Genomic DNA, 52,785 nt, shown 5'->3' on the forward strand with positions numbered 1-52,785 from the left:
TCCCGCTATCTGTCTTCTGTGCCGATCCTTTCCCCCATAAACTGATCCGGCTGTGCTTCGCGAAGCAAGATGCCACGCTGGATGCCGCTGCGGAGCGCCTATGTCGACTCTAAAAATTACCCTCTTGCAGCAATCGCTGGTCTGGCGTCAAGGTGAGGCCAACCTGCGCCATTTCGATGCCTTGCTGCCCTCAATAACCGGCCGCGATCTGATTGTACTGCCGGAAATGTTTACTACCGGCTTTGCTATGGATGCCGGGGAAAGCGCATTGCCTGAACAACAGGTGATCGACTGGTTACACACTTGGGCGGTGAAAACCAACGCCTTGGTGGGTGGCAGCGTAGCGTTGAAAACTGCCGAAGGGGCAGTTAACCGTTTCCTGCTGGTGGAGCCAGGCGGCAAGGTGCATGGCTATGATAAACGCCATCTGTTCCGCATGGCTGGTGAACACCAACACTATCAGGCAGGGAAACAGCGCATCATTTTCGAATGGCGCGGCTGGCGTATCCTGCCGCAGATCTGCTATGACCTGCGCTTCCCGGTATGGTCACGCTATCAGCAAGATTACGATCTGGCCCTGTACGTGGCCAACTGGCCGGCGGCGCGCAGCATGCACTGGCAAACGCTGCTGGCAGCACGGGCGATTGAAAACCAGATTTACGTGGCGGGTTGCAACCGCGTGGGCGAGGACGGTAATGGCCTGAATTACAGCGGTGACAGCCTGATTATCAGCCCGCAAGGGGAACGTTTGGCCAGCGCAGAGCAGGGCCAGGCGGCGAGGCTGGATGCCGAGCTTTCGCTGGAAACGCTGCAAACCTACCGCGCCGCGTTCCCAGCCTGGCGTGATGCGGATGGCTTCCAACTGCACGATTGAGTCAATGCCCCTCACCCTAACCCTCTCCCACAGGGAGAGGGGACCGAACGAATTCTGTTGAAAGTGTCGTGATCCTTCATGGGCACCTGTTGACTCACCTTGGTTGAAGGGGCGAGCAAGTTTGCTTAGAACACCTCTTTACTTCCAAAAGAGCAGGGGCTATCAGCTCCCTCTCCCTTTGGGAGAGGGCTGGGGTGAGGGGTCTGTTATACCCACTGCCAGGCAGTAAGCCTGGATCGCTAGCGCTACGTCGCCCGCTGCTACGGCCTCATTGGGATGATGGCTGATACCGCCCGCGCAACGCACAAACAGCATCCCCACCGGCCAACGGGCGGCGACAGCAATGGCATCATGCCCCGCACCGCTAGGCAACATCGGGCTGCTCCCTTGTACCTGCACTACCGCGTCATGCCAGCGCTGCTGCCACTGAGGATCACAAGCGGTGGCCGGTATGCGGTAGAACTCCTCGCTGTCGAAGCCGACTCCACGACGCGCGCCAATGTTCTGCGCCTGTGCCAGTAATTCGGCCAATAACGCGTCTAGCGGCTCATCCTGCGGGCCACGCACGTCAAGGGATAACCTGACCTGCCCAGGGATCACATTAACAGCCCCCGGTAAGCTTTCGATCTGACCGACCGTGGCGATCAGATTCGGATCACACTCCACAGTGAGTCGTTCAACCGCCACCATCCATTCGGCAGCGGCAGCCAGCGCATCCCGGCGCTGCCCCATCGGCACGGTCCCTGCATGGCCAGCGTGCCCGGTAAAGGTACAGTTGAGGCGGCGCGCACCGTTAATCGCCGTGACCACTCCCAGAGCCTGACCGGCGGCCTCAAGACAAGGCCCTTGCTCAATATGCAGTTCGAGATAGGCGCAGATCGAGTCTTGTGCACGCTTGGCAGAACCCACAGCCGCAGGATCAAGGCCCACCTCACGCATAGCCTCGGCCACGCTGATGCCCTCAGCATCGGTACATGCCAGCCAATCCTCTGCCCACTGACCGGTGATCCCTTTACTGCCGAGCAAGGTAATGCCAAAACGGGTGCCCTCCTCGTCGGCAAAACCGATCACCTCGATCGCCTGTGGCAAACGCCGGTTACGGCTATGCAACAAGGCGACAACTTCGAGCGCGGTCAAAACCCCCAGCATGCCATCGTAGCGCCCCGCATTGCGCACCGTATCCAGATGAGAGCCTAGCAGCAGCGCCGGTGCAGCCGGTTGCTGCCCTTCGTAACGCCCACAGATATTGCCCACGCCGTCTTGCCAGACCGCCATCCCCAGCTCACGCATCCAGTTCCCGACCAGCCGGTTGGCACGCAGATGTTCTGCCGAGAGATAAACCCGCGTCAGTTGGCCTGGCGTGCTGCTGATTGCCGCCAGTTCGTCACAGCGAGCCATCACTCTGGCTGCGGCTCGTTCCACTTCCAGAGGGGTCAGCAGCATTGCCATCAATTCTGCCCGGCGTCGTAAATGTTCCATGCTGCCTGCATAGCTTCCCCATGCGGGCTAACAAAACCGAGACGGTTGAGTACCGCTTCCAGCGCGGCCAGAGTTTGCAGCACACAGTCTTTCCGCGCGTTATACCCCATGGTGCCAATCCGCCAGATCTTGCCCTGCAACGGGCCAAACGAGGTGCCGATTTCGATGGCGAAGTCATTGAGCATCATCTGGCGTACCTGCTCGCCATGGATGCCCTGCGGGATCACCACGCCCAGCACGTTGTTCATCTTGTTGGCGATATCGCCAAAGACCTCCAGCCCCATTCCCTGGATCCCGGCCAACATCGCCGCGCCATTCAATTTATGGCGGGCAATCGCGTTATCCAGCCCTTCATCCAGGATCACCCGGGCGCATTCACGCGCGGCAAACAGCATGCTGGTGGCTTCCGTATGGTGGTTCAAGCGCTCCGGCCCCCAGTAATCCATGATCATGCCGAGATCGAAATAGTTGGAGTAGATCATCTCGTCGTCACCGTCTGTGTGATCGACGGTACGGATCCCCTCTTCAACGCACTTACGGCGGCGCACGATCTCTTCAAACTGCGGGCTAAGGGTGATTGGAGAACTGCCAGAAGGACCACCGAGGCATTTTTGCAGCCCTGCGGATACCGCATCCAAACCCCAGGCATCGGTTTCCAACTCGTTACCAGCGAACGAGGCGGTAGCATCGGTATAAAACAGGACGCCGTGGCGGCGGCAGATATCACCCAGTTCCGCCAACGGTTGCAGCATGGTAGTGGAGGTATCCCCTTGCACCGTCAGCAATAGGCGTGGCCGTACTTTCTTGATCGCATCCTCGATCCGATCGGCACTGAACACCTCACCCCAAGGCGCTTCGATGGTGTGCACTTCGGCACGGCAACGGCGGGCGATTTCACATAACAGATGGCCAAAACGGCCAAATACCGGCACCAGCACTTTATCGCCAGGGCGGATGGCAGAGACCAGCATCGCCTCGATACCGGCACGGGAAGTCCCGTCTATCAGCATCGTCCAGCGGTTCTGCGTGCGAAACAGGCCGCGATACAGCTCCATCACCTGATTCATATAGCCGGTCATAGCCGGATCGTATTGGCCAATCAACTGGCTGGACATGGCACGCAGCACGCGCGGATCGGCATTGATCGGCCCTGGGCCCATCAGTAGGCGGTACGGAGGATTGATTTGATCGAATTGGTTGATAGCTAGCATGTTCATTCCTTGTCAACTTAATAACTTAGCCCGGAGATTGCTACGTCTGCGACCAGCCGGTTTTTGTTATTGCTAGATTATCGCCAAGCGAGAAAGGATGAAACAAAAGATTCTTAAAATATTTATCTGCAACTAATGAATCAACGGACGCAGCATACAGCGCCCGTTTAGCCACGTGAAAACCAACGCTTCAGCGCTGCTCCAACTCCTCCAGATCGCTGAACAAATTGGCAACCTGATGAATACGCTGCCGCCCTTGCGACAACCTGTCATGCAGCAACGCATTGCTCAGCAGGCTCGCCAGGCTCATTGCGCTGGAGTAGCTGTCAAACGCCGAGACGCTATCGAGCGGCGTCATCAAATGCCAGCTAGCCAACGGGATCAACGCCTGGGCCTGCGGTTCGCAGATCAATAACGTTGGTACCTGTTTGATCTGCAACTGTTGCAATACCTCTCGCGCCAAGCGTGGACGCCGGCGAAATGCGACTACCACCACCATGTCCTGTGGCCCCAGATCCACCAGATCTTCGGCCAAGGTCTGGCCCGGCTGCGGTATCAACAAAACCTGCTCACGCACCTGCATCAGTTGCTGGCGCAAATGCATCGCGACGGGATAGCTGTTGCGCATCCCCAACAACACCAGCCGCCGGGATTTCCCCATGGCCGCGATCACCGCGCCAAACTGTGCCGCATCAATCTGCTGCACCCAGTGCGTCAGATTGGCCATTTCCTGCTGGTAATGACGGGCCAGTAAGGTGTTCCCCTGCACCGCGTCACGGCTGTCGGTCAGTGGCATACCGCTTTGGCGTAAGGTGCGCAGCTCGTCACGCATTGCGCGATAGCTGGCATAGCCCAGGCGCTTGAACAGACGGCTGACCGTGGCCTTGGAGACACCGCTCAGGCGTGCCAACTCGGTGCTGTTATAGCTAATCAGATCGTCAAAGTGATCGAAGATAAAGTCGGCCACCCGCTGCTCTTGAGGGGCCAATTGCGGGTATTCGCTGCGCAGGCGTTCATCAATCTGTTTCATCGCTACTCCCGCTGTAACTTTTGTTTCAGCGGAACATAGCACAGCAGCCAAAGCGGCCGCCAGAGTTGAAATCGGGATGACAATGGCGCGATTGCGTGTTGCTCACAAACCAGACAACAACCGTTAAAGCGATTTATTGTAGGGAATGAATTTGCCTCTCACGACTTAGGACGACTTATGGCGACGATAACCTCGATCAAAGTTGATGATGACCCCAGACAACGCTTGCATTTGGATCTGTTACAAGCATGGGAAACCTACCAAACCGAAGGTAACTTTCTGACAATGGAAGAAGCTGATCACTGGCTGGCTAAATTGGCGAATGGTGAGGACACCGAGATCCCGCTGATGGCATAGGCTATAAGATAACGGTGTTTATACCGCAACACATTAAGCCTGAAGCAGGTGGAAGTCATGCAGGTTAACCGACCGTTGAGCGCATGGATGCGCGATTCGAGCCCCCAGGGACGGGTTCACGGCGTGTCGGTGATCTGCATGACTTCCACCTGTAGCGCTATTAGACACAGCAATTTAGTAGGCTCAGAAACTTAACACCAGTACGCCATAAAGTTCACCGTGGAACGGTCCAGATCGCGTTCACCAATCAGGTAATGGCGCAGCGTTTTCACCACTGAAGACTCTGCCGCTACCCAGGCATAAAAGGTCTTGGCCCCTTCGGCACGCTCCCACAGCAAATCCCCACCCAGGCTGTTTTCTGCCAGAGACTGCGCTTCAGCCCGTGCCGAGGCCGGGATGTTAACCCGCTGACGCACCGCCTCCACCAGCAGCGTGCCATGCAGTTGCTGATGCCCGACATCCCGTGGCAACCAGTAAACCTCGGCAAACGGGAATTGCGTCATATCGAGGCAGTCCCCCGCTACCGGCACTTCGAAGAAAGCCTGCACACGCGGCGGGTTAGCCTGTTGCGCCAACTGTTCGAGGATCCCCATCGCCGCCGGCAGTGCCGTTTCATCGGCGATCAGCAACGCCTGCCGGGTTTGCGCCGGAGGAGCCCACTCATAGCCGCCGCTGTCCTCAGCAAAATCAGCATTCGGTGCCACGGCCTGGAGTTTATCCCCCGCAACGGCATGCGTTGCCCAGGCAGAGGCCGGACCATTGACGCCGTGGAGCACAAACTCCACGTCCATTTCATTCTCAGCAGCGCGCAGCGCCCGCAACGTGTAGGTACGCATCACGGGCCGCTGCTCTTTCGGTATCGCCATGTAGTTACGATACCAATCTTCGCTATTCTCCAACGGCTGGCCCTGCCCTTCCGCTACCGGGAACAACAGCTTGATCCGTTGGTCCGGGGCTTCCAGCTTCATGCGTTGTACCTCTGGGCCGGTAAACACACAGCGCAGCAGCGAGGGGGAAACGTTTTCCTTGTGCTTCAAGGTAAGATCAAAGATGCGATAGCTTGCGGACATATCACTGACTCTCCCGCGTAATGTCTGCCATTCGATGCTGGCACCATAGCCAGCTGCTAATGCCGCCCAGCAGGACGGCGGCTACCAGTGCCGCCGCCACCAACTGCGACTCACCGTAAAATTTGCTCACCACCGGCACCATTAGCGCGCTCGCGCCATAACCCAGCGTATGGCTGGTGGCGATCGCTCCCGCCCCTTTGCCGGTAGATAATTTGTCGTTCAGCATCAGCTGATAGCCCGGCGTCGCCATCGCGGCCCCAAACGAAGCCAGCGCACAGCCAAGATAAAACAGCGCCAGCGGAGCGGTACACATCAGCCCCAAGCCAGCGATCATCAACAAAGCGGCAAACATCAGTAGCTGCGGCGGCGTAAGCCGCTGCGGCCGCACCACCAGAAACTGGGCCAACAGCGTGCAACCCGCCGCCACGCTGAGCAATACCGCCACATGGTGACTGACGGTCGTCGCCGAATGGCTGAACAGTTGCTGCAAATGCGGAGCCAAGCCCAACTGCATCAGGCTGACGCAGCCCGCCAGCAGCAACGCGCACAGCAGATAGGGCATCATCGTCAGCCGCAGGCGGTTTTGCTGATGCGCCACCGCAGGCAGCGGCGGGTCGTTATGCTGGCGACAGATCACCAGTAACGCGATCAGCGGCGCAATCGCCATCAGCCACAGCGGAGCCATCGGATGCAAAGACAACGCCAGGGCCGCACACAGCGGGCCAAGCAACCGGCCACAGCTCAGGCCGGAACTGATGGTGGCTAACGCCGCCATGCGTTGTTCATACCCAGCGCGTTGCAGCGCCCAGGTCTGGCTGGCAGGCACCATGCCCGATACGGTCAGACCATAGATAATGCGCGCCACAATCAATCCACCCAACCCAGCCATTTCAGGCAGCCAGCCCGCAGCCAGCCCCCATACGGCCAAGGCCAATAACGCAAAGCTGAGCAGGTAACCCGCCAGGGCCATAACCACCACGTATTTACAGCCGCGAATTTCTGCCTGTCGCCCCCACCAGGGAGAACCGACCAGAAACAGCATCGATCCCAGCGTCAGTAATCCGGCCCACACCGACAGCGAGAGCTGGGTCAGGCTGACCAACACGGGTAATGCGACCAGCAAACCATTTTGCCCAATGCCCAATAGCCCGGCACAAAACGCCAGCGGCCAGTTTGAAGGAGAATCATTACCCATTACAACGATTTTTGAACCCGAAAATAAGCGCATTAAGTAAAATAACCGTTAAGAATATGATGTTTTTATGTGTAATTAATCAAAAAATTGTATCATGCAGCGATTGATAATAATAAGAACTATTGATATAAGAATCATTCTCAATCGCTCCAGAGTGACCAGGGTCATGACCATCCAGTTAGCAAGCGCAGCAACCGATGTGGCTGCGCAATGTTTCCTCAACGCGCTAATGCGTGAAACCCGGGACTGGCACATCGTGCCGGCAACCAACAGCCAACAACCGCCGCAGTTACATCTGCCACTTTCAGATAGCCAGTTTATTCGCATTCCATTACGCCATACTTCGCCAACCCAACATCATCAATATCAGTTCCCGGCCCGCCTGAATGGCAGCGGTGAGGTGCTGAGCTTTGAGCAGTTGGTTACGCTGTTGCTGGCCAAACCGGCGGTAAAAGGCCAACTGAGTGAGGAGGTTTTAGCACGCTTTCGCCAGCGAGTGCTGGAAAGTCATGACAACACCCAACAGGCGATCGCCATCCGGCTGGACTGGCCAAAGCTACGCGATCGGCCACTGAGTTTTGCCCAGGCGGAACAGGGTCTGTTAGCTGGCCACGCTTTCCACCCGGCACCGAAATCCCACGAGCCCTTCGATCACCGGCAGGCACAACGCTACCTGCCAGATTTTGCTGGCAGCTTCCCCTTGCGCTGGTTTGCGGTTGATAAACGCAACCTGTGTGGCGACAGCCTGGATCTGACGTTACGGCAGCGCCTGCAACGCTTCGCCGCAGAAAGCGCGCCACAGTTGCTGGGCCATTTTACCGATGACGTCTGGCTGCTGCCGATGCATCCGTGGCAGGCCGATTATCTGCTGGCACAGAGCTGGTGCCGCGAGCTGGTCGAACAGCACAAGCTGCGCGATCTGGGTGAGGCCGGAGAGCGTTGGCTGCCAACCAGCTCTTCACGCTCTCTGTACCACGCGGGCAGCCGTGACATGATCAAGTTTTCCCTCAGCGTACGGCTAACCAACTCAGTGCGTACCCTGTCGGTAAAAGAAGTGAAGCGCGGCATGCGTCTGGCACGACTGGCACAGACCTCCCGCTGGCAAGAACTGCAAGCGCGTTATCCAACGATGCGCGTGATGCAGGAAGGTGGCTGGGCCGGGCTACGTTGTACTGACGGCGTGATCCAGGAAGAAAGCCTGATGGCGCTACGCGATAACCTGCTGTTCGGCCAGCCGCAGAGCCAAACCAACGTGTTGGTCACCTTGACGCAGGCCGCGCCAGACGGTGGCGATAGCCTGTTAGCCGCGGCAGTGCGTCGCCTGGCTGCCCGCCTGAACTTGCCGTTGCAACAAGCCGCCCATTGCTGGCTGGACGCTTACTGCCAGCAGGTACTGCTACCGCTGTTCAGCGCCGAAGCCGACTACGGCCTGGTGTTGTTGGCCCATCAACAAAACATTCTGGTAGAAATGCAGCAGGACTTGCCGGTGGGCATGCTGTACCGCGATTGCCAGGGCAGCGGCTTTACCCGCGATGCCACGCCTTGGTTGGATGAAATCGGCGAAGCCGAGGCGGAGAACCGCTTTAGCGAGCAGCAGCTGTTGCGCTACTTCCCTTACTATCTGCTGGTGAATTCTACGTTGGCCGTAACCGCCGCGATGGCGGCAGCAGGGTTCGACAGCGAAGAGAGCCTGATGAGACGAGTGCGGGATGCGCTAGCCACGCTGCGTAACACGGCGAAAAATACCCGCTGCCTGGACTATGTGCTCGACAGCCCACATTGGAACTGCAAGGGCAACTTCTTCTGCTATCTGCACGATCACAATGAGAACACCATTGTCGATCCGGCGGTGATCTACTTTGACTTCACCAATCCGCTGCGTATGGAGGCCGCTCAATGATGCCCGTCGCCAAGATTGTTCACGCCACCAACGGATTCCGCTGCGAACTACTGGGAAAAAACCTGTCCCTCAGCCTGGGATTGGACGGCAGCGCCGCATTGCATTATCCAGGCTCACTACCGGCAGGTTGGTTGATCCAGGCGTTGGATCAGTTGCTGATCGCGGCTCCACAGTTAAGTGGTATTGCCCTGCCCTATGCCGAATGGCGCGAGGAGCCACAGGCTCTGGTACTGTTCGCCCAGGCCAGCGGTGATTATCTGGCCCGCGAAACCTTCTACCAATTACCGCTATGGCTGCTCGCCGAGCGCCACACCGCTGGCGGTCAGATGCAATACGATGTCGAGCGCGAGCTATGGTTTCCGCAGCGCCCTGCCCGGCCCAGCGGCGAGGTGTATCGCCGCTACGATCCGCAAATCAAACGTAGCTTGAGTTTCCGTTTGCCTGAAGTCGAGCGTGACGCCGAACAGTTCACCCGTTGGATGAACTCCCCCCGCGTTGACGCCTTCTGGGAAATGAGCGGCCCGCTTGAGGTGCAAGCCGCCTATTTACAGCGCCAGCTTGATTCCAGCTATTGCTACCCGCTGCTGGGCTGCTTTGACGATCAGCCCTTTGGCTATTTCGAAGTTTACTGGGCCCCCGAAGATCGCATTGGCCGCCACTATCGCTGGCAACCGTTCGATCGCGGCCTGCACATGCTGGTCGGTGAAGAAGACTGGCGTGGCGCGCAGTACATCCGCAGTTGGCTACGTGGCCTGACCCACTATTTATACCTGGATGAACCCCGCACCACTCGCGTCGTGGCCGAGCCACGCGCAGACAATCAGCGGCTGTTCCGCCATCTGCCCACCGCTGGCTACCACACGCTGAAAGAGTTTGATTTCCCCCATAAGCGTTCACGACTGATCGTGAACCAACGTGATGACTTCTTCCGCGAGGGACAGGTATGAGCCGCCACGATTACGCCGATTGGCAACGCGTTAACCTGCAGATGATCGCCAAGATCCTGGCGGAACTGGAGTATGAGCGTACTTTGCAGGCCGAGGAGCACGACGGGCAATGGCAGATTGCGCTAGGTGATACGACCTACCGCTTCAGCGCCAAACGCGGGATCTGGGGTTGGTTGCACATCGACACCAACAGCCTGAGCTGCGATCGCCTGCCGCTGGCCGCCGATCAAACGCTGCGGCAACTGGCGCAGGTGCTGAAGATGGATGATGCGCAGATCGCCGAACATCTGGAAGATCTGTACGCCACGCTACGCGGTGACATGCAGTTACTTACCGCTCGCCACGGGATGAGCGCTAACGATCTGATTGCGCTGGATGCCGACGCGCTGCAATGCCTGCTGGCAGGTCACCCGAAGTTCGTCTTCAACAAGGGGCGTCGTGGCTGGGGGCTGACGGCGCTGCAACAGTATGCGCCAGAATATCAGGGCCAGTTCCAACTGCACTGGGTGGCTGCCAAACGCAGCAGCTTTGTCTGGTGCATTGACGAGGACTTCCCGCTGGAAAACCTGCTCAACAGCGCGATGGACGGCGGAGAACGCCAGCGCTTCGACCGCCGTTGGCACGAACTGAAGTTGAACAACGACTGGCTGCCGGTGCCGTTGCACCCATGGCAATGGCAGCAAAAAATCGCGCTGCATTTCCTGCCACAGTTGGCCAGCGGTGAACTGGTCGAACTGGGCGAGTTCGGCGATCGCTATCTGGCTCAGCAGTCCCTGCGCACCTTGACCAATACCAGCCGCCGGGTACCGTTCGATATCAAGCTGCCGCTGACCATTTACAACACCTCCTGCTATCGCGGCATTCCGGGCAAGTACATCAGTGCCGGGCCAGCAGCTTCACGCTGGTTACAGCAGATTTTCGCCAGCGACAGCACCTTGCAGGGCTGCGGTGCCCAAATTCTGGGTGAGCCTGCGGCGGGCTATCTGGCCCACCCAACCTATGGCGCGCTGCCCAAGGCCCCTTATCGTTATCAGGAAATGCTTGGGGTGATCTGGCGTGAAAACCCGTCCTGTTATCTGCAACCGGGCGAGCAGGCAATCCTGATGGCAACGCTGATGGAAACCGACAATCAGGGTGAGCCGCTGATCGCTGCCTACATCGCCCGTTCCGGCCTGAGCGCAGAGGCATGGCTGGTGCAGATGTTCCAGGCGGTGGTGCTGCCGATGTACCACCTGATGTGCTGCTACGGGGTGGCACTGATCGCCCACGGCCAGAACATCACGCTGGTGATGAAAGACCATGTGCCGCAACGGGTGCTGCTAAAAGATTTCCAGGGCGATATGCGCCTGGTGGATCAGGACTTCCCACAGGCCGCTTCACTGCCGCAGGTGGTGAAAGACGTGACGGTGCGCCTGCCTGCCGAGTATCTGATCCATGACCTGCAAACCGGCCATTTCGTCACCGTGCTGCGCTTCATTTCGCCACTGATGAACGGCTGCGGCATCAGCGAATCGCATTTCTATCAAGTGCTGGCACAGGTGCTGGAGCGCTATATGGCGCAGCATCCGCAGTTGGCCGAACGTTTTGCCCTGTTCGACCTTTTCAAACCACAGATTATTCGCGTGGTACTCAACCCGGTGAAACTCACCTATTCAGAGCAGGATGGCGGCAGCCGCATGTTGCCGAACTATCTGCAAGATCTGGATAACCCTCTTTATTTGGTCTCCAAGGAGTTTGCCCAATGAATCAGCCTCTGGATTTCATCGGCATCGGCGTCGGCCCATTCAATCTGAGCATTGCCGCACTCGGCAGTGAGGTTAGCGGCTTTAACAGCAAGTTCTTCGAACGTAAACCGCACTTCTCCTGGCACCCCGGCATGATGGTGCCGGACTGCCATATGCAAACCAGTTTCCTCAAGGATCTGGTCAGCGCGGTTTCACCGACCAACCCGTACAGCTTTCTCAACTACCTGGTGAAAAGGAAGAAGTTTTACCGCTTCCTGACCACCGAACAGCGCACGGTCTCCCGCGAAGAGTTCGCCGACTATCTTGACTGGGCGGCTAACGGGCTGGAGACGCTCGAGTTCAGCCAAGACATTCGCAGCGTGGATTTTGACGACCAGCAGCGCCAATTTGTTGTCACCACCCAACGCGATGTCTACCGTGCTCGCCATATCTGCCTGGGCATCGGCAAACGGCCCAAACTGCCGGACTGCGTCAGTGAGCAGAACGATCGCTGCTTCCATGCCAGCGAAATGAGCCTGCGTAACCCGGACCTTACCGGCAAACGCGTCACCGTGATCGGCGGCGGCCAAAGCGGTGCCGATCTGTTTTTGAATATTTTCCGCGCCGAGTGGGGCCAGCCCAAGCAGTTGAACTGGATCTCGCGCCGTAACAATTACAACGCACTGGATGAAGCCGCCTTCGCCAATGAGTACTTCACGCCGGAATACGTAGAAAGCTTCTACACCCTGAGCGACAGCGCCAAGCAGCGCATGCTGACCGAGCAGAAAATGACGTCGGACGGCATCACCAGCGGATCGCTGCTGGCGATTTACCAGGCGATGTATCACCGCTTTGAAGTGTTACGGGAAAAGCCTTGGGCCCATCTGCTGCCTAGCCGTTCATTGGCCGCGATGCACGCATCCGGCAATGGCTATCAGCTGGTCACCCATCACCATCTCGATCAGGGCAAGGAAACCTTCGACTGCGACGTGGTGATCTTCGCCACCGGCTATCAGCAAGACCGCCCGGCGTTTCTTGCGCCGCTGGCCAATCGCCTGCTGACCACGGCGAACGATGAGTATCGCATCACCCCGGATTTCACCCTGGAATGGCAGGGTCCGAGCGAAAACTGTCTGTTTGCCGTCAACGCCGGCATGCACAGTCATGGCATTGCCGAACCCCAGCTCAGCCTGATGGCCTGGCGTTCGGCCCGAATTCTCAACCGGGCATTAGGGCGCGACCAGTTCGACTTAACGTCCACCCCGGCGGTGATCCAATGGCGTAGCCAGCAGGCAGCGGTAACCGCCCAAGCTGCACACGACGCCATCTTTAACTTTAACTAACCATGGAAACGTTTGAACAACAATGAAACGCAGACACCTCTGGGTACTGAACCCTTGCCTGTTGGCAATGCTCGCACCAACGGCCTGGGCAGAAGAACAAAAAAATGATGACCAACTGGTGGTTTCCGCCAGCCGCGCTCACCGCAGCGTGGCGGAGATGGCTCAGACCACCTGGGTGATCGAAGGCCAGGAAATTGAGCAACAGGTGCAGGGCGGTAAAGAGATCAAGGATGTGCTGTCGCAGCTGATCCCGGGCATGGACGTCAGCAGCCAAGGCCGCACCAACTACGGCATGAACCTGCGTGGCCGCTCGATGATGGTGATGATCGACGGCGTGCGCCTGAACTCATCGCGCAGCGACAGTCGCCAGCTCGATTCAATCGATCCGTTCAATATCGCCCATATTGAAGTGATTTCCGGTGCTACCTCGCTGTATGGCGGCGGCAGCACCGGTGGCCTGGTCAACATCGTGACCAAGAAGGGCCAGGAAGAAAAACAGGTTGAGCTGCAGCTTGGCGGTAAAACCGGCTTTAACAGCAGCAGCGATCACGATGAAAACGTGTCGGCGGCGGTCAGCGGCGGCACCGATAAGGCTTCCGGCCGCCTGTCGGTTTCCTATCAGCGTTACGGCGGCTGGTATGACGGCAAAGGCGACGAGGTGCTGATCGACAATACCCAAACCGGCCTGCAATATTCCGATCGTATCGACCTGATGGGCACTGGCACCATCAATATCGACGATCACCAGCAATTGCAACTGACCACGCAATATTTCAACAGCGAGTCAGACGGTAAGCACGGCCTGTATCTTGGGCAAAACTTCTCGGCGGTGACCGGCAGCGGGCAGTCCTACAACAGCGGTAACCTGGATTCGGATCGTATTCCAGGTACTGAACGCCATCTGATCAACCTGCAATACTCCAACACCGATTTCTGGGGCCAGGATCTGGTGGCGCAGGTGTATTATCGTGATGAGTCACTGACCTTCTATCCGTTCCCTACCCTGAGCGGCGGCAAGGTGACCAGCATCGGCGCTTCGCAACAGAAAACCGATTTCTACGGCGGCAAACTGACCCTGAACAGCAAACCGATCGATAGCCTGACGCTGACCTACGGCTTCGATGCCGATCATGAAAGCTTCAACGCCAACCAGCAGTTCTTCAATCTGGCTCTGGCCCAGCAGTCTGGCGGGATGACGCTGCAAAATGCCTACAACGTCGGCCGCTACCCGAGCTATACCACCACCAATCTGGCACCGTTCATGCAGGCCAGCTACGACATCGATCCGATGTTTACCCTGAGCGGCGGCGTGCGCTACCAGTACACCGAGAACAAGGTGGATGATTTCGTTGGCTATGCACAGCAACAAGGGATCGCCAACGGTCTGGCAACCTCTGCCGATGCCGTGCCGGGCGGCAAAACCGACTACAACAACGCGCTGTTCAACGCCGGTTTGCTGGCTCATCTGACAGAACGCCAACAGACCTGGTTCAACTTCTCACAAGGGTTTGAGATCCCGGATCTGGCCAAGTATTACGGCTCCGGCACCTATAAGCTGGTGAACGGCCACTATCAGCTGCAAAAAAGCGTCAACGTCAATGACTCCAAGCTGGACGGTATCAAGGTTGACTCCTACGAGCTGGGTTGGCGCTACAACGGCGACAATCTACGCACCCAGGTTGCGGCCTACTATTCCCTGTCAGACAAGACCATCACCATCAACAAGAGCGATATGACCATCAGCATGAACGCTGATAAACGTCGGATTTACGGCATGGAAGGCGCGGTGGATTACTTCTTCGATGACAGTGAATGGAGCACCGGTGCCACCTTCAACCTGATCAAGTCGGAAACCAAAACCGATGGCAAGTGGGAGAAGTTGACCGTCGATACCGCCAGCCCGTCGAAAGCTACCGCCTACGTCAACTGGGCTCCGGGTGATTGGACGGTACGCGTGCAGTCGCAGCAAACCTTTGACGTTTCCGACAGCCAGGGCCGCAAGCTCGACGGTTATAACACCATTGACGTCCTCAGCAGCTATGCGCTGCCGGTGGGCAAGGTCAGCTTCAGCGTCGAAAACCTGCTGGACAAAGACTATACCACCGTTTGGGGCCAACGCGCGCCGATCCTGTATAGCCCAACCTACGGCGCGCCGGAGTTGTACAGCTATAAAGGCCGTGGCCGTACCTTTGGTTTGAACTACTCCGTACTGTTCTGATACGTCTGCGATATCACCAGGCCGAATTCCTCTATTCGGCCTACTTCCCATCCACGCAGAAATTATACCCCGCTCATACTAAAAGCATAAACAAAACAAAACATATGTATAGAACATCTATCCCACCTGATGTCAACACGATTTTTCTTAGCTTTTTGGGAAAAAAAATAGAATACAAGACATAACAACCAAGAATATTCCCAATAGGAACAACACTAGGTCACAAATTATTTTAACCTTAATTTCACACTGCAACATTTAAAAGAAAAAACAAAACCAAAAGTCGAATGGCACCCAAAAACAGCACATTGTGCTTATGCATTAGACTATCTGTAGTAATAGCATTTAATACCAAAAAATGCAGATAAAAATCAAAAAACAAACAAAAATATCAAAAACACACAACCAGGAAGATTTAAAATCTTTTATTATCGGTTATTTTTTTATTTTTATGAATTGACATTAACTCTTCAGACCATAATATATGAAGACAACGTGTGGGAATGATAGTTCCAGCAGGTGGATGCAGAGCCGGACAGTTTTTAGCAGCGGATGCGGCGGAGTTGATGGTGAATGGTATGGGTCCAATTAAATATGTAGCAACACCAATCATCGAAACGGGTGAGGATGGATTATTACTTTTTGGCTATGTTATCAATGATGAATATCAGGTGAATATCAAGTCGGGTTCAGTAATAAAACTCTATAATACGATGGAATACGGCGATGAACGATTTACCAATTATCTAAAACTGCGCGAAACGATGCTGCGGTTGCTGACGTATCTATTGGCACACGCAAACTCTGGCTATGTTTCCAACCAGGAGTTACTGGTACAGGTTTGGGAAAACTACAACTTATCCTCTTCAACCACTCGGTTAACCCAAGTGGTTTCCGAGCTTAAAGCACGGCTAAGTAAAATTGGCATAGCCGATAACTTTATTAAAACAGAGCGAGGAAAGGGATATACCTTACGTGGAGCGTCTATAATTCCACTGTATATAAAAACCGTATACAAAAATATGATTTAATTGTTTATCACCACCAAAAGGGAACAGTATTTTCACTACCATTAGTGAAATGACGGCTCTGATATCGCTCCATGTAACACTCAGAGCATTTCAAGGATAATCAACAAGGATCATACGCAATGAAAAAAACCACATTAGTAATGGCTCTCTCACTGGCTATCGGCGGCTTGGCCTCGGTTCCGGCTTCCGCTATTACCGTGACAGGTGGTCACGTCGATTTTACGGGTGAAGTGGTCAATACAACTTGCCTGGTTAACGGTCAAGCCGCAGGCGATGATAATCGTTTAGATGTTGTGTTAGCACCAGTTAACGCAAGTGATTTAAGAAACATTGGTACCACAGCAAATCCTACGGATTTTACAATTACCTTGGGCGGCGATGGTGATGTTGACTGCGCCAACGGTAAGCTTGCTGCGATCAGCTTTGATTCAACCAGCCCGGCGATTGACGGGACGACCGGTAATCTGAGCAATACGGCAGTTGCCAACCCGGCGCAAAACGTGCAGATTCAGATCCTGAGCGGTACTGACGCGGTCGATCTGAGAAACGACACCGAATATGAGCAAACCATCGCCAATAATACCGCCGAGTATAACTTCACAGCCCAGTATATTTCGGTAAAAGGTGGCCCAGTTACTGCAGGCCAAGTTGCCTCTACCGTTAAATATAACATTGTTTATCAATAACACCTGATTGACATACTCTGGCCCTGTTACCACAGGGCCATTTTCATTACGGCGATACTGACGAGATTGTTATGCCCTTGATTAAAAAATATTGGTTGCTATTTTCGGCACTAATGGCCGTTTTATTTGCCCCATCTCTCCATGCCAGTATAGTCATTTCTGGTACTCGCGTGATCTATCCTTCCGATGCCAAAGAAGTCACGCTGAAGATGGAAAATAAAAGCCCTGTCCCCCTGCTGGTGCAATCCTGGATTGACGCAGGCGATCCGAATACTACCCCCGAAGAAAGCGATGTTCCCTTTACGATCATGCCACCGGTTTCACGAGTTGAACCTGCCAAGACACAAACCTTACGCATTGCCGCCACACCGTTGCTCAACCATGCCACCGACCGCGAGACGCTGTATTGGATCAACGTGCTTGAAGTACCGCCCCAGGCTAAAGGGGATAAGAATTACCTGTCCATCGCCTATCGCAACCGCCTGAAGGTATTTTACCGCCCCTCCGCGTTGCCAGGATTATTACCGGAAAGCATGGAGAAGGTGAGCTGGCAGTTGCAAGGGGAAAAACTGATCGGCAAAAACCCGACGCCATACTATATCAGCTACGCCTCTGTGCTGGTTTCCGGCCTTGGAAAAGCGGCGGTAGCTGGCAGTGAGGGCGGCATGATTGATCCCTTCTCCGAGCAAACCTTTCAGCTAAAACGCGACAATAAGGTTATTGCGGTGCCGCCAAACAGCGTAATCACCAAGGCGATTAATGACTACGGGGCTTTTATTGAACAAATCTACCCGTTAGGCCGCTGACTTAACCCTTTTTCAGGAGTATTGGCTTATCTGAGTCATCAAGGATGCTATGACTAGATGTAAACCGACAATAAAAACCACACTGAAGTGGTTTCTTGCATGTGCCCTGGTTTCGGCCACTGCCGGCTATGCGGCAGACTCGACAGAAGATGTCACATTCGATCCCAGCTTTTTCCCTGGTGGTAAGGTCGGCACATTCGATCCGGCCCAATTCAGCCGCAGTAACGTCGTTGTACCTGGTATCTACACCGTGACGATCGAACTCAACGGCCAACGAATTGGTGATGAGAAAATCCGGTTCAAAGCCCAGCCGGGCAATGGCCTGCAAACTCTGCCCTGTTATCCGGGCAGTTTCTTTTCGCTGCTCAATCTGAACGCAGAGAAACTGTTGGCACAAACTCCTGCCGTACAACTGGCTCCGTTAGTGCAAGAGGGATATTGCGGCTCACTCAGCGAGCTGCTGCCCGGGGCCAGTGCCAGTTTTGACATCGGCGAGCAAAAGCTGACGCTGACGATACCGCAGTTGCTGATAAACCGAATGCCACGTGGCTATGTCAATCCCGAGCTGTGGGAGGATGGCTTAACTGCCTTGATCGTTAACTACAATGCCAACGTTTATCAGTCAAAACAGCGGGAGAATACCAATACCTACGGCTATCTCGGGCTGCGTAACGGCCTGAATGTCGGCCCTTGGCGCGCGCGAAATAACGGAACTATCAATTGGTCCTCAAAAAACGGTAGCGGAGATTACAAAAGCACATCGACCTATATCGGCCGCGATGTCCCCGCGCTGCACTCCCAATTGATCCTGGGTGACGCCTTCACCAGTGGTGAACTGTTTGACGCCGTGCGTTTGCGCGGGATCAGACTGTATTCAGACAATCGTATGTTACCTGATTCGTTACGCGGCTATGCCCCCATAGTGCGCGGCGTAGCCAATAGCAACGCCCGAGTTGTCATTACCCAGAATGGATATACCCTCTATACCACCACGGTGTCTCCGGGGCCTTTCGAGATCAACGATCTCTATCCCACCAGCTATGGTGGCGAACTGGTTGTACGTATAGAAGAAGCCACTGGTCAGGTCCGATCCTTTACGGTTCCTTATGCCTCAGTCGCGCAAATGTTACGACCAGGGATCAGCCGCTACGAAATGGCTGCGGGGAAAGTCAATACCGAGGGGCTGGCAAACAAGCCCGCCTTTGGCAGCCTGACCTATCAGTTGGGCCTGAGTAATTTAATTACCGGCTACTCGGGTATCACCGCCAGCAAGGGGTACCTTTCGGCCTTATTGGGCGGCGCTATGAACACGTTTATCGGCGCACTCTCATTGGATGTCACCCAGGCGAAAACCCGTTTGCCCGGCCAGCACCCGCGCTCAGGACAAAGCTATCGTATCGCCTTCAGCCAGATGTACCCAGAAACACAAACCAGCTTCTCAGTATCCGCTTATCGTTACTCAACCGAAGGTTTTCTAAGCTTGAATGATGCTGTACAGCTGCGCGATCTGGCACTGCGTAATGAAAATATCGATGCCTATGGCCGTCAACGCAGCCTGTTTACGCTTTCGGTCAACCAGCCACTGGGAGAAGGCTGGGGAAACCTGTACGCCACCGGCAACCATACCACTTACTGGAACCAGAGTAGTTCGCAACAGAGCCTGCAGATAGGTTATAGCAACTTCTGGCACAATCTTAACTATTCCCTTTCGATCAACCAAACGCTGAACGGTCAATCAAACGCAGGCAATTCCACACAGGATCGGCGAGAAACCCAATACGCACTGACGTTCTCGTTACCGCTGGGCTCAAGCCTCCATGCGCCAACGCTGAATGCTACCGGCACTACCGACAGCAAGGGGAGTACTGGACTGATTGGCCTGTCGGGCAATGCAGGTGAACAGAATCAGTTTAACTATGTCGTCAGCACCAGCCGTAATACCGAAGGCAATAGCAACTTCTTCAACAGCGGCGTTGGTTACCGCGCATCGCAGGCCAATATGAGCGCTTCGTACAGTTACGGCCAAGGTAACCGGCAGATTTCGGCAAGCATGGATGGTGCCCTGGTAGCTCACCAGGGCGGTATCACTTTGGGGCAAGCGCTTGGCGAAACGGGGGGGCTGGTACGTGCACCAGGCGCTAAAGGCGCTCTGGTCACCAACGCTTCCGGCGTTCAGGTTGACCGTTTTGGCTATGCCATCGTCCCCTACCTGCGCCCCTACTATCTCAATCAGGTCGATATCGATCCCAAGGGCAGCTCGCAGGACGTGGAGTTGCTATCGACCCGCAATACCACAGCCCCCCGCGCTGGTGCATTGGTCCTGCTTGATTATGAAACCAAGCGCGGCAAGGTAACCTACATCAGGGCCAAGCGACCAGACGGCAGCCCACTCCCCTTCGCTGCCAACGTCTATGATGCGCAGAACAACGCCGTGGGCGTTGTCGGTCAGGCCAGCCTGGTGGTGGCACGCGATCTTGCGCTGAAAGGCACGTTACAGGTGAGATGGGGGGATAGTCAGGCAGAACATTGCAGTATCCATTATTCGTTGCAGCCAGCAACCTCTGAAGAGAGCAGACAGCTGGTTCAAGGCGTCTGCCAGTGACCAAGTGCCCACAGGAAATGAGAAAAAACATGAAAAGACTCTTCGCCTCAGTAACGGCGATATCATTGATGCTCGGCGGCAGCTTGTATGCGCAGAATACGCTCGCAGCAGGTGCAGGTTGTGATTGGGATAGATCCTCTGCAACCATGATGGCCCTGCTTGATACCCGATTGACCATCGGAGGCAATATTACCGTGGGAGAGGATCTTCCCATCGGCAGTGTCATCTATTCCCAACGTATCCAGACCAATGGCAACGGTGCCAGTCTGTTATGTCGTGCGGGGGTTTATGACCTGGTTAACACCGTAATCAGTGCCCCCCATGGCCAATCCAGTTACCGTGACGCTACTTTCCCCACCGTGTTCAATACCAATATTGCTGGCATTGGGGTCGCACTGTGGCAAGGTACCCCGGATGGTAACAGTGGTTCCCGTCTACAGCTCCCTGGTAGGCTTACTGCCTTCTTTTCACCCAGCAGTGACAGCGTTTTCAACTTTACCGGTCAGGACGATGCCGCAGTCAGTTTTAATATTGCAATGATTAAAATAGCCACCAACATCGGCAGCGGTACGATTAACAGTAGCGACCTCCCCAGGTTCCAAACCTCATTCGATGGCAATGGTGAGAGTTTTGTCTATCAACAAGCGCGGATAGTTGGCAACCTGACGGCGATCCCGGCAACCTGCAACGTTGGCAGTAACTATTACCTGCCTCTTGGGGAACACTATCCTGATGAATTCAACGGCATCGATAGCACCGCGGGGAGCGCCGAGACCCAGATTGTGCTGTCTGGTTGCCCCGCTTTCTATGGTACCACCTCCTTCGGCGTGTTCCAGCCCAACGTCATCAGCCTCAAGCTTACACCGCGCAACGGATTTATCGATGCCGAACGCGGGATCTCGAAACTCAATACCACCGCCGGTGACGCAGCCTCAGGGGTAGGTGTCCAACTGAGCTTCAGACAGGAAAACGGCAACTACCAAGCGGCCAAATTCAACCAGAACATCAATCTGGCCAACTACATTACCTTCCTTGAAGATCGCGGCGGTGACTACAGTCTTGGCGTCAAGGCAACCTATATTCAAACTTCAGCCCCCATCCGAGCGGGCAGGGCTGATGCCCAAATAGAATTTATGATCACCTATCAATGACCGGGAGCGTCGAATGAAGATAACGAATACGCTGGGGCTACTTTCTCTTCTGATGCTGATCGGCGGCGGGCAAAGTGCTGAGGCCACCTCCACCGGTATACTGAATGTCACTGGTTCCATCAAGCTCGCAACCTGCTACTTCGACAGCGTTGAGGGGCAAGAACACAAGGACTACGATTGGATAATGCCGCAGGTCTCTGCGGGGAGCCTACGCGCTGCCGGTATGACTCATGGCCGTTCGCTAGGCAGTATCCATATTGGCGGGGTACATTGTACCAATGGTTACACACCCTATATTACGCTGGAAAATGGACCGACGGTCAGTTCGGATACCGGCAACCTGGTCAATACGCTGAGCAGCGAGGCCGAAAACGTCGAAATCAGGCTGCTGATGAATGATAAGCCGCTGGATTTACGTACTAGCCCGCGCGTTGGTTGTGCCGTGATTGTCGATAACCGTAGCCAATGTGATATCGGCTACGAGTATTATGCAACCGGGCGCGCAACCCCCGGAAAAGTAAAGAGTTCAGTACTGTTTAATGTGACCTATGACTGATCCCTTCCTTGTACTTCACAAATTGATGCCTGCGATTGTCCGGTAGCAGGCATCAAGCCGTTTACGGCATATTTCGTCCTGAGTAAATCTCCCGCATCTCTTTGCACAACAGCTCGGTGATCTCCTGTTGCCTGACCTTACTGAGGGTGTGCAACCTGGTGCTGAACAGGTAGTTATGCAAATCGAATGCTTTCAGCAACATCTTGGTATGGAAGATATTTTCCTGATAAACGTTCACATCCACCATCTGGTATAGCGACTTTATCTCTGCCGAAATGAAGTTTTGGATCGAATTGATCTCATGGTCGATGTAATGCTTCACCCCATGTACATCCCGGGTAAAACCTCTTATCAGGTAATCGATCGTCACAATATCTGACTCCAACTGCTGGATCAGGAAGTTGAGGGCTTTCAGCGGTGAAATCACCCCGCAGGTCGAGACGTCAATATCGGCACGAAAGGTACAAACCCCACATCCAGGGTGACTTTCCGGGTAGGTATGAACACAGATATGGCTTTTGTCCAAATGCGCCACGACGGACTCTGGCCGGGGAGGTTTGACGTCATTTGGGCTTATCGGCTCCTCACTGGCGAGAATAGTCACGCTGGCACCTTGAGGCTCATAGTCCTGGCGGGCAACGCTCAGCACATTGGCCCCAATCAGCGAACAGGTTTCAACCAGGATTTCGGTCAGGCGGTTGGCATTATATTGCTCGTCTATATAGGCGATATAGCCGTCGCGCTCATCTACCGTCTCGGCGTAACAGATATCGTAGATACAAAAACGCAGGCTCTTGGTCAGATTATTGAATCCATGCAGCTTTAGCCCTGGCAATTTACTTCACCTCCCTTATCCCTTGAGCTGCGGCCACTACCGCAATTGCACACGGGCAACACATTCCGGCAGCCCTGCCTTAATCATGGTTTCATCATTTTTGACGGTGATAAACAGGCATTGCTTATCCTCATCAAACGCCAGGCTATTGGGATGCGGAGCCATGGATATGGTCTGCAACAGGCAATAGCGGGTAGTATCAAATACCGTTAGCGTACCCTCACCAATATCCACGCGAATACCTTTGCGATTGGCGACGTACAGCCTTTGCCGTTCGCCATCCCATGCCAGGCCGATCGGCACTTCATCCGTTGCCATACGTGCGATAACGTCGCCATTATCGGCGTTCAGAACAAAGACCTGATGACCGGCGCTACGGGCAACATATTCACGTTCCAGATGATTGTTACGCCAATCGCTGCGGTCAATTCCCTGATCGACACCGAAGATCCGGTTTTGCTGTCGGTCATAGACCATATTAAGCAGTTGATCGACTTCGATCTCCCATTGGGAAACCATCGCCAAGCTGTCTGGATCTACCACAAACAGCTGGCCCTGCATGTTAGACACGAAGACGCGACGCCCCGGTTCATCCAGCGTAATCCCCACCACGTTATAGCCGAACCCGTGAATAATTTTCTCCAGCTGGCGCTTGCGGGTATCGACCACAAACAGCACGCTATCAATGCCCAACCCCAGCCCCGGCAAGAACAGCCGCTCACTGCGTGGATCGAAAACCAGCTCCCGAAGCTTCCAGGGAAAACCTTCGCTCACGCCAAAACGCTGCAACTCCCGTAACAAAAAGGCCTGCCGCTCACCGACAATCCCCTCCCGTTGATACAGCTGATGAAAAGCAATCTCCTGCATCAGCTCAATGGTGGCGATCGGCCTATTGGCGGCAATATCGACGACGGCAACGGTGCCATTAAACCCCTGAGAGAGGTAAAGATGCCCACGGCGATCGTCCAGCGCCACGCCAAACCCTTTGACCTGCAACGGGATCGCCATCTCAACAGCCAGGGTTTGCGGATTTATCCGCAGTACACAGGATTGCCGCTCATCCTCCCAATCGGGTGAACTGACAAACAGCGCCCGTTGTGAGGCGCTGTAAACCAGCTCTACCAGGGTTTTTGCCGGGTAGATGCGCTGAATATCGGTCAACGGCTCCTGCTTCATAACACACTCCTGTTATGGCGTAATGCATCAAGCCGCACCGTCGGTTGACCAACGGAATCGGCCATAACGGCAAACACCTGACGTGTCGTTTGGACGATTTGCTGTACCTGTACGCCTGAATAGCGATCGGTGCGATAGCTCAACATGACGCGCACCGCAGGGTCGCCGTCGATTTGCTCTTCCATCACCTCAAACTGCAAACCCAGCACCGATTCTGTTTTCTCGGGATCGATCTGGCGAAAGCGGATCTGCTGGCCGTCGGCCAAGCTAAACGCCCCGTTAAGCTTATTTTTGGCGTGAAGCTGAATGAAGACCTCAAACATATGGCTGTCGTGCGGCATGTGATCGCCAAACAGCCCCTCTTCGACCAAATCGATCGGGATGTCGCTAAAAGGCAGCGAATCATTTATCTGCCGTTTCACGTCATCGATCAGCGCGTTCAGCGTAACGTCATCGGCAAAACCGATCCGATGAGCGACAACGGTGGTGAAATAACCGATGGTATCGAAGAATTGCGCGTCATTACGCCCAGAGGCCGAGGTGCCAATGACCAGATCTTTCGCGCCACCAAGCAGATGGATCGCCACAGCAATTCCGCTATATACCACGTTAAACAGTGAGGCACCCTGCTGTTTCGCCAGGCGATAAAGCCCGGTGGAGACGGCGTGTTCCAGTTTGAACTCAACCCAGTTGCCGGAGTGAGAAGCCGCATCATTCTGTTGCGCTTCGCTGGCAAAAATCGACGCCGCAGACGGTGCAGGGTGCAAACGTTCCAGCCAGAACCGCAGATGTCGATCGTTGACCCCAGCCTGTTGCTGTTGGATTGCGAACGCGTGGAACGGCGCAGGTGTCTGCTGCCACTCCGGTGCCGATCCGGCGGCACGGCTTACCATCGCCAGAGCCAATTCATCCATCAGGATATTCACCGACCACTCGTCCAGCACAATATGGTGGAACAATAGCGAAACCACCTGTTGACCATTTTCCTCATCCCGCAGGAAGGTGATGCGTACCGGTAACTCATCGGCTAGCTCAAAGTGGTGGCTGGCTGCACGCTGTAGCGCCTGATCCAGCGGTACATCCTGAGACTGCGAATGCCAGAACCATTCGTACTGAGACAGCATCTCCGGCGGAACGATCTGCTGATAAACCTCGCCGGAAATGTCGACAAACAGGGTGCGCAGAGCCGGATGCCGCAGCAAAATATCCTGGAAGGCCAGGAAGAAAAGCCCTTCATCAATCGGGTCGAGAAAGCGCAGCGCAAAGGGAATATTGAAGGCTTCACCACAGCCTAGCGCCTGATAGATTTTCCACAATGACCGTTGCGCCAGCGATAAAGGAGCCTGCGGACTTGGCGATGTCAAACTCTCCGCTTGCTTAGCCGACGGAGCAGCCACGTTATTCGCGATGCAGGCATAGCGCGCCAGTTGAGCCGCGCTGGGATAGCTGAAGAGATCGTTGATATTGATCTCAAGATGCTGCTGACTCTTCAAGCGACCAATAATGCGTGTGGCAATTAGCGAGTGCCCGCCGAAATCGAAGAAATCATCATGTTCCCCCATCGTAGGCTCGGCGAGCGCCTCGCGGAAGGCTTGCAGGATATGTTGCCGTATTGCCGCATCGGCTCCTGGCGAGACAGGGGAAGCCGTTGCCCCCGCCAAGACCTCCACCGAAGTCTGCCGAGCGGTACAGTCTGGCTGCGGCAAGAGCTCCATAGTGAATGGCACAGAGGAGTGCGAGGAAACTTGCTGCTGATACAGTACGCTGACCTTGTGCGGTATCTCTCGCCAATCCAGCGATGCTGACAGAATGCGATGCACCACCATCCCCAGAATGCCGCCGCTGTCGCCGGAAAACAGCATAAAGCGCAACGGCGGGGTCTGTTCCAGATCAAAAGGTATCGCTTTGGTGCGTAACAGGGCGTCAATGGCTTCCTGGGGATGACGGATCGCCTGGATGCTCACCGCAGGTGGTGAGCATGGATTGTTACTGCGCATCAGACCGCGCTCATCATAAACGTAACGGACATTCATACCTGGCAATTGCCGTTGGGCTTGTTCCAGTACGTTAAGCAAGCGGCCATAATCCACGGCACCGGTTAACCGCCAGGCCAACACCTGTTGGCCCTCCCCATATAGTTGTTGTTGGTGCTCGAACCAGGCCCGCTGCTCAAACTCGCTAGCGGCTTCTTGTTCACCGCTGAATTCGCTAAAACTCGTGTTCACATTTCCCTCCCAGGCAAAAACCTGCTGCGCCTTTCATTGGCGATAGATGGCCTTAGAAATCCAGTTGAACGACGGTGCCAACCAGACGTGGCCGCTGAATAACCGCGGTAGAAACGTCGTTATTCATCACCATGATGCGTTTATCAGAATCAAACAGGTTTTGCGCAAACACGCTGACGCGCCCCTGCTTGAAGGCGTAGGCCAACTGCATATTGGCAATCACTCTGGAAGGGATTTTCCCGCGTGGATCGTTGTCGTATTGGGAATAATAGGTATCGGAAAGCGTCACATTACCGCTTAACTCCAACCCCGGCATAAGATTATATTTCGCCCCCATATTGGCGGTGACAGCCGGAGCGCGCGGTAATTCATGGCCATCGATTCTGCTGTCGGAGAATTTCTTGATTTTGGTTTTTAATAACCCTACAGAGCTATTCAGCTCAAAATTCCCCGTTGGTTTCCAGATAGCCCCAAGTTCAGCGCCATAGGTTTCGACTTTATCTGCATTGCGGATCATCATGGAACTCATAGTGGGATCCAGATAATACGGCAGCTGCATGTCTTTATAGTCGTTATAAAACAGGTTGGTGATAACCTCGAGATCAAGATCTTCAATGCCATGGCGGCTATACAGCTCATAGTTCCAGACATATTCAGGATCGTAGGTATAGTTGATCAAGGGGGCGGAAAACGTCATCCCAGCGCCACCGCCGTTATAGCCGCGAGCCACCTTGGCACCGAAGGTCTGCCGCGATGAAGGCTTCCACGCCACATCCAGCTTGGGCAGGAATACATCCCAGGTTTGATCAAAATCGACCTTGCGCGCCTTGCCGCCCTTGCGTTGACGGTGCTCTCTTTCCACCCGGCTGGCGGCGGTAATATCGATATGTGGCAACACGGCCCAGGTCAATTCGCCAAAGGCGGCGTAGGTATCTGTTTTATCCTTGAACGGGCTACCGCCAGGGAACAGGTTCACAAACTCATCCTGCGACGCATGGAAGTAACGCGCACCAACCAGGCCACGCCAACGATCGTTTGGGGTGCCGAACAGCACCAGCGGTTCCATTTGGAATTCTTTGCCTTCGATGTCGGCCCACGGCAGCGTTTCTACGGTACGGCGATGGTTACTGAAATCGGTATAAATAAACTTGTTCTGCACGCTCAACTGCTCCGACGGCTCCCAGGCAATATCCCAAATGCCACTGGTGGATTGGGTCTCAACGACTGGGCGACGGCGGTCAAAACGGGAACTGGCGTGGTTAGCCGGGCTTAGTGCCTCATTCTGCGGTGCCTGGCTTTCATAGTGATTTATCGAAAGTTTAGTGGTGAGATCGCGTAGCCCGGCCGGGTTAAACAACAGCTTCCCACGGACGTTGGTCACTTCGATTTCGCGTGGATTACCCACCGGCTCGTAGGAGATCAGATCGACAAAGCTCTCCCGCCGCTGGCGATCGGCGCTCAGGCGAAATGCCAATTGGTCCTCAATAATCGGCCCCGATAACATGGCAGAAGCCTGGGTAGAATCCTGATTGCCGCCCCCGGCCCTGACCGCCGAAGTCCAGTCAAACGTCGGATCCTTGCTGCTCATAACCACCGCACCGGCAATCGCATTGCGCCCCTGAATGTAATTTTGCGGCCCTCGGTACACTTCGACCCGTTGCATATCCCACAGGGATTGCGGCCCGACGGCCAGTTCGTTATAGGTTAAGGAACGCCCATCGAGCGAGAGGTTCATGCGTGGCCGTGTACCGCTGAGGAAGGCATTGGCACCATTGGCTGGCCCTGAACCATCAATACCGCGAATGGTTGGAATATCGTTACCCATGCCCGTATCCAGAACGTTGACCGTCATTTTTAATAAATCGGATACCTGCGCTGCACCGGGCAGTGAATCGATCCGCGCATCGTCAAACACCTCAATACTGGAGCCGGTATCGTAAATAGTGCGTCTTACCTTTTCCCCGGTAACAATAATGGTTTCTGGCTCGTTATTCTCATTGCGCATTGGGGCATCATCGGCAGCAATGGCATCCGCTACGGCGAAGACACATAACCCCAACATGAGGGAGGGCATATGATATTTATCAGAAATACGTTGGGGCCTGTTAAATAATGAAACCGGGCGTTTTTTATCACCCTTTAGTTCGCTCATTGAGATCTCCTTTGCCAAATGCACACTAAATTTTTAGTTTGTTCAACTGAGCGACAAAGAACACACTGCTTAATTGCTGGTCTTTACGACCTTATTATTCGTCATCCACCAGGATTTCCCGAGGTACGTCGACCAAGAAACAAGTAAGCCAACACATGCAAACGATAATCATTTACAATATTGAATGCAAATCAATTTGATCATATTTGCGACAACACGCCCTTAACCTTAGCGACAGCCGCCACGCAGTAATAGAGCCAGCAAGTACCCGCCACCTATCATCCCCGTCATTAATCCTACCGGCATCGTCAACCCTGATGGCTGTATCTGGGCGACAATATCGGCCCCTAACAATAAACAGCCGCCCACCAGACCCGCACTGACCACCGGCAGGTTCGAGCCTCGCGTCAGGCGTATTGCCAGCTGTGGTGCCATAAGGGCGATAAAGGCAATCGGCCCCGCCGCACTGGTTGCCACCGCAGCCAAAATCACGCCACAAAACGTCATAATCTTGCGGGTGAGAGCGACACGGACACCCAGTTGGTGGGCTACCTCATCCCCCATTGTCATGATGTTCACCCCCCTGGCACACATCAGCACCACCGGTAATAACAACGCGATGCTGGTGGCCACCGGGATAACGTGCAGCCAGTTTCGCCCCTGAGTGGTTCCCGCCAGCCATAAAGCGGCCATCACGGCGTTATCAATATCGCCTTTAACCAGTAGCAAACCATTGAGGGCACCGAGTACCGCACCGACACCAATACCCATCAATATCAGGCGGTATCCCTTCACCACGCCGTGATGATGGGCTAACCAGTAGACCAGCAGCGACGTCGCCAGCCCCCCGGCCATGGCCGAAAGCACAATCGCCACGGTGTTACCGTTGAGCAGAACAATCTGCACAATCGCACCGGTTGCCGCACCGGTGGTAAAGCCAATGACGTCTGGCGATCCGAGCGCATTGCGCGATACGGATTGAAAAATCGCCCCGGAGATGCCCAAGGCGCCCCCCACCAAAACCGCCGTCAACACGCGCGGCAGGCGGATCGCCCTGACAATTTGCTGCGCCATGGGATTTCCCTCCCCCGCGATGGCTTGCAGCACGCTCGATACCGGCAATGTAAAGCGCCCTACCGTCAGAGCGAAAGCGGCAGCAACCAGCAGCAAAGAGGCCAAAACCAGGCATACCACCACCGTCCTGTTGACGCTCATCTCCGTTCCCCCTGCCAACGTTTCACCAGCAACACAAAACAGGGGCCACCGATCAGCGCCACCATGACGCCAACGCTGACTTCACCGGGATAGCCAACGATGCGCCCCAGAATATCGGCCAACAGCACCAGCATGGCGGACAACAGCATGGCCCAGGGTAATAGCGCTCGATGCTGCAATCCGGCAATAGCGCGGGCAAAATGCGGCGCGGTCAGGCCAACAAAAACGATTGGCCCAGCCGCCGCCGTGGCTGCTCCGGCCAGTATCACGATAATCAGCGCGGACATGACCACCAGCCAGCGCGGATTGATGCCGAGCGCCTGACCGGTATCCGAGCCGAGTGCCGCCATATCCAGCATTTTGCTGCCGGCCAACGCCAGCAACAGCCCCACGCCCACCAGCATGGCAACCGGGAGCAGTATGTCGAACCCTCTTCCCTGTAACGAGCCAATCACCCAGTGCCGGAAGCGATCAAACGCCTCTGGTTCACTGTTGATGATGACGAGTTGAGTCAGGCTGAGCAGCACAATGGTCAACGCAGCCCCGGCCAGCACGATCCTTACCGGGTTTTTGCCATCAATGCCGCCAACCAGCCACACCGCAACGCTGACTATCGCCGCACCGGCCACGCCAAACCACATAGCGCTAAAGACATCCGCCACATTAAACAGTGCGATCGACAGGACGATCGCCAACGTGGCACCGGCATTCACACCGAGCAGGCCGGGATCGGCCAGAGGATTACGGGTGAGCGTCTGCATGATGACGCCAGCCGCGCCAAGAGCCGCTCCAACCACCATTGCCAATAAGGTGCGCGGTAGCCGTAGGTAGCAGACCAGCAAATGCTCGCTATTGTGCGGATCAAACTGCGTGAGCGCCTGCCAAATCACCGCTGGTGGAATGGGGCGAGCACCGAAATAGAGGCTAAAGCAACCGAGAACCAGCAGTAACATCAGGCCAGGGATCAGGCCAACCAGTCGCCAGGCACGCATTTCACCGCTCCCGCGTTGGGCTGCTGGCAAAATGGCGGACAATGTCTGCCACCATCTCACTGGCGCTGTAGTAATCCACCCGGAATGCATGCGCGCCGAGGCTGTAAACCTGGTGCTGTTGTACCGAAGGCAGGCGCTGAAGCAGCGGGTCACGCAGGAATTCGTTGATCCTGACGTCGCCCGCGCTCAACAGAAATGTGGTGCCCGCCGTTAACTGCGTCAGATTCTCATATTCAGCCCAGATAAAGTCGCCGGAGCGGGTGAGATTGCTTTGCCAGGCCGGGTTTGGCGCTTCGATCGAAAATCCCAGCGACTCGAGTAAGCGGGCATGCACGCTGGCCGGTGTCGCCACGGGATTGACCGTTCCCGGGCCGTTAAAATTGATAATATTGGCTTGTCCGTCAGGCAGATGGATTTGTTGACGGGCGTTGGTAAGCAGCGCGTCAAAACCGCCGATCCGCCGTTCAACCTGTGCCTCAAGCCCCAACGCGGCTCCCAGCTCACGGGCCAGAGCTTGCCAGGTCTGGTTGCCATAATTCACGATAATGACTGGCGCAATGGTCCGCAGCTCAGCCAAATGGGCGCGCGATGAATCTGCGCCATTGATTGAGACAACGATCAAATCGGGGGCTGTGGCATAGGCCAGTTCGAGATCGACACTGCCCGCAGGCCAGGCTTTAGCGATATGACGCCGTTCGGCCACCTTGACCCATTGCCCAAAGAACTGACCGTTTACCGCCGTCGCGCTGGCGACAACCGGCGCATCAATCGCCAACAGCGTTCCGGTGACGCTGACGGAGGTAGAGAGAATACGGCCCGGAGGTGCCGGGATCTGCGTGACGGAGCCATCCGCGTTGTGAAACGCCCTGGGCCAACCTTGCGCAAAGCCATGGGCGCTCCCCATCAGCAAGGCGAGTAATAATAAAAACCCCAATGCGGGATGACGACGTTTACCCGGTAACAACCTCATCTTGTGCTTGCTCCCTGTGGATAACCCCGAGGTGCCATCTCAATGACCACGGAGTGAACTTATGTGCCTCGCATAACCTTACCCTGCTCAATGTATCGCCAACAACTTAAAAAAGAATAATTTTCATTCGCATTAAGCTCTGTTATATATTTAGGCGGCTTCCGTTGGCAAACCAGGAACGATATGCAATGAAATCATTGACTCCAATGCAGGCGGCTTCATGGGTAGGCAGGCACTCTGCGCAGGCATTAGGCGGCGTTGCCGCGCATTTGTACGCAGAATTCGATGGCACCATCACCGATATCCCCCGCTTTCGGCACGCAGTGGACGCACTCTATCGCACACACCCAATGCTGCGTCTCCATGTCACCGCAGAGGGGCTACAGCATGTGGTCGTCAGTCACCCACCACTGGGCATCGATGATTTTTGCCATTACCCACCAGCCGAAGTACAACGCTTGCTGGCTGACAAGCGGTGGCGCATGGAAAACCAGCAGTTGCTGCGCGATCGAGGCTACCCGTGCGAAATCAGCCTGACGTTATTACCCGGGCAGACTAGCCGACTGCATATCGATCTGGATATGATCGCCGCGGATGCCCTCTCCTTTCGCATCGTGGTGGAAGATCTCGCCCGCTTCTACCAACAACCACCGCCGCCGTGCGCCCCTGTGATGGAGGTTGCCTGGTTTCGCTATCTGGCGCAGCGTACCCACGATCCGCTGCTGCTCAGCGCCAGAGAACGAGATCGCGCCTGGTGGCGGCAGCGTTTAGCGGACATTCCCCCGGCTCCCGCCATTCCCTATACGGACAGGCCGTGTCAAACCCGCAGAATGGCAATCCAGCTTAATCCCCAAATCAGCCATGCCTTGCAGCACTGCGCGCGCCACCACCATCTGACGTTAAGCTCGCTTTTCCTTGCTTTGTTCAGCCTGACGATGATGGAAGGTTTCAGGCAGCCCGCGTTGCGCCTCAACGTACCGACCTTTTTCCGCGCACCCAAGATTGCGGGCTGCGCTGACATCGTCGGTGATTTTTCCGATCTGTTGTTGTTCAGCGCCGAGCTACACCCCGATGAAACGCTGCTGCATCATTGCCAACGCACCATGGCACAGCTGCACGAAATCCTTGGCCACGGCGGCTATTCCGGGGTGAGCGTGATGCGCGATCTTTCGCGGCTGCGGGGCCAGTTGCAATACTCCCCCATCGTCTTTACCGCCGGGTTCGGTATCTCCGGTGGCGTGCTGTTCTCTGAGCGGGTCGGCGGGCAATTGGGTGAACTGGCGTGGGTCATCTCCCAGGGGCCGCAGGTCGCGCTGGATGCGCAGGTAGCCTGGATGGGCGATGAAATTCTGATCAACTGGGATGTGCGTGAAGACGCGTTCCCCCCCGGCCAACTGCATCAACTCTTTACGCGTTTTCACACGCTCGCCGAACGCCTGGCCGCGGCACCGCAACACATTGATGACAGCGTTTCCCGCTGGTTGACACCGCCAACGGCTGTACGGCAAAAGGAGAAGCGAATGGGGAAACCATTAACATCACTCCAGCAGGCTTATCTGCTGGGAAGCAGCGAACAATGGCCGCTCGGTGGCGTGGCCATGCACGATTTCAGAACCTTTAGGGGGCTCATCGATCCTGCGCATTTCCGCCGTCGGCTGGCAGAGTTGGTTAATCATTTTGCCGCATTACGCACCTGGATCGAGACGGAAACACAGCAGCAGCACATTCTGCCTGAGCTGGAACCTCACCTGGAGGAGTTCGATCTGCGTGATGCCAGTAAAGAAGACGCGGCTAAAAAAGTGCAACAGCTACGGCAACATTACCAACAGATCCGCCATGATCCATCTTCGCCGCCCTGGAAAATCGTTCTGATCGCTCTACCTGGCACAGAGGAGTACCAGATTTTCACCAGCTTCGATGCGCTGATCCTCGACGGCCAAGGGATCTCGCATATCATCGCCCGGCTATTTGATAAACAACCGCTTGCAGCACTTGAGCATGACGCTGCACCGAACGAAGCAGATGAAGAAGAACGGGAACGGGCAAAAGCCTGGTGGCAAGACAAGCTGGCGCAGGTCGTTACCTCCTCCCGGCTTCCCTGGCAGCAACCTTTGGGCGAGATCGTGCATCCCCGCTGGCGGCGCGAACAACAAATTCTGGCTGCCAGCCACCTGAAGCAGCTCATCCGCCTTGGCGCATCCCGGGGGCTATTTGCCAACACCACGCTGTCAGTTATCGTGCTCGACACGCTGGCACTCTGGTCGGAAGATGAAACGCTCACGGTCGGCGTCCCCGTGGCCTTCCCGGCCAAAGAGGGGCAAGCTACCAATCGATCGACGTTTATTGCCATTCACTACGTCCGCCATCGCCAGCCGTTAGACGCCAATGGCAAACGTCTACAGGAAGACATTCTTGGCGGATTACAAAACCTTGCCTGGTCAGGTGTGGATCTGGCTCGCCAGTTGTCACCGCGAACCGCTCGTGCTCCCGCGCTGCCGGTGATCCTGACCAACTGCCTGAGCTGGGAAACGCTCCCGGCCAACGCGCCAATCCGTACCGAAAGCGGCCTGACCCAAACGCCGCAGGTCGCGCTGGATATTCGCCTAATGTACGATGAGCAGCGCAATTTACTGATAATTGCCGACTATGTTGAGCAGGCTCTCGCGCCCGAACAGGTCAGCGCCATGCTGAATGCGATCCACCAGCGCATGTTGCATATTATCTCTCAGGGTTCGTTGGATGCCCCCGTCCACAACGCGATGAATTACCCACATTACCGGGCTAATACTCCAGCTAGCGCCGCCGTAAACGATGATTTTCTGGGCCGCATCGCAGAAAATCTGTTTTCCGGCACTCGTACTGGGGTGGCAGTGATCTGTGGCGAACAGCAATTACGCTGGCAGGCGCTGGGTGAGCTCGTCGCCAGCATGGCCAACGGGTTGCTTGAGCGCCAGTTGGAGCCGGGGTGTGTAGTGGCAATTTATCTGCCACGCAGCCTGGAGCATATCGCTATCTCGCTAGCCTGCTCCCTGTTAGGGATCATCCGGGTGCCGATAGAGATTAATTCGCCTATGGAACGGACGGCGTATTTACTGGAAAATTGCCAACCCAAGCTGGTGATAGGCGATGAAGATGCCGCAATCCCAGACTCAATCACGCCTGATAAGCTCAAATCCACCAACGTCAGCCCACCTCGGTTTGACGCTCAAAGCGACAGCAGCCAACCCGCCTATTATCTCTATACCTCCGGCACCACGGGCAAACCGAAATGCGTCGTGCTGAATAACCGGGCCACGGCCAACGTGCTTGGGCAAACCCTCGCTCACTGGCAAATCACCGAGCGGGATGTCTTTATCTCGGTGACGCCGCTGCACCATGATATGGCGGTGTTTGACGTGTTTGCCTCACTCAGCGTGGGGGCAACGCTGGTGCTGCCAGCCAGGCATGAGGAAAAAGACGCCATCAGTTGGAGCCACCTGGTAGCACAACACCGGATCACACTGTGGTGCTCTGTGCCAGCGATCCTGGAAATGCTGCTGGACTGCGCAGCGCCAGACCAACTCTCCTCCCTGCGGTTAGTGGCCCAGGGCGGCGATTACATTAAGCCCGCCACAATACGGTTATTGCGTTCAAAGCATCCTCATCTGCGGCTAATTTCACTCGGCGGCCCGACGGAAACGACCATCTGGAGCATCTGGCACGAGATCACCGCTAGCGACACGGCGCAAATTCCCTATGGTAAGCCGCTGGCTGGCACTCAGTATTTTATCTGTCATGCCAGCGGTGAACATTGCCCTTGCGGCGTCGCTGGGCGCATCCACACTGCAGGGGCCAATCTGGCCTGTGGTTATCTGGAAAATGGGGCGTTGGTGCAGCACGACTTTGTTGATGTTGTAACGCCAGACGGTGTTAGCGAACGAACGTTCCGTACCGGGGATATTGGCTATTACCGGCCGGACGGCGCCATCATGTTTGCCAACCGCATTAATGGCTACGTCAAAATTCGCGGCGTACGGGTTTCACTGCCGGAAATCGAGGAGGCGTTGCGCCAGCATCCAGCCATCGAGGATGTTGTGGTGCTCGATTACGCGGTGGACGATACGCCAGAACAGTCGCTGGGAGCGGTCTATCTGTCAGCGAATAAAGTCCCACCGAGTATGTCGGAGCTGCGTAACTTTGCGCTGCGCTATTTGCCCGCTACTCACATCCCTGGCCGCTTCATTGTGCAACCCCGCTTCCCCCTCTCGGCAAATGGCAAAGTCGATCGCCATGCGCTGCGTACCAAACTGGAGCAATTACATGCGGTGACGTTCGCCGCCCCGGTGACACCACAGCAAAAAGTGCTGGCAATCTATTGCGCCGTAATAGGTCAGCCACTGCGGCCTGAGTGGCATCAGCAGACCCCGTTTCTTGCCATGGGGTTGAAACTCAGCCATATGCCAACGCTGAGGGAGAGGATCAACCTGGAACTCGGCGTTTCACTGCCAGCGGCGGCCTTGATCAAGTGCAAAAACGCCGAGGAGGTTTGCTCACTCCTGCGATAAAAAAACCACTCCCCGCCAGCGGACCTGCCCGTTGGCGGAAGATCTTACTGATTTAGCAGCTGGTAAACCGGCTGCTGTTCCCCTTCGGGCATCATCGCCCTGCGCAGGAAACTGTTCAGGTGTGTGAACATCTCCTCAACGTTCAGGGAGGCATACATTGCAGGATCGGCGTCGATATCGATATGCAGTTCGCTGGCATCCGTACGGCCACGCCAGGTAATGTTAAAACCATCCCCTGGGCCGCTCGCCATGACTTCGCGCTCTGCTTCACAGCCTGCAAACAGCGGAGGATCGAAGGGAAGTACGTTGATCAACGGTGAGAAAAAGTAACGCGTTCCTTTTCCCAACCCTTGATCGGCGGCCAGGGTCTCAATGCGATAACGCCCGTGGGCACGCAGGTCACGCAACGTTTTCGCGGTGCGTTTGACGTAGTCCGCAACCTTCTCCTGTGGTTCAATCTGGATAAACAGCGGCAGAATATTCACCGCCAACGCCGGGACGCTGGCGGCCACCGTGCCACGACGATTCATGACGGGCACCCAGATTGGCTGTGCCTCCCCTTTATTCTCCCCATAAAGCTGAAACGTCAGCCAGGCAGCGGAAAGTGCCAGTAGCAAATCTGGCCAGCCTGTACCGCAGCGCTCGGAAAAGGCGTTCAACTGCCGGCTAAAATATTCAGGCAGTACCGCTTCGCTGTGCAGACACTCCGCACCATAGTCCTCCCCGCCCTTTTGCAGAACCGGGAGCGAAGGCGCATCGGTAACATACCGACGCCAATACTCAGCGTCCTGCCGCGATTTTTCGCTACTGGCGTACTGCTGCTCTTCAGCCAGAAAATCATAAAACGCGTGGAAAGGTTGACTAACGGTGGTTTTTTGCCGGTGGGCGCGGTAAAGCTCAGCGAGGCGATGTTCGATCAGCGCCATGCCGAAACCATCAATAATAATGTGATGTGCCCGGATATAAACGGTGTAATGCGTAGGTGAAAAGCGGATCAGCCAGACGGCTGCCAGCGGCTGGCTCAGCAAGTTGAGCTGGCACTCGATGTCGGCCTGCATCATCGACTCGGCAACGTCGGCCTGTTGTAACTCGATCTGGCGTACGCGAGGACGCAGTTGGGGATTGCAGCGCTGTTGCGGTAGATCGCCATTGTCAGGCAGTTGAAACTGGATGGTAAAAACATCGGTTTCAGCAACGACCTGCTCCAACGCCGCCAACAGCACCGGTTCATCAAGCTCGCCGCGTAGCGTAATGCGGTGGGCGACGGTAGAGACGGGCTGATACGGGTGAAAGCTAAACTCTTCCCAAAAATCAAACTGTGCCGGTGTCAACGGCAACCAACGGACTGACTGAACAGTTTCCAACATGTTCCATCCCTTTTCAGTTTCTCAGTGTTGTGAAACAGCGGCGTTGTATTCACCACCCGGTGAACGCTCTGCTTCATTCCAAAGAACGGTGTGTGACTCACGACTTGCTCAGCACTGAAAATGAAAAGAATAGTTTGCGCGATCTGACAGGATGAGTAGCCCACCCATTAATGGAAATAGTAATCATTATCATTGAAAAATGAAATATGAGATTGCTGTCAAACTGCAATAAACTTGAGCGTAGGGTCCCGCTAAAGCAGACAACGGGGGAATGGAAGGGAAAGTGACACAATAGAAAAGACGAAGCCCTGAGTTATTGCTAACTCAGGGCTTCTGAATGTTGGCGGAACGGACGGGGCTCGAACCCGCGACCCCCTGCGTGACAGGCAGGTATTCTAACCAACTGAACTACCGCTCCGCAACGTTCCCTCTTGCGGGGGAACGAGCCGAATATTACGGTTGCCTCGTCATTCCGTCAACGTCTTTTCTTATAAAAAGAGTCGTTTGCACAGTTTTTCAACGAACACTCGCTGATTATGCCGCTTTAGCATCATTTCTATCCTGAAAGGCTGTTATTCGGCTGCTGCGCCACCACGCCACAGACAGCTACCGCCCTTCTTTTGCACCAGATCCAGACGTGTTTCGTGAGCCTGCAACTCTGCATCACTGGCGTAAATCACTTTCATCGCCGTAGCCGGGCGTTGGATACGCTGGATATCCTGGGCTGAATCCGTCTGCTGAGTGTCCCCTTCCATCTGAAAAGCCATCGAGGTCTGGCCACCGGTCATCGCCAGATAGACTTCCGCCAGGATCTCGGCATCGAGCAAAGCGCCGTGCAGCGTTCGCTTGGTGTTGTCTATCTCATAGCGGTTGCACAACGCATCGAGGTTGTTACGCTTGCCTGGGAACAGGCGGCGCGCCATCAACAGGCTGTCGGTGATGGTGCAGAAGGTATCCGTCTTCGGGATATCTCGCTGCAACATGCGGAACTCGTGATCCATAAAGCCGATATCAAACGCTGCGTTATGAATGACTAATTCGCCACCACGGATAAAGTCGATAAATTCAGCGGCAATCTGATCGAAAGTAGGCTTATCCGCCAGAAATTCATCGCTGATACCGTGTACGCCGTAGGCTTCCGGATCCACCAGCCGATCCGGCTTGACGTAAACGTGGAAGTGGCGCCCGGTCAGGCGGCGGTTGATCACCTCAACGGCCCCGATCTCAATGATACGGTGGCCTTCGTAGTGAACCCCTAGCTTGTTCATACCGGTGGTTTCGGTATCGAGAACGATCTGTCTGGTTGGTGTAGAGATCATAATGCTGTGCTCATGGCGCTGGTTTATGTCAGACTTGGTTTTTATAAAACTGATAGGAAGAGTCTACCAGAGATGCTTAAACAGGTAGAAATTTTCACCGACGGCTCTTGCCTTGGTAATCCAGGCCCCGGCGGTTACGGCGCAATTTTGCGTTATAAACAGCACGAGAAACTGTTCAGCGCGGGTTATTACCTGACGACCAATAACCGCATGGAACTGATGGCCGCCATTGTGGCGCTCGAAGCCTTGACCACCCCCTGCGAAGTGGTGCTGAGCACCGATAGCCAATACGTACGTCAGGGGATCACCAGTTGGATCCACAACTGGAAAAAGCGCGGCTGGAAAACCGCCGACAAAAAACCGGTGAAGAACGTCGATCTCTGGCAGCGCCTGGATCTGGCGATTGCCCGTCACACTATTCGTTGGGAATGGGTCAAAGGCCATGCCGGGCACCCGGAAAACGAACGTTGTGACGTGCTGGCACGCGATGCGGCTGGCAGCCCGACGCAGGACGACGTTGGCTACAAGCCCGAAGCTTAAGGCAGTTTGCGATAACTCTTGGTCGCGCCCACTGCGCGGCTCAGAGAGTGTTTTCTCGCCCCCACTTTCATCGGCGTTGGCGTCAGCGGCAAGGTTCGCTTGCGGGCCACAATCACGCTCATACAGCCGAGCGCCGGTAAATGCGTACTCAAGAAAGTGCCTCCCTTACGCTGCCAAGGCAACACATGGAAGCGCGTCTGATCCAACACCTCATAATTGAGCAGGCTGAGCCAGTCCAACAGGCGCATCTGGGTAAACATCCGGCTGACGTAAGGCTGGCGTTGGCGCAACCGGGGGATCAGCTTCCCCAGGCCAAGCAGGCTAAAAGGGTTGAAACTGCTGATCACCAGCCAACCATCGTCGATCATGACGCGATCGACCTCACGCAACATACGGTGAGGATCATCGGCGTAAGAGAGCGTATGGGCCAATAGACAGACATCGACGGACTTTGCCGCAAAGGGCAACTGATAAGGATCGGCCTGCACATGCAGGTTATCCCCAGCCAACCCCACGTTAACCTGATGGGAGATGGCGCACTTTTCGCAATCCAACTCAGCGCTGAGATTGCCGATCTTCAACAGATGGAAACCAAACATCTTGGGCCACCAGGGCTGCAACTGCCGCTCCAACGCCTCACGATAGTATTCGCCCCACGGCAACCCGGCCCAGGAGTAAGGGCCAGTGAGCTTTTCTAGAGTCTGGGCTGGTTTCATGGTTTAGTATCTCTTTCAAGCCGTTGCCAACGAGAGGTGTTCCATGAATCTTATCAGCATTCCCGCTTTTCAGGACAATTACATTTGGTTATTGGCTAACCAGCAAGGGCGCTGCGTGATCGTCGATCCCGGCGAAGCTGGCCCGGTATTGGCGGCGTTGTCCCAACGGCAACTGACCCCCGACGCCATATTATTGACCCATCATCACCGCGACCACGTCGGTGGCGTAGCGGAAATCGTTGCGCAATATCCGTATCTGCCGGTGTATGGCCCCCAGGAAACCGCTAATAAGGGAGCAAATCGGTTGGTTCAGGATGGCGATATCCTGGAAATTGGCGGGCGTCGCTACACCACCATCGCGGTTCCAGGACATACCCTGGGTCACCTGGCATTCTACAGTGCACCTTATCTTTTCTGCGGGGATACGCTTTTTTCAGCGGGCTGCGGACGGCTTTTTGAAGGGACTGCGGAGCAAATGTACCACTCATTTCAAAGGCTCGCGCAACTTCCCGACGAAACCTTAATTTGTTGCGCACACGAGTACACGCTCTCAAACCTTAAGTTTGCCAGAACAATTTTGCCGCAAGACCGCCAAATTGAAACATATCAGCAACAAATTGAGCAATCAAGGGCAAAAGGAGTACCTAGCCTGCCCACAACGCTGCAATTAGAGCGTAAAATCAATCTGTTTTTACGCTGCCATGATACTGATTTACAAAAGAAAATAGGCTTTAATTCACCACCAGGTCAGCTTCATTCGGTTTTTTCCGAATTACGCCTGCGCAAGGATGCCTTCTAAGCTTTTAGTTGTGTTTTTTGGCGAAGCAAAGTATCCTTGCTCGTCTTTTAAGCAACTATATTGACACACACATGAAGGCTAAAGCGATACTTCTCGCCTCGGTCCTGTTGGTTGGTTGCCAGTCATCCTGGAAGGATGTACCTGCACCAAAGCAACATGCACAGAGTCTGTCTTCGGCAGGTCAAGAAAGTGAAGCAGGAGAGTACACAGCGAGTTCGGCACGGTGGCTAGACAGTAACAGTAGCGCCGCTCAGCAGAACCTGTGGAACTTCATTAGCGACGAGCTGAAGATGGAGGTTCCGGAAAACGACCGGATCCGTGAACAAAAAAGAAAATATTTAAAAAGTAAGAGCTATCTCCACGATGTAACACTACGGGCAGAGCCGTACATGTACTGGATAGTCGGGCAGATTAAGAAACGCAATATGCCGATGGAACTGGTACTGCTACCCATAGTGGAGAGCGCTTTTGACCCCCACGCCACGTCAAGTGCCAATGCCGCAGGGCTATGGCAGATCGTGCCGCAAACGGGTCGCAATTATGGTTTGAAAAACAATCAGTGGTATGACGGGCGCCGTGATGTTGTGGCCTCGACGACCGCTGCGCTTAACATTCTGGAGCGTTTGAACCGCATGTTTGACGGTGACTGGTTATTGACTATCGCCGCTTATAACAGTGGTGAAGGCCGAGTCATGCAGGCGGTTAAGGCGAATAAACGTCAGGGTAAGTCCACCGAGTTCTGGGCATTGTCGCTTCCGCGTGAAACGTCAATCTATGTCCCGAAAATGCTGGCACTGAGCGATATCATCAAGCACAGCAAAAAGTACGGCGTCAAGTTACCCAAAACTGACGAAACCCGTGCACTGGCGCGTATTGATGTCGGGCAGCAGATCCAGTTGACTCAGGCGGCAGAAATGTCTGGGCTTTCTCTTACCAAGATGAAGGCTTATAACCCTGGCTACAAAAAAGGCATAACGGCACCTAATGGGCCCCATTACATCATGGTTCCCAAAAAGAATGCCGCACAGTTGAAAGACTCGTTGGCCGACGGGCAGATAGCTGCGACATTACCAACCACCCAGTTGGCGAAGAACAGCAGCCTGTCTGGCGGAAGTGCGTATAAGGTTCGCTCCGGCGATACGTTATCTACCATCGCCAAACGGTTGAACGTTAAGACCAGCGATTTGCAGAGTTGGAACAATTTGCGTGGCAAAAGCACGCTGAAAGTTGGGCAAACCCTGCAAGTGGCCAGCAATGCCAGAGATAACAGCAGCATCACCTACCGAGTACGTAAAGGTGATTCACTATCGAGCATTGCACGTCGTCACGGCGTCGAAATTAACGACGTGATGCGTTGGAACTCAAGACTCGGCAAAAGCAGCAGTCTGCAACCCGGTTTGAAGCTGACGCTGTTTGTCAGCAACAAGTCGTCGCCGGAGACCTAAGTTTTCGCCACCAAAAAAGCATCCCTCGGGATGCTTTTTTATTGACCAAATTTGGCTACCAGACCGGTTGATCGGTTTGCGAATGGAACTCCACCAGCAGCGGATTGTGGTCTGAGGCCTGAGTCACCAGCACCGAGGCTTGCGTAACGCCCAGGTTGCGGTAAAAGATAAAATCCAACGGACGGCCAAAGGCTTTACGCCGATGATCGTCGGCGAAATTGACCTCGCGCAACGCCATATCGCTGGCAAATTGATACAGCGCGTTGATGCGCTTGCGGCTCCAGGCGTTAAAATCCCCCGCCATAATTACCGGCCCCCGATGGAGGGCGATCTGCTCACCAATCGGGCCAAGCTGCTTGCTGTAAACATCGACCCCCAGGCTAAAGTTCACCGCATGAATATTCACCACCATCAACAGCTGACCATCTAATAAAGGGTAGACGGTGATCAACGCCGACTTGGCCAAACGCAACAGCGGCTCCCGTTCGCGCAGCGGGCAACAATACACCGGATGTGCGGCCGCCAGCGTCATCACGCCGGAAGGGTGTTGCGGCAACACAAAAGCGGGCACCTGATCGGCCGCCAGATAGTTAGAGGTGGCAAAACTGACCAATTCCGGCGTGGTCTGTGCCTCCTGCAATAGCACCAGTTGCGCATCTTTACCGAAGTCTTTCAGCACTGATAGCCAATCGGCACGTTGCTGCTTGAAAATATTCCATACCATCACACGTAGCGCGCCAGACGTAGGCAGTGCGGCCCCGGGCGGTAGCGGCTGATTGATGACACCAGGGAAAATCCGTTCAACTGGCTGGCCCGCAACATACCTCATTGCATAAGTTCGTTTCGGCACGTTATTCGCCTATTTCCCGTTCGGATGAAGATCACGTTGATAGCAACATGGCTACCAAGACTCAATTGAGTATACGCCTGAGCGGCTCTACCAACATGGCTTTTAGAGATCCAGTTATAGGGGCAAGGCGGGCCGATTTCAATCAATGCTGTGTATGTGTCTGTAAAGGTTAGCGCTGAATGCAAAAAGGCCCGCAAGTGCGGGCCAAGAAGAAAAGTGCAGAATGGGATCAGGCAGGCTGCCGTTGATAGTGTTTATCCAAACGACCACTTAGGCCAATCAACAGCAACGCCCCCACCACTATCAGTGCGCCGATCCAAGGCGTTTGCGCCAACCCTAGCGAAGCCACGGTCTGCCCTCCCACCACCGAACCCAACGCGATCCCCACGTTGAAAGCCGCGATATTCAGGCTGGAAGCAACGTCCACCGCATTCGGCGTATACAGCTCGGCTTTCTGCACCACATAAACCTGCAAGCCAGGGACATTACCAAAGGCAAATACCCCCATCACCACCACCGTCAGCAGTGCAGCGACGCTGTGACTAGCGGTAAACTGAAACACCAACAGCAAGGCGGCTAACGCGGCAAAGATCAAGCTCAATGCCCGTACCGCGCCATGACGGTCGGCCAGCTTGCCACCCCAGATGTTACCGATGGCCACCGCAATACCATAGGCCAGCAAAATCCAACTGACGGCCGGAGCCGAAAACCCGGCCAGTTCCTGCATCATCGGTGCCAGGAAAGTAAAGGTCGTGAACACCCCGCCGTAGCCCAGCACGGTAACGGCATAAATCAGCAGCAGACGCGGCTGAGTCAGCACTTGCAGCTGATCGCGGATGCTGGCATTGGCCTGGTTCCTGATGTTGTTCGGGATCAGCATCAGGCTGGCAATAATCGCCACCATGCCAATCAACGACACCGCCAGGAAGGTCTCACGCCAGCCGAAGTGCTGGCCGATAAAGGTGCCTAACGGCACGCCGGTCACCACCGCAACGGTCAAGCCACCAAACATGATGGCGATGGCCGTTGCCGCCTTCTCTTTGGCTACCAGGCCGGTGGCAATGGTTGACCCCACCGAGAAAAACACCCCGTGCGCCAGGCCGGTCAGTAAACGAGCAACCACCAGTGACTCATAGCTCGGTGACTGCCATGCCAGCAGGTTGCCTAGGGTGAACAGCACCATCAGGCCCACCAGCAGCATCTTGCGCGGCACACGGCCGGTTAAAGCGGTCAGGACCGGCGCACCGATCGCCACCCCGATGGCGTACAGGGTCACCAGCAGCCCTGCGGACGGCACGGTGACGTTCAACTGTTCGGCGATGGTCGGGATCAACCCGACAATCACAAACTCCGTGGTGCCGATGGCATAGGCACTGATGGCCAAGGCAAGTAAAGCGAGAGGCATTGCTAACTCCAAAATAGCGTTCGGGTTGATAGCGGTGATTATCTGCCTGTGCTTAAATGATAAAAATGCTCAAAATTTCAAATAAATTTTGCTGATGGAGCAACAATGAAGGCAAACTCGGATGAACTGATCACCTTCGTCACCGTGGTGGAATGCGGTAGCTTCAGCCGCGCAGCGGAGCACTTGGAACAGGCAAACTCAGTGGTCAGCCGCACGGTAAAAAAGCTGGAGGGCAAGCTGGGAGTTACGCTGCTCAATCGTACCACCCGGCAGATCAACCTGACGCAGGAAGGCGAAAGCTATTTCCGCCAGGTGCAGAAAGTCCTGAGCGACATGGCCGCGGCGGAAAATGCGCTGATGGAGAGCCGCCAGCGGCCCCAGGGCCTGCTGCGCGTCGATGCCGCAACACCGGTCGTGCTGCACGTGCTGACGCCATTGGTTGGCGAGTTTCGTGCTCGCTACCCGGAAATGTCGCTCTCGCTGGTCTCTTCAGAAACCTTTATCAACCTGATTGAACGCAGGGTCGATATTGCCATCCGCGTGGGGGAACTGACAGACTCAAGCTTGAAGGCCCGCAAGCTGATGACCAGCTATCGAAAAATTATCACGTCACCAGCCTATCTGAAGCAGTTCGGTACCCCGCAAAGCGTGGAAGAGTTGGCGCAACACTGCTGCATCGGCTTCAACGATCAGCCCAACCTGAACCGCTGGCCATTAGCCTGCGCCGATGGCAGACAGTTGGAGATCACTCCAGGGCTGACCACCAACAGCGGAGAAACACAGCGCCACCTCTGCCTGCATGGCAACGGCATCGCCTGTCTGTCGAACTTTATGATCGATGAAGATATCCAGCGTGGGGATTTAGTGCAGATCCTGGTCAAGGAAACGTTGCCGGTGGCCATACCGGTCAATGCGGTTTATTACAGTGACAACGCCGTGAGCAACCGCCTACGCAGCTTTATCGACTTTCTTAGTGAAAGCCTGGCCCCCCGCTAACCTGGCCGATGTTGTAACCAGAATGCGGTGGGCGTCAGGCTACCCAGTTTCTTCTGCGGCCAGCCCTGATTGTAGCTGACACAGATCGCCTGCAATACTGCATCCAGAGAGGAGTTCTCTGCCACCGGTAACAACTGCGCCAGTTGGCTTTCAAGCCGCAGTACGATCTCCATTTGCGGTGGCGTGGGCTGTTGCAACTTTATCCCCTGCTCCCGACACCATAGTTGTAAGGGATGGGTCTGAGACTCGCTATTGCCGAACAGCTTTTTACTTTCAGTCTCAATAGATTGTATATCACCTGGGCAGTGCGGTAACAGTTCCTTCAGCCAGTTGACCACCAGCATCGGCGAGGCTCCCGCAAAGGCTCGCGCACTCAGCCAGCCGCTGACCTTCTCTTCGGCCCACAAGAGGTGCTGCTCGCCTCCATCCTCGGCCAATAGACTAATTCGTTGATAAAAAAGGGCGAGAGTTCCCGGTATTTCACCAGCCTTCACCGCCTTTCTACCTCGTAGCGCCCTGCTCTGTGCCTCCCCACGCTGACCCACACCGCGCAGATAGCGATCCAACCCCGCACGGGAGATCGGCTGTTGCATGCCCTGAGCCACCACCACCAGCAACTCATCCAGCGGCAGCTGTAGTTTTTGTCTCAGCCAGTTGATAAGCAAACTCTGCTCGTCCGTCAGCGCCTTGCGAAGGGTCTTGGGTACCGTATGACGATCGGCAACATCCTGACGCTGCCGCCAACGGCGCACCGTCGCCACGGAAATGCCCAGCTCCTGCGCCAATACGCGGTCACTTTTATCCGATTGCTGGATATAACGCCGCACTCGTGGGGTGGTGGTCGCATTGGCATGCAGCTTGATTTCCATCGTGGACTCCACACTAAAATTGATGCTCTATCATAACCAATCTTGTGAGATATTTTATAAATTCACCTCACACTGTGAACTGATTCACCTTTCTTTAAAATCCATTCACTGATAATCCCAGCCAATAAGTCGCCACCCTTACCTGTTTTCTCCAATAAGCATACCTACGGGGTTTAGCATGAACAACGTTCTGGGATTTCTTGAAGCCAAGCTGATGCCTCTGGCGGCCAAGGCCGCACAGCAGCGGCATTTATGTGCCATCCGCGGTGCCTATGTTTCCTTTATGCCGTTCATTATCGTCGGCTCGATCCTGCTGGTGATCTCGTCGTTCCCCAATCAGAGTTACCAGCAGTTTATGGCGGGCCTGTTTGGCGCCAGCTGGAGCAATATTATCGAGATCCCGTTTAACGCGGTGTTCTCCACCATGTCGCTGTTTGTCAGTTTCCTTACCGCTTACCGCCTGGCGGAACATTATGACGAGGATCGCGTCTCCAGCGGTATTCTGTCGCTGGTGTGCTTCCTGATCCTCACGCCGTTTATCAAGGTAGAAGCCTTGGGCAATATCAATGTGATCCCGACCGAGTGGATCGGCAGCAAGGGGCTGTTTGTGGCGATGATCGGCTCACTGCTGTGGACCGAACTGTTCTGCTACCTCAAGCGCCGCAAGCTGATCATCAAAATGCCCGAAGGCGTGCCACCTGCGGTACAGGAATCCTTCGCCGCTCTGCTACCTGCACTGTTCGTGATTATCCTGGTGCTGGCGATCCGTATTCTGTTCGAACACACCAGCTACCAAACCATTCATCAGTTTATTTATAACGTAGTCGCCACGCCGGTACGTCACTTTGGCACTTCCTATATCGGTGCGCTGCTGACGGTGTTGAGTATCACCATCCTATGGTCGGTGGGGATCAACTCCGGTTCGATGGTCAACGGCATCATTCGCCCGCTGTGGATGGAAAACCAGACCGACAACATCGCCGCTATCCAGGCCGGGGTCACGCCACCGCACATCGTTACCGAACAGTTCTTCGATATGATCTGGATGGGCGGTGCCGGTGCCACCCTGTCGCTGGTGATCGCCATTCTGTTCTTTGCCCGTAGCAACAGTATCCGCGAAGTGGGCCGTATGGGGGCTGCGGCTTCAATCTTCAACATTAATGAACCGATCCTGTTTGGCCTGCCGGTGATCATGAACCCCATCATGCTGATCCCCTTCAACCTGGTGCCGGTGGTATTGGTTACCGTGCAATATGTAGCGATGAAGGTGGGGGCCGTCGCCGTCACTACCGGGGTATTTATCCCCTGGACGCTGCCGCCGGTGATCAGTGGCTTTATCGTGACCGGTCATTTGAGTGGCAGCCTGATGCAGATCGTTAACCTGCTGATCGGCGCCATGCTGTATCTGCCTTTCCTGCGCATTCTGGACAAACAGTATCGCGCAGCCGAAACATCAGGAGTTTGATATGTGGGGAATGATTGCAACCTGGCGTATGGCGCTGGAAGGGGTAACGCAGGCCAGTGAAACACTGAAAGCCGGGGCAAGCGCCGCACAAAGCGTGGTTAGCGCGGTGGCGGAAGTGGAGGATTTTCCGTTTTATAAATCCGTAGGTTTCGGCGGCCTGCCTACCGAAAATGGTGAGGTAGAACTGGATGCGGCCTTTATGGATGGCGATACGCTGGCCTTTGGTGCGGTTGGCAATCTGGTGGATATCGCCAACCCGGTGAAGGTTGCCCAAGCGCTGAGCCGTGAGCGCTTCAACAGCGTCCTGGTGGGGGCAGGTGCACGCGAGTGGGCCCTTAGCCAGGGTTTTACCGACAAGACCATGCTAACCGAGCGCGCAACCCAGCACTATCGTAAACGCTGCCGCGAAACCATTGATAAGGGCCTCAGCCCCTACGATGGCCACGATACCGTTGGCATTATCGGCCTCGATCTGCATGGCTCAATGAGCGTCGCCACCTCTACCAGCGGCTTGTTTATGAAGCGCCGTGGCCGTTTGGGTGATTCACCGGTGATTGGCTCCGGTTTTTACTGTGACAGTCAGATCGGAGCCGCTACCGCCACGGGCGTGGGTGAAGACCTGATGAAAGGCTGCACCAGCTATGAGATCGTGCGCCGTATGCAGCAAGGTATGACGCCACAACAGGCGGCCGATTCGGTCGTCTTCGAGCTGGAAGACCGGCTGATAGCCCGCTTTGGCCGGGTGGGCGATCTCTCCGTAGTCTGCATGAATCGGCAAGGGGAGTTCGGTATTTCTACCAATATCAAAACCTTCTCGTTTGTGGTCGCCAGCGCCATCCAGCCACCGACGGTGTACCTGGCAGAACGCCGTGCCGAGCATACTCACTACACTCCAGCCAGCGAGCAATGGCTAACCGACTATGCCGAGCGCATTCGCGCGCCGATTGAGGAGATCCATTTTGATTAATTATCGGTTACTGAGTGAAATCCCCGCATGGGAAGTTAACTGCCATGTGATTAGCTATCCTGGCAGCACATTGCCATTACCCTGCAATGCAGCCCTGTTACAGCAACTGCAGGTCACCGCCCAACAGCAAACCGCCGACTGCGCCTATGGCTGTGCTCCGGCAGGTCGCGTTACGCTGTTGCCAACAACGGTCTGGCTCGATGGGAAAACCAGCAAGCTGGTCACCGCACTGCGTCCCCTGCTACGCAACGGCACCTGTACGCAGTTGATCGTTGACTGCACGGCGTTTGATCACCGCAGCCTCTCGGGGCTGAACCTTCTGCTGCATTTCCTGTTCAACCTGGATTACCAACTGAGCGATCTCGGCCTGAAAAAGGCAGAAGCGGCGCCTGTACCGCGCATCCAGGAGTTGGTGTTCTATTGCCAGCCGGAACAGCAAGCCACTCTCGAACCACGTCTATTTCAAGCGGCAGCCACCGCCATCGGGATGAAGGCAGCACGACGCATTGCCGACATGCCAAGCGATCGTTGTACCCCGGCATTTTTCGCCAACGAGATCGCCCGCCAGATAGCCCCCTATCCAAGCCTGAGTTGTGAAGTGTTGGATGAACAACAGATCGCTGAACAGGGCCTTGGCCTGCTACAGGCGGTAGGTAAAGGTGCCGACAATCCTCCGCGTCTGGTGGTAATACGTTACCAAGGGAGCGACAGCGGTCCCTTCAGCGCTTATGTAGGCAAAGGTATCACCTTCGATACCGGCGGCCTGTGGCTAAAGGGTGGCGATGGTATGTACACCATGAAATACGACATGTGTGGCGCAGCTAACGTCTTTGGCCTGATGCTGGCAGTGGCAGAGCTCAAGCTGCCGGTACGCCTGATTGGCGTGCTGGCGCTGGCGGAAAATATGATTGGCCCGGCGGCGATGCGCCCTGGCGATGTCGCAACCAGCTACAGCGGCTTGAGCGTGGAAATCAACAACACCGATGCCGAGGGGCGGTTAGTGCTGGCCGATGGCATCGCCTACGCCAGTAGGTTGACCAATAATCAACAGCCGCCAGAATACGTGATCGATCTGGCTACGCTCACCGGTGCAGTGGTCAAAGCCTTGGGTTACGATCTTAGTGGCCTGATGACCGAGGATGAAAACCTACGCAACGATCTTACCCAGGCAGGTTTGCACAGTGGCGATCCTTTGTGGTCGTTGCCGTTGGATGATCGTTTCAGCAAACAGGTGGAGAGTCATATTGCCGACCTCTGCAACACGCCTACCAATAATGCGGCAATCAGTACCTCTGCCGCCTACTTCCTAAGCCGCTTTAGCCTGGCGGACATTCCCTGGGCACACCTTGATATCAGCGGCACCGCGCTGTGGCGCGAAAATGGCCGTAGCGTGGCCTCTGGCCGGCCGATCCCACTTTTAATCCAGCATCTGCTGGAACGCCTGGAGAAATAACATGAAAAAGATCCTGTTAGTGTGCGATTTGGGTATGTCCACCAGTCTGCTGGTGAAAAAGATGCAGGAGGCCGCCATTGCACGCGGCATTGACGCCGAGATCTGTGCCAAGTCGATCCGTGAATATAAAACGGCGGTAACCGAATTTGACGTCGCGCTGCTGGGGCCGCAGATCCGCTATAAGCTGGCCGAGTGCGAGAAGATTGCCCACGAGCACCATAAAAAAGTCGCCTGCATCGATATGATGGCCTACGGCACCATGAAGGGTGACAAGGTATTGGATCAAGCCCTGGCGCTGATTGAGGAAGCCTAATATGGATTTGGAAAACGAAGTGATGGAGCTGATTGCCAATGCGGGTTACGCCCGCAGTCTGGTGTTTCAAGCCATGCGCTGTGCACGTGAAGAAGAAGACTTCGTGCAGGCCGAACAGTATATGCAGCAAGCGCAGGAGGCACTCTCTGGCGCTCATCACGTGCAGACCAAACTGATCGAAATGGACGAAGGCAGCGGTAAAATTCCGGTTCATCTGGTGATGGTCCATGCGCAGGACCATCTGATGAACGCGATTATGCTGATGGAAATGGGCCGTGAGATTATCGCCCTACACCAAAAGATCGCCCGTTAACGCCGATTTGGCCGCCTGTGGCTTCAGAACCACAGACGGCCAGAATATCAATCCCAGTTTGGTGCCAGACCTTCCGGACTAACCAGGCGGCCATTGCATTCCAATGCAGCAATCGCTGCCATTTCATCATCAGACAGCGTCAGTTGCTGAGCCAACAGGTTACTCGCCAGGTTTTCACGCTTGGTCGAGGATGGGATCACCGCATAACCCAGTTGCATCGCCCAAGCCAGGATCACCTGAGCTGCGGTCACATCACGGCGCTTGGCGATAGTGTTGATGACTTCATCCTGCAACGCTTTGCCATACGCCAACGTCATGTAAGAGGTGATGGCAATGCCATGCTGTTGCGCAAATTCAACCACCTGACGGTTTTGTAGATACGGTGAAAGTTCGATTTGGTTGGTCGCAATCGCATCAGCACCCACCGCATCAATGGCGCGCTGCATCAGTTCAACGGTGAAGTTGGAAATGCCAATCTGGCGCGTCAGCCCCAGCTCCTTAGCCTTCACCAACTCCGCCATAGACTCGGCAACCGAGATTTCATCGTTTGGTGATGGCCAGTGGATCAAGGTCAGATCCACATAGGAGGTTTGCAGCTTTTTCAGGCTTTCTTGCAGGCTAGGGATCAGTTGGTCTTTGCCCAGGTTGGCGATCCAGATCTTGGTGGTGATAAATAACGCTTCACGTTTCACGCCACTGGCTGCGATAGCTTGGCCAACGGCCGCTTCGTTCTCATAGATTTGTGCAGTATCGATGGCACGGTAGCCCAGCTCCAAAGCGGTACTAACGGAATCGATCACCACCTGATCTTGCAGGCGGAAGGTACCTAAGCCAAATGCAGGGATGCTCATAATTGTGTTCTCTTGGTTTGTTGTTCAAAACAGCTTGAGAGGATTATGGCAGCAGTTTTGTTGATCAAAAACGCCCTATTGTGCATAAGACTTTTGATTAACAGGCAATAATAGACCTTGATTGGACAGGAAAGCCCCTCACCCCAACCCTCTCCCAAAGGGCGAGGGAGCTGTCCGGCGTCGTGGATTAGCCCGTGCTACTACAGTAGCCCCTTGGTTACCCTGCCGTGCTTCATGAAGAGTGAGAAATATCAACGAACTCAATCGGTTCCCTCTCCAGGGGGAAAGGGTTAGGGTGAGGGGGACTATTTAGGCAAATGAAAAAGCCCTGAGTCAGAGACTCAGGGCTTATCAATTAAGTGGCGGAACGGACGGGGCTCGAACCCGCGACCCCCTGCGTGACAGGCAGGTATTCTAACCAACTGAACTACCGCTCCACCGATTCTTTTACGTCGCATCTTTCGATGCTGGCAAAACCACCTGAGTGATTTTGCGCATTACCAGGTGTCACACTGATAACGTTTATTTGATGCCTGGCAGTGTCCTACTCTCGCATGGGGAGACCCCACACTACCATCGGCGCTACGGCGTTTCACTTCTGAGTTCGGCATGGGGTCAGGTGGGACCACCGCGCTATTGCCGCCAGGCAAATTCTGTTTCATTCCAACCGCTTCACTCTCGTGTCGCCATCAGAACCAATCTCGGAACTTCGCTGAAAATTGTCGTCTACTCTAAAACACCTTTGGTGTTGTAAGGTTAAGCCTCACGGATCATTAGTACTGGTTAGCTCAATGCATCGCTGCACTTACACACCCAGCCTATCAACGT

At 55.1% G+C, this 52,785-nt stretch carries 42 protein-coding genes, 2 tRNA genes, 2 rRNA genes and 1 pseudogene (1 of these 47 running past the window's edge); 24 read left to right on the forward strand and 23 right to left on the reverse strand.

Annotated features, from left to right (window positions below):
* Positions 1-113, forward strand: partial view of a pyridoxal phosphate-dependent aminotransferase gene (locus ABIE29_RS06865; protein ID WP_429617468.1) — the end only. Its footprint begins 1,045 nt before the window's first position; only the last 113 of its 1,158 coding nucleotides appear in the window; its start codon lies off the left edge, out of view; it ends in the stop codon at positions 111-113.
* On the forward strand, positions 101-874 hold the full coding sequence (locus ABIE29_RS06870) for an amidohydrolase (protein WP_429617470.1): 774 nt from the start codon (positions 101-103) through the stop codon (positions 872-874). The genes ABIE29_RS06865 and ABIE29_RS06870 overlap by 13 nt, the downstream gene beginning before the upstream one ends.
* 162 nt (positions 875-1,036) lie before the next feature.
* Here the strand turns inward: ABIE29_RS06870 and hpxK are convergent, their stop codons facing one another.
* From hpxK to ABIE29_RS06885, 3 genes are all read right to left on the reverse strand, one after another.
* Positions 1,037-2,323, reverse strand: a complete 1,287-nt coding sequence (hpxK, locus tag ABIE29_RS06875; protein ID WP_429617555.1) for an allantoate amidohydrolase — start codon at positions 2,321-2,323, stop codon at positions 1,037-1,039.
* On the reverse strand, positions 2,323-3,564 hold the full coding sequence (locus ABIE29_RS06880; protein WP_429617472.1) for a pyridoxal-phosphate-dependent aminotransferase family protein: 1,242 nt from the start codon (positions 3,562-3,564) through the stop codon (positions 2,323-2,325). The genes hpxK and ABIE29_RS06880 overlap by 1 nt, the downstream gene beginning before the upstream one ends.
* A 190-nt stretch (positions 3,565-3,754) precedes the next feature.
* The gene (locus ABIE29_RS06885) at positions 3,755-4,594 is read right to left on the reverse strand and encodes a MurR/RpiR family transcriptional regulator (protein ID WP_429617474.1); all 840 of its coding nucleotides are present in this window, start codon (positions 4,592-4,594) and stop codon (positions 3,755-3,757) included.
* A 177-nt stretch (positions 4,595-4,771) separates the two neighbouring features.
* Between ABIE29_RS06885 and ABIE29_RS06890 the strand changes: the two genes are divergently transcribed.
* Positions 4,772-4,951 (forward strand): hypothetical protein, encoded by a 180-nt coding sequence (locus tag ABIE29_RS06890; RefSeq protein ID WP_429617476.1) that lies wholly within the window; start codon positions 4,772-4,774, stop codon positions 4,949-4,951.
* Between the two features lie 191 nt (positions 4,952-5,142).
* Here the strand turns inward: ABIE29_RS06890 and ABIE29_RS06895 are convergent, their stop codons facing one another.
* Positions 5,143-6,021: a siderophore-interacting protein gene (locus ABIE29_RS06895; RefSeq protein ID WP_429617477.1), complete on the reverse strand. Its 879-nt coding sequence runs from the start codon at positions 6,019-6,021 to the stop codon at positions 5,143-5,145.
* Position 6,022: 1 nt separating this feature from the next.
* Positions 6,023-7,216 carry an MFS transporter gene (locus tag ABIE29_RS06900; RefSeq protein ID WP_429617479.1) on the reverse strand — a complete coding sequence of 398 codons (1,194 nt, stop codon included), beginning with the start codon at positions 7,214-7,216 and terminating at the stop codon, positions 6,023-6,025.
* Between the two features lie 166 nt (positions 7,217-7,382).
* On the opposite strand from ABIE29_RS06900, the gene ABIE29_RS06905 reads away from it, so the two are divergent.
* The 11 genes from ABIE29_RS06905 (at position 7,383) to ABIE29_RS06955 (ending at position 22,180) form a co-directional block, all read left to right on the forward strand.
* Positions 7,383-9,116, forward strand: a complete 1,734-nt coding sequence (locus tag ABIE29_RS06905) for an IucA/IucC family protein (protein ID WP_429617480.1) — start codon at positions 7,383-7,385, stop codon at positions 9,114-9,116.
* Entirely contained in the window at positions 9,113-10,063 is a 951-nt protein-coding gene (locus ABIE29_RS06910) for a GNAT family N-acetyltransferase (RefSeq protein ID WP_429617481.1), read from the forward strand. Before ABIE29_RS06905 ends, ABIE29_RS06910 begins: the two co-directional genes overlap by 4 nt.
* A complete protein-coding gene (gene iucC, locus ABIE29_RS06915; protein WP_429617482.1) occupies positions 10,060-11,808 on the forward strand; it encodes an aerobactin synthase IucC in 1,749 nt (582 codons plus the stop codon). Before ABIE29_RS06910 ends, iucC begins: the two co-directional genes overlap by 4 nt.
* Positions 11,805-13,130: a lysine N(6)-hydroxylase/L-ornithine N(5)-oxygenase family protein gene (locus ABIE29_RS06920; RefSeq protein ID WP_429617484.1), complete on the forward strand. Its 1,326-nt coding sequence runs from the start codon at positions 11,805-11,807 to the stop codon at positions 13,128-13,130. Before iucC ends, ABIE29_RS06920 begins: the two co-directional genes overlap by 4 nt.
* Before the next feature lie 22 nt (positions 13,131-13,152).
* Complete coding sequence (locus ABIE29_RS06925; RefSeq protein ID WP_429617486.1) at positions 13,153-15,348, forward strand: TonB-dependent siderophore receptor; 2,196 nt, start codon at positions 13,153-13,155, stop codon at positions 15,346-15,348.
* Positions 15,349-15,851: 503 nt separating this feature from the next.
* Positions 15,852-16,379: a winged helix-turn-helix domain-containing protein gene (locus tag ABIE29_RS06930; RefSeq protein ID WP_429617487.1), complete on the forward strand. Its 528-nt coding sequence runs from the start codon at positions 15,852-15,854 to the stop codon at positions 16,377-16,379.
* Between the two features lie 119 nt (positions 16,380-16,498).
* Positions 16,499-17,065, forward strand: coding sequence for a fimbrial protein (locus ABIE29_RS06935; protein WP_429617488.1), 567 nt, complete (start codon positions 16,499-16,501; stop codon positions 17,063-17,065).
* A gap of 113 nt (positions 17,066-17,178) precedes the next feature.
* Entirely contained in the window at positions 17,179-17,871 is a 693-nt protein-coding gene (locus ABIE29_RS06940; protein WP_429617557.1) for a fimbrial biogenesis chaperone, read from the forward strand.
* Between the two features lie 49 nt (positions 17,872-17,920).
* Entirely contained in the window at positions 17,921-20,473 is a 2,553-nt protein-coding gene (locus ABIE29_RS06945) for a fimbria/pilus outer membrane usher protein (RefSeq protein ID WP_429617490.1), read from the forward strand.
* Between the two features lie 29 nt (positions 20,474-20,502).
* Positions 20,503-21,624, forward strand: coding sequence for a fimbrial protein (locus tag ABIE29_RS06950; protein WP_429617493.1), 1,122 nt, complete (start codon positions 20,503-20,505; stop codon positions 21,622-21,624).
* A 13-nt stretch (positions 21,625-21,637) separates the two neighbouring features.
* Positions 21,638-22,180 (forward strand): fimbrial protein, encoded by a 543-nt coding sequence (locus tag ABIE29_RS06955; RefSeq protein ID WP_429617496.1) that lies wholly within the window; start codon positions 21,638-21,640, stop codon positions 22,178-22,180.
* Between the two features lie 61 nt (positions 22,181-22,241).
* Here ABIE29_RS06955 and speD read toward each other — a convergent pair whose 3' ends face one another.
* The 7 genes from speD to fepB form a co-directional block, all read right to left on the reverse strand.
* On the reverse strand, positions 22,242-23,015 hold the full coding sequence (speD, locus tag ABIE29_RS06960) for an adenosylmethionine decarboxylase (protein WP_429617499.1): 774 nt from the start codon (positions 23,013-23,015) through the stop codon (positions 22,242-22,244).
* A gap of 36 nt (positions 23,016-23,051) precedes the next feature.
* Positions 23,052-24,191 carry a YncE family protein gene (locus ABIE29_RS06965; protein ID WP_429617501.1) on the reverse strand — a complete coding sequence of 380 codons (1,140 nt, stop codon included), beginning with the start codon at positions 24,189-24,191 and terminating at the stop codon, positions 23,052-23,054.
* On the reverse strand, positions 24,188-26,416 hold the full coding sequence (locus ABIE29_RS06970; RefSeq protein WP_429617502.1) for a condensation domain-containing protein: 2,229 nt from the start codon (positions 26,414-26,416) through the stop codon (positions 24,188-24,190). Before ABIE29_RS06970 ends, ABIE29_RS06965 begins: the two co-directional genes overlap by 4 nt.
* Positions 26,417-26,468: 52 nt before the next feature.
* On the reverse strand, positions 26,469-28,568 hold the full coding sequence (locus ABIE29_RS06975; protein WP_429617504.1) for a TonB-dependent receptor: 2,100 nt from the start codon (positions 28,566-28,568) through the stop codon (positions 26,469-26,471).
* A gap of 228 nt (positions 28,569-28,796) precedes the next feature.
* Positions 28,797-29,783: a FecCD family ABC transporter permease gene (locus tag ABIE29_RS06980; RefSeq protein WP_429617506.1), complete on the reverse strand. Its 987-nt coding sequence runs from the start codon at positions 29,781-29,783 to the stop codon at positions 28,797-28,799.
* Positions 29,780-30,775 carry a FecCD family ABC transporter permease gene (locus tag ABIE29_RS06985; protein ID WP_429617509.1) on the reverse strand — a complete coding sequence of 332 codons (996 nt, stop codon included), beginning with the start codon at positions 30,773-30,775 and terminating at the stop codon, positions 29,780-29,782. The genes ABIE29_RS06980 and ABIE29_RS06985 overlap by 4 nt, the downstream gene beginning before the upstream one ends.
* A gap of 1 nt (position 30,776) precedes the next feature.
* Positions 30,777-31,745: a Fe2+-enterobactin ABC transporter substrate-binding protein gene (gene fepB / locus ABIE29_RS06990; RefSeq protein WP_429617510.1), complete on the reverse strand. Its 969-nt coding sequence runs from the start codon at positions 31,743-31,745 to the stop codon at positions 30,777-30,779.
* 188 nt (positions 31,746-31,933) lie between these two features.
* Here fepB and ABIE29_RS06995 point away from each other — a divergent pair, with 188 nt between their 5' ends.
* Positions 31,934-36,289, forward strand: coding sequence for an amino acid adenylation domain-containing protein (locus ABIE29_RS06995; protein WP_429617511.1), 4,356 nt, complete (start codon positions 31,934-31,936; stop codon positions 36,287-36,289).
* A gap of 44 nt (positions 36,290-36,333) precedes the next feature.
* Here the strand turns inward: ABIE29_RS06995 and ABIE29_RS07000 are convergent, their stop codons facing one another.
* The 3 genes from ABIE29_RS07000 to dnaQ form a co-directional block, all read right to left on the reverse strand.
* Positions 36,334-37,656 carry a condensation domain-containing protein gene (locus ABIE29_RS07000; protein ID WP_429617512.1) on the reverse strand — a complete coding sequence of 441 codons (1,323 nt, stop codon included), beginning with the start codon at positions 37,654-37,656 and terminating at the stop codon, positions 36,334-36,336.
* A gap of 341 nt (positions 37,657-37,997) precedes the next feature.
* A tRNA-Asp gene (locus ABIE29_RS07005) sits at positions 37,998-38,074 on the reverse strand.
* Positions 38,075-38,228: 154 nt separating this feature from the next.
* The gene (gene dnaQ, locus ABIE29_RS07010; protein ID WP_429617513.1) at positions 38,229-38,975 is read right to left on the reverse strand and encodes a DNA polymerase III subunit epsilon; all 747 of its coding nucleotides are present in this window, start codon (positions 38,973-38,975) and stop codon (positions 38,229-38,231) included.
* Between dnaQ and rnhA the strand changes: the two are divergent.
* Positions 38,929-39,515: pseudogene (gene rnhA / locus ABIE29_RS07015) on the forward strand (ribonuclease HI). The gene dnaQ and the pseudogene rnhA sit on opposite strands and share 47 nt — an antisense overlap.
* Here rnhA and ABIE29_RS07020 read toward each other — a convergent pair.
* Entirely contained in the window at positions 39,512-40,231 is a 720-nt protein-coding gene (locus ABIE29_RS07020; protein ID WP_429617514.1) for a class I SAM-dependent methyltransferase, read from the reverse strand. The pseudogene rnhA and the gene ABIE29_RS07020 sit on opposite strands and share 4 nt — an antisense overlap.
* Before the next feature lie 43 nt (positions 40,232-40,274).
* Here ABIE29_RS07020 and gloB point away from each other — a divergent pair, with 43 nt between their 5' ends.
* Both gloB and mltD read left to right on the forward strand, forming a co-directional pair.
* Complete coding sequence (gene gloB, locus ABIE29_RS07025; protein WP_429617516.1) at positions 40,275-41,030, forward strand: hydroxyacylglutathione hydrolase; 756 nt, start codon at positions 40,275-40,277, stop codon at positions 41,028-41,030.
* Between the two features lie 71 nt (positions 41,031-41,101).
* Positions 41,102-42,475: a murein transglycosylase D gene (gene mltD / locus ABIE29_RS07030; RefSeq protein WP_429617518.1), complete on the forward strand. Its 1,374-nt coding sequence runs from the start codon at positions 41,102-41,104 to the stop codon at positions 42,473-42,475.
* Positions 42,476-42,530: 55 nt separating this feature from the next.
* Here mltD and ABIE29_RS07035 read toward each other — a convergent pair whose 3' ends face one another.
* Together ABIE29_RS07035 and ABIE29_RS07040 are read right to left on the reverse strand one after the other, a co-directional pair.
* On the reverse strand, positions 42,531-43,325 hold the full coding sequence (locus tag ABIE29_RS07035; protein WP_429617519.1) for an endonuclease/exonuclease/phosphatase family protein: 795 nt from the start codon (positions 43,323-43,325) through the stop codon (positions 42,531-42,533).
* Positions 43,326-43,554: 229 nt separating this feature from the next.
* The gene (locus tag ABIE29_RS07040) at positions 43,555-44,730 is read right to left on the reverse strand and encodes an MFS transporter (RefSeq protein ID WP_429617520.1); all 1,176 of its coding nucleotides are present in this window, start codon (positions 44,728-44,730) and stop codon (positions 43,555-43,557) included.
* Between the two features lie 105 nt (positions 44,731-44,835).
* Here ABIE29_RS07040 and yafC point away from each other — a divergent pair, with 105 nt between their 5' ends.
* Positions 44,836-45,726, forward strand: coding sequence for a DNA-binding transcriptional regulator YafC (gene yafC, locus ABIE29_RS07045; RefSeq protein ID WP_429617522.1), 891 nt, complete (start codon positions 44,836-44,838; stop codon positions 45,724-45,726).
* On the opposite strand, the gene ABIE29_RS07050 is transcribed toward yafC, so the two are convergent.
* Complete coding sequence (locus ABIE29_RS07050) at positions 45,723-46,595, reverse strand: hypothetical protein (protein WP_429617525.1); 873 nt, start codon at positions 46,593-46,595, stop codon at positions 45,723-45,725. The genes yafC and ABIE29_RS07050 overlap by 4 nt on opposite strands.
* A gap of 178 nt (positions 46,596-46,773) precedes the next feature.
* On the opposite strand from ABIE29_RS07050, the gene ABIE29_RS07055 reads away from it, so the two are divergent.
* From ABIE29_RS07055 to ABIE29_RS07075, 5 genes are read left to right on the forward strand one after another with little or no spacing between them, the layout of a single operon-like run.
* On the forward strand, positions 46,774-48,060 hold the full coding sequence (locus ABIE29_RS07055; RefSeq protein ID WP_429617526.1) for a PTS sugar transporter subunit IIC: 1,287 nt from the start codon (positions 46,774-46,776) through the stop codon (positions 48,058-48,060).
* A 1-nt stretch (position 48,061) separates the two neighbouring features.
* Positions 48,062-49,027: a N(4)-(beta-N-acetylglucosaminyl)-L-asparaginase gene (locus ABIE29_RS07060; protein ID WP_429617528.1), complete on the forward strand. Its 966-nt coding sequence runs from the start codon at positions 48,062-48,064 to the stop codon at positions 49,025-49,027.
* The gene (locus tag ABIE29_RS07065; protein WP_429617531.1) at positions 49,020-50,480 is read left to right on the forward strand and encodes a leucyl aminopeptidase family protein; all 1,461 of its coding nucleotides are present in this window, start codon (positions 49,020-49,022) and stop codon (positions 50,478-50,480) included. The genes ABIE29_RS07060 and ABIE29_RS07065 overlap by 8 nt, the downstream gene beginning before the upstream one ends.
* A 1-nt stretch (position 50,481) precedes the next feature.
* Entirely contained in the window at positions 50,482-50,793 is a 312-nt protein-coding gene (locus tag ABIE29_RS07070) for a PTS sugar transporter subunit IIB (protein WP_179247207.1), read from the forward strand.
* Position 50,794: 1 nt separating this feature from the next.
* A complete protein-coding gene (locus tag ABIE29_RS07075; RefSeq protein WP_024483598.1) occupies positions 50,795-51,106 on the forward strand; it encodes a PTS lactose/cellobiose transporter subunit IIA in 312 nt (103 codons plus the stop codon).
* 47 nt (positions 51,107-51,153) lie between these two features.
* Here ABIE29_RS07075 and dkgB read toward each other — a convergent pair whose 3' ends face one another.
* The 4 genes from dkgB to ABIE29_RS07095 form a co-directional block, all read right to left on the reverse strand.
* Positions 51,154-51,957, reverse strand: a complete 804-nt coding sequence (gene dkgB, locus ABIE29_RS07080; RefSeq protein ID WP_429617535.1) for a 2,5-didehydrogluconate reductase DkgB — start codon at positions 51,955-51,957, stop codon at positions 51,154-51,156.
* A 360-nt stretch (positions 51,958-52,317) separates the two neighbouring features.
* Positions 52,318-52,394 (reverse strand) — tRNA-Asp (locus ABIE29_RS07085).
* Positions 52,395-52,488: 94 nt separating this feature from the next.
* Positions 52,489-52,604, reverse strand: a 5S ribosomal RNA gene (gene rrf / locus ABIE29_RS07090).
* 105 nt (positions 52,605-52,709) lie between these two features.
* Positions 52,710-52,785 (reverse strand): 23S ribosomal RNA (locus ABIE29_RS07095); the annotation flags it as partial.

It is taken from the genome of Serratia sp. 2723 (assembly GCF_050434425.1).
In the GTDB taxonomy this organism is placed as follows: domain Bacteria; phylum Pseudomonadota; class Gammaproteobacteria; order Enterobacterales; family Enterobacteriaceae; genus Chania.

Coding starts and splice junctions, on each gene's coding strand:
- ABIE29_RS06870 (WP_429617470.1), top strand. CDS start 101: ATGTCGACTCTAAAAATTACCCTCTTGCAGCAATCGCTGGTCTGGCGT.
- hpxK (WP_429617555.1), bottom strand. CDS start 2,323: ATGGCAATGCTGCTGACCCCTCTGGAAGTGGAACGAGCCGCAGCCAGA.
- ABIE29_RS06880 (WP_429617472.1), bottom strand. CDS start 3,564: ATGCTAGCTATCAACCAATTCGATCAAATCAATCCTCCGTACCGCCTA.
- ABIE29_RS06885 (WP_429617474.1), bottom strand. CDS start 4,594: ATGAAACAGATTGATGAACGCCTGCGCAGCGAATACCCGCAATTGGCC.
- ABIE29_RS06890 (WP_429617476.1), top strand. CDS start 4,772: ATGGCGACGATAACCTCGATCAAAGTTGATGATGACCCCAGACAACGC.
- ABIE29_RS06895 (WP_429617477.1), bottom strand. CDS start 6,021: ATGTCCGCAAGCTATCGCATCTTTGATCTTACCTTGAAGCACAAGGAA.
- ABIE29_RS06900 (WP_429617479.1), bottom strand. CDS start 7,216: ATGGGTAATGATTCTCCTTCAAACTGGCCGCTGGCGTTTTGTGCCGGG.
- ABIE29_RS06905 (WP_429617480.1), top strand. CDS start 7,383: ATGACCATCCAGTTAGCAAGCGCAGCAACCGATGTGGCTGCGCAATGT.
- ABIE29_RS06910 (WP_429617481.1), top strand. CDS start 9,113: ATGATGCCCGTCGCCAAGATTGTTCACGCCACCAACGGATTCCGCTGC.
- iucC (WP_429617482.1), top strand. CDS start 10,060: ATGAGCCGCCACGATTACGCCGATTGGCAACGCGTTAACCTGCAGATG.
- ABIE29_RS06920 (WP_429617484.1), top strand. CDS start 11,805: ATGAATCAGCCTCTGGATTTCATCGGCATCGGCGTCGGCCCATTCAAT.
- ABIE29_RS06925 (WP_429617486.1), top strand. CDS start 13,153: ATGAAACGCAGACACCTCTGGGTACTGAACCCTTGCCTGTTGGCAATG.
- ABIE29_RS06930 (WP_429617487.1), top strand. CDS start 15,852: ATGATAGTTCCAGCAGGTGGATGCAGAGCCGGACAGTTTTTAGCAGCG.
- ABIE29_RS06935 (WP_429617488.1), top strand. CDS start 16,499: ATGAAAAAAACCACATTAGTAATGGCTCTCTCACTGGCTATCGGCGGC.
- ABIE29_RS06940 (WP_429617557.1), top strand. CDS start 17,179: ATGGCCGTTTTATTTGCCCCATCTCTCCATGCCAGTATAGTCATTTCT.
- ABIE29_RS06945 (WP_429617490.1), top strand. CDS start 17,921: ATGACTAGATGTAAACCGACAATAAAAACCACACTGAAGTGGTTTCTT.
- ABIE29_RS06950 (WP_429617493.1), top strand. CDS start 20,503: ATGAAAAGACTCTTCGCCTCAGTAACGGCGATATCATTGATGCTCGGC.
- ABIE29_RS06955 (WP_429617496.1), top strand. CDS start 21,638: ATGAAGATAACGAATACGCTGGGGCTACTTTCTCTTCTGATGCTGATC.
- ABIE29_RS06965 (WP_429617501.1), bottom strand. CDS start 24,191: ATGAAGCAGGAGCCGTTGACCGATATTCAGCGCATCTACCCGGCAAAA.
- ABIE29_RS06975 (WP_429617504.1), bottom strand. CDS start 28,568: ATGAGCGAACTAAAGGGTGATAAAAAACGCCCGGTTTCATTATTTAAC.
- ABIE29_RS06980 (WP_429617506.1), bottom strand. CDS start 29,783: ATGAGCGTCAACAGGACGGTGGTGGTATGCCTGGTTTTGGCCTCTTTG.
- ABIE29_RS06985 (WP_429617509.1), bottom strand. CDS start 30,775: ATGCGTGCCTGGCGACTGGTTGGCCTGATCCCTGGCCTGATGTTACTG.
- fepB (WP_429617510.1), bottom strand. CDS start 31,745: ATGAGGTTGTTACCGGGTAAACGTCGTCATCCCGCATTGGGGTTTTTA.
- ABIE29_RS06995 (WP_429617511.1), top strand. CDS start 31,934: ATGAAATCATTGACTCCAATGCAGGCGGCTTCATGGGTAGGCAGGCAC.
- ABIE29_RS07000 (WP_429617512.1), bottom strand. CDS start 37,656: ATGTTGGAAACTGTTCAGTCAGTCCGTTGGTTGCCGTTGACACCGGCA.
- dnaQ (WP_429617513.1), bottom strand. CDS start 38,975: ATGATCTCTACACCAACCAGACAGATCGTTCTCGATACCGAAACCACC.
- ABIE29_RS07020 (WP_429617514.1), bottom strand. CDS start 40,231: ATGAAACCAGCCCAGACTCTAGAAAAGCTCACTGGCCCTTACTCCTGG.
- gloB (WP_429617516.1), top strand. CDS start 40,275: ATGAATCTTATCAGCATTCCCGCTTTTCAGGACAATTACATTTGGTTA.
- mltD (WP_429617518.1), top strand. CDS start 41,102: ATGAAGGCTAAAGCGATACTTCTCGCCTCGGTCCTGTTGGTTGGTTGC.
- ABIE29_RS07040 (WP_429617520.1), bottom strand. CDS start 44,730: ATGCCTCTCGCTTTACTTGCCTTGGCCATCAGTGCCTATGCCATCGGC.
- yafC (WP_429617522.1), top strand. CDS start 44,836: ATGAAGGCAAACTCGGATGAACTGATCACCTTCGTCACCGTGGTGGAA.
- ABIE29_RS07050 (WP_429617525.1), bottom strand. CDS start 46,595: ATGGAAATCAAGCTGCATGCCAATGCGACCACCACCCCACGAGTGCGG.
- ABIE29_RS07055 (WP_429617526.1), top strand. CDS start 46,774: ATGAACAACGTTCTGGGATTTCTTGAAGCCAAGCTGATGCCTCTGGCG.
- ABIE29_RS07060 (WP_429617528.1), top strand. CDS start 48,062: ATGTGGGGAATGATTGCAACCTGGCGTATGGCGCTGGAAGGGGTAACG.
- ABIE29_RS07070 (WP_179247207.1), top strand. CDS start 50,482: ATGAAAAAGATCCTGTTAGTGTGCGATTTGGGTATGTCCACCAGTCTG.
- ABIE29_RS07075 (WP_024483598.1), top strand. CDS start 50,795: ATGGATTTGGAAAACGAAGTGATGGAGCTGATTGCCAATGCGGGTTAC.
- dkgB (WP_429617535.1), bottom strand. CDS start 51,957: ATGAGCATCCCTGCATTTGGCTTAGGTACCTTCCGCCTGCAAGATCAG.